Genomic DNA, 57472 nt, shown 5'->3' on the forward strand with positions numbered 1-57472 from the left:
CCGCCACGAAGGCATCGAGGTCGCGAAGGTCGAAATCCTGCATTGTTCGATATAGTGAACAACTCATTCGGGATTGTCCAGCTTATCCCAAGAACCGAACCGGCCCATATCAGCCGCGTCATTTGGCGGCGGATCATCCGCTGCGACGTTTTGGGAACACCACCATGGACACACGCAAACTCGGCTCCACCGGCCCGACGGTTTCGCTGATCGGCCTCGGCTGCATGGGCATGTCCGACTTCTACGGTCCCACCGACCGCAGCGAGAGCATCGCCACCATCCATGCCGCGCTCGATGCCGGCATCACGCTGCTCGACACCGGCGACTTCTACGGCATGGGCCACAACGAGATGCTGATCGGCGAGGCCCTGAAGAGCCGCAGCCGCGACAATCTGCAGATCAGCGTCAAGTTCGGCGCGCTGCGCGATCGCAACTATGGCTTCCTCGGTTATGACAGCCGTCCCGTTGCCGTGAAGAATTTCGTCGCCTATTCGCTGCAGCGGCTCGGCGTCGATCACATCGATATCTATCGCCCGGCGCGGCTTGATCCCAACGTGCCGATCGAGGACACGGTCGGCGCGATGGCCGACATGATCAAGGCCGGCTGGATCAGGCATATCGGCCTGTCGGAGGTCGGTTCCGACACCATCCGCCGCGCCCACAAGGTGCATCCGATCGCCGATTTGCAGATCGAGTATTCGCTCATCTCGCGCGGCATCGAGACCGACATCCTGAAGACCTGCCGCGAGCTCGGCATCGGCATATCAGCCTATGGCGTGCTGGCACGCGGGCTGATCAGCGGGCACTGGTCGAAGGACCACGCCGGCGCGAAGGATTTCCGCCTGCTGAGCCCGCGCTTCCAGGCCGGCAACATCGACACCAACCTTGCGCTCGCCGATCGGCTGCGCGGCATCGCCGGCGAGATCGGCGCCTCTCCGGCGCAGGTCGCGATTGCCTGGGTCGCGGCGCAAGGCAAGGACATCGTGCCGCTGGTCGGCGCGCGGCGGCGCGAGCGCCTGACCGAGGCGCTCGGCGCGCGCGATGTGAAGCTGACCGCGGCGCATCTTGCCGCGCTCGCCGAAGCATTTCCGCCCGGCGCAGCCGCCGGCGGACGCTATCCGGAGGAGCACCTCCGGCACATGGACAGCGAGAAGCCCGCGACCTGAACGCTAAGCTGCGACGAGATCAGCACTTCCTCGCACCCTAGAGCATGTTGAGATCAAGTTGAATTGGAGGAGCGTCGAAGGTCACCTCTCCCTTGGGAGAGGTCGGCGCGCAGCGCCGGGTGAGGGGTTACGGTCTCTCGTTGGAGCTGCGGCCCCTCACCCGATTTGCTGCGCAAATCGACCTCTCCCCGCTGGGGAGAGGTGAGCCGAACCCGAGGCCAAACCGATTCAACCTCACTTCATCCCGCCACAGCTTCTTCTTGAGCATGAACTTTCCGGAACCGCTCGTACACTTTTCCGGATCATGCTGAGAGATGCCCGCTCAGATCGGTGATGCCGGGCGCATCACCGTTGAGCGGATTCTGCGGATCGCGCGCGTAGCGCAGGGTTTCGAACCGCATTGCGCGCGCATCCACCATCAGGAGGCGGCCGACCAGGCCCTCGCCGAAGCCGACGATCTCGCGGATCGCCTCCAGCGCCATCATCGACCCCAGGACGCCTGCGAGCGCGCCCATCACGCCGGCCTCGGCGCAGGCCGGCACCGTCCCCGGCGGCGGCGCCTCGGGGAACAGGCAGCGATAGGTCGGGTTGAACACGCCGTCCGCGTTCTTCTCATGCGCGCGGATCGTGGTCAGCGAACCGTCGAACTGCCCCAGCGCCGCGGTGATCAGCGGCCTTTTCGCGAGGAAGCAGGCGTCGGCGACAAGATAGCGGGTCTCGAAATTATCGGAGCCGTCGAGCACGAGATCGTAATTTCCGATCAGCGCCATGGCATTGTCGGCGGTGAGCCGCGTTGGATGCGCCTCGAACGTCACATGCGGGTTGAGTGCGTGAATCTGCGTTGCCGCGCTGTCGACCTTGCGCTTGCCGATATCAGACGTCGTATGGATGATCTGGCGCTGCAGGTTGGAGAGCGAGACGATGTCGTCATCGATCACGCCGAGCCGGCCGACGCCGGCGGCCGCCAGATACATCAGCACCGGCGCGCCAAGACCGCCCGCGCCGATCACCAGCACCGACGCCTTTTTCAGTGTATTCTGGCCGGGGCCGCCCACCTCGCGCAGCACGATGTGGCGGGCATAGCGTTCAAGTTCGTCGGCACTCAGCATCTTGATGTCCTGCGCGCTGTTCCCTGAACCGGAGCGCGGTTGTTGCCGACCAAGCAGATGTGCTTAATTGCGTGGACGTCAATGGTATCAGTCATTTCCCCCGGATTTGTCATGAGATTGGTGCTTTCGGCAACATTGATGGTCGCGGCCGTGATGGTCGCAGGTATGGGCGCCGCGCATGCCCAGTTGACGCCACCGACGACGGCCGGGGCCAAGCCGAAGACCGTGACGACGGTGCCGGTCCGCCCCGCTCTGCAGAAGCCGGAAGATACCGCGAGCGCGATGGCGCAGGCCGAGCGGCTGGCGCTGCAATCCGACCTCGCCTGGGTCGGCGAATACAACGGAGCGATCACCGGCGACGTCAGCGAGCGCATGGTCAATGCGATCAAGGAATTCCAGAAGAACCGCGGCGGCAAGCCAACCGGCGCGCTGAACCCGCAGGAGCGCGGCGTGCTCGCCGACACCGCGCGGCGGAAGCAGGAGAGCGTCGGCTGGAGGGTCGTCACCGAGCCTGCCACCGGGGCGCGGCTCGGCATTCCCACCAAGCTGGTGCCGCAGCTCACCAGCGACGCCTCCGGCGCCAAATGGACCTCGCCGACCGGCACCGTCCAGGTGCTGCTGACCCGGCGCAAGGAGGCGAGCCCGACCACCGCAAAGCTCGCCGAGCAGGAAAAGAAGGAGCCGGCCGGCCGCACCATCGACTACACCGTGGTGAAACCGGATTTCTTCGTGCTGTCGGGCATGCAGGGGCTGAAGAAGTTCTATCTGCGCGGCACCTTGAAGGGTGACGAGGTGCGCGTCCTCACCATTCTCTATGATCAGGCGATGCAGACCACCGTCGAGCCGGTGGTGATCGCGATGTCGAGCGCCTTCAACGCATTTCCGTCCGGCGTGCAGGCCGGCCCGCCGCCGCGCAAGACCGTCGAATATGCCACCGGCGTCGTGGTCAGCGACGATGGCGCAATTATCACCGATCGCATCGCGACTGACGACTGCATCGCACTGACGATCCCGGGTTACGGCAGTGCCGATCGGGTCGCGGTGGACAAGGAGCACGATCTCGCCTTGCTGCGCATCTATGGCGCGCGTGGGCTGAAGCCGCTCAACATCGCAGGCCAGGCGACGCAGACCGCGCTCGACATCACCGGCATCGCCGATCCGCAGAACCAGGGCGGCGGAGCGGCCGCGAGCAGCGTCAAGGCCTCGGTGGCGCAACTCGGTGGCGGCGATCAGGCGCTGTCGCCGCCGCCTGCGATCGGGTTCTCCGGTGCGGCAGCACTCGACGGCGGCGGCAAGTTTGCCGGCATCGCGGTGCTGAAGCCCGTCATCGTTGCGGGCCCGGCAAACACGGCACCGCCGGCGCAGGCCGCGCTGGTGCCGGCCGACACGGTGCGCAACTTCCTGAAGGCCCACGGCGTCAACGCGTCGGGCGAATCAGCGGACGCCAAGGCCGCCGTAGTCCGCGTGATCTGCGTCAGGAAGTAGCCCTTACGTGTCCATCCAAACCTGATGAGATCAGGTTGGGCTGGAATGGCGTAGAAAGTTCACCTCTCCCTTTGGGAGAGGTCGATTTGCGCAGCAAATCGGGTGAGGGGTTGCGGTCTATCGAGAGAGCAAGAGCCCTCACCCGGATTGCACCGGACGATGCTTCGCATCGCCGAGAGCAATCCGACCTCTCCCCGACGGGGGAGAGGTGAACCGAGACCGCGCCAAGCCGATGCAACCAGAACTCATCCCGCTTTGGAGCTGGGCCCTGCTCAGCAGCGCACCACGTCGCGCTACGCTGCGCCCGGGGCACGAGACTCCCTCACCTCAACGCAAACCGCACCCCGGCGCGGGCCAGACCGCCGGCGATGCCGACCGGGGTGCCGTCGGCGCGCCAGCAGGCCGCGCCCGACATGGTGCCGTCAGCGTGGAACTGGATCGCGTTCATGCCGCCGGCGACCGTCGGCACGACCTGCACCTTGTGGCCTTTCGCCGACAGCGCGGCGCGGATGCTCTCCGGTATCGCCTGCTCGACCTCCAGCGCATTGCCCTCGGTCCACACCCGCGGCGCCTCGACCGCCTCCTGCAGGTCCATGCCGTGGTCGATCAGGTTGATCAGCGCCTGCATCGCGCTCGGGAAGATGCGCTTTCCGCCGGGCAGGCCGAGCGCGTAGACCAGTCTGCCGTCGCGCAGCGCCATCATCGGCGACATCGAGGTGGTGACGCGCTTGCCCGCGGCAAGCGACAGCGCGTGCCCCGGCCGCGGATCGAACAGGTTTATGTAATTGTTCGGCACGGTGCCGAGGCCCGGGATCAGGATCTTGGCGCCGAACAGATTGTTGATGGTCTGCGTGGTCGCGACCACGTTGCCCATCGCATCCGCAGCGGTCATGTGCGTGGTGTGCGCGCTTTCGAGCTGGCTGACGCCGGCGCTCCAGGCCTGCGCGTGGTCGGGATCGATGGCGCGGCGCCGCTCCTCGGCGTAGGCCTTCGAGGTCAGCCGCTCCACCGGAACGTTGATGTAGGCGGGATCGCCGCTCGCGGCCGCGCGGTCGGCAAAGGCGATCTTCAGCACCTCGGCGAGATAGTGGATCGCATCAGTCGTGCCGAAGCCGAGGCGCGCGATGTCGTAGCCTTCGAGGATGTTGAGCATCTCTGTGATGTGCACACCTGACGCCGCGGGCGGCGGGGGCCCGAGGATTTCCCAGCCGCGGTAGTCGCAACGGATCGGCTGCCGCTCGACGGTTTTGTAAGCCGCGAGATCCTCCTGCGCGATGAAGCCGCCGTTCCTTTTCATGTAGTCGACCAGGATGTCGCCAAGCGACCCCTGGTAGAGCGCGTTGTCGCCATGGTCGGCGATGTATTTCAGCGTCTCGGCATATTCGGCCTGCACGACGCGCTCGCCCGGCTTCAGCGGCGTGCCGTCGGGCAGATAGATCGCCGAGATCGGCTTGTCCTTCAGCATCTCCTCGGCACCATCGGTGATGCATTCGTGCAGATAGGGCGTTGCCGCGTAGCCGCGTGCGGCATGCTTGATCGCGGGCTGCATCACGTCGGCCAGGCTCATGGTGCCGAAACGGCGCAGCGTTTCGCACCAGGCCTTCAAGGAGCCCGGCACCGCGACCGCCTTCGGCCCGTTCAGATTCTCGTTGCCGACGGTGTCGAACACGTCATGCGCCGAACCGGGTTTCGAGGTGTAGGTGTCCGGCCGCACCGCCTTCGGCACTGTGCTCTGGCCGTCGATGAAGCGATGGCTGCCGTCGGCGAGCCGGATATGCGCCATGCCGCCGCCGATGATGCCGACCATCATCGGCTCGACCACGGTCAGCGTGAACAGGGTCGCGATCGCTGCATCGATCGCGTTGCCGCCGGCAGCTAACATCTCGGCGCCCGCGCTCGACGCCAGCGGATGATTGCTCACCACCATGCCGCGGCTGCTGGTGGCCGGTTGCTTCTCGCACTGAAAGCTTGTCGCGGCGCGATCGCGCCAGTTGCCGTTGATCGCCATTGTGTTCTCGTTTTTGAAGGAGCGATGGCGCCCATGTTCGCCAGCCGCGCACGCGCGGTCAAGCCGTACCGAATTCCCTCACGGCGGCATTCGCGATGAGGTCACGTCGTCGGGCGATCGCGCAGCCAGGTTTCGCGCGTGACCTTCCACTTCTCCGCTCGGGATTCGCCATTGTGGTGCGGAAGCTCGACGAAGCCGACGAATTCGGCTCCGGTCTTCTGCTTGACCCGGCGCGAGGCGACGTTGGACTGCGCGTTGCAGACGTGGAAGTGATCGAGGCCGAGCGTCAGGAAGGCGAAATCATTCACCGCGGCGATCGCCTCGGTCATCAGGCCACGATTCCAGTAAGGCTCGGCCAGCCAGAACCCGCGATTGCCCTTGCGGCCGTCGGCGCGCGGCCGGAAATTGACGTTGCCGATCGCCTCGCCATCGCCGGCGCGCAACACCAGCACCCATTGATAGCTCTCCTCGCCGGCCGCGATCTTGTCCAGCTCCCGCTTGATGAAGCTTTCCGCACCGTCCTCGGGATAGGGCCACGGCACCACCGTGGCGAGAGTCTTGATCACGTTCCAATTGTTGAAGTGACGCTGGATCGCCGCGGCATCCGACAGCGCCAGCGGCCGCAAGATCAGGCGTTGCGTCTCGATGCGTGGCGTCTCGAACATATTATTTCTGGCACTTCGGGCACCAGAACGTCGAACGGCCGTTCTGGGTGAAGCGCCTGACGATGCCCTCGCAGCCCGAGGTGCGGCATGTCTCGCCTTCGCGGTCGTAGACCTGGAACGAATGCTGGAAATAGCCGAGATCGCCGTTGGTCAATCGATGGTCGCTGATCGAGGAGCCGCCTGCCTTGATCGCCTGGTTGAGCACCGAATGGATTGCGTCGACCAGCCGTTTGGCGTGGTCGGTGGGCTCGGCCTTCTTGGTTGCAAGCGTCGCGGCCAATCGCCGCGGCGACAGGTGCGAGCGAAACAGCGCTTCGCAGACATAGATGTTGCCAAGTCCCGCCACCACGCGCTGATCGAGCAGCGCGGCCTTCAGGCTGGTCTTCTTGTTGTGGCAGGAGCGCGCCAGCATCGCCGCGTCGAATTCGTTGCCGAGCGGCTCGGGTCCGAGCCCCTTCAGCAGCGGTTCATCCTCGATCGCATTGCGGGCAATGATCTTCATATAGCCGAAGCGTCGCGGATCGTTGAAGACGACCGCAGCCCCCGACGACATGTGGAACACGACATGATCGTGCGCGCGATCCTCGCTGCGCGGATGGTGGAATTGCCCCGGCGCCGCCGCGCCCTCCTGCTTCAGCACGCGGAACGAGCCCGACATGCCCAGATGCATCAGCAGCACGTCGCCGGAGTTCAGGTCCGCCATCAGATATTTGGCTCGGCGGCCGAGCCCGGTGATGGTCTGGCCCTCGAGCCGGGCGATAAAGTCTTTTTGAAACGGAAACCGCAAATCCTTGCGGCGGGCCTCGGCCTTGAGGATTTTGGACCCTTCCATGGCCGGTTGCAGGCCGCGGCGGACGGTCTCGACTTCGGGTAATTCCGGCATGGCAGGCATTCACCTTTTGGAAGTGACGTGATAGCGCCATTGCGGCCGCCGCGCTATGGTCCGGCTGGAGCGTTTTCGAGCGAAGTGGGCACCGGTTCGCGTGAAGAAAACGCGACCAAAAAGGTAAGAGTATGAGTTGATGGATCGGCCGGATCAAACCACCCATTTCGGCTTCAGGGACGTGCCCCTGGGCGAGAAGCAGACGCTGGTGAACGAGGTGTTTCACAGCGTGGCGTCGCGCTACGACCTGATGAACGATCTGATGTCGGTGGGCCTGCACCGGGCCTGGAAGGACGTCATGATCACCACGCTCGACCCGCCGAAGGGCGACCGGCCGTTCGCGCTGCTCGACGTCGCCGGCGGTACCGGCGACATCGCGTTCCGGGCGGCCAAGACCGCGGGCACCGGCTTCCATGCCACGGTCTGCGACATCAATACCGACATGCTCGCCGTCGGCCGCGAACGCGCCACGAGGCAGCACCTCGATGACCGGGTGTCGTTCGTCGAGGGCAATGCCGAGGCGTTGGGCTTCGCCGATCGTTCGTTCGACGCCTACACCATCGCGTTCGGCATCCGCAACGTGCCGCAGATCGACCTCGCGCTGCGGGAGGCCTACCGGGTGCTCAAGCCCGGCAGCCGCTTCCTGTGCCTGGAATTCTCCACCGTCGACGTGCCCGGCCTCGACCGGATCTACGACCTGTTCTCCTTCAAGGTGATCCCGCCGCTCGGCCGCGCCGTCACCGGTGATGCCGAGTCCTATCAATATCTCGTCGAGTCGATCCGCAAATTCCCGCGGCCGAACGCGTTCGCCGAAATGATCGGCGCCGCCGGCTTTGCGCGCGTGAAGTGGCAGAGCCTCTCCGGCGGCATCGTGGCGCTGCATTCGGGCTGGCGTTTGTGATCTCTGCACTGACCCACATTGCGCGCCTTGCCCGCGCCGGTTTCGTGTTTGCGCGCGAGGGCGTGTTCGGCGTCGTCGATCCTTCGCTGGTGCCGCCGCCCGGGCAGCTTGCGTTGAAGCTGGCGCGGCTGATCGAGCGCCGCTCCGCAAAATCCGGTCCGCGGCTGTCGCGCGCGCTGACCCGGCTCGGGCCCGCCTATCTCAAGCTCGGGCAATTCCTCGCCACCCGGCCCGACGTGGTCGGCGTGGCGATGGCGCGCGATCTCGAAGCCCTGCAGGACCGGCTGCCGCCATTCGCGCAGGAAGAGGCCGAAGCCGTCCTCACGCAATCGCTGGAACGGCCGCTGTCGCAGGCCTTTGTGCAACTGGGTCCGGCGGTTGCCGCAGCCTCGATCGCGCAGGTGCATCGCGCCGAGGTCGAGCGCGACGGCGTGCGGCATCAGGTTGCGGTCAAGGTGCTCCGGCCCAATGTCGCCGCGCGCTTCCGCCGCGACCTCGGCGACTTCTTCTTTGTCGCGCACAAGGCGGAAGCACATTCCGCCGAGGCGCGGCGTCTGCGGCTGATCGAGGTCATCAACACGATGTCGCGCTCGGTCGCGATGGAGATGGACCTGCGGCTCGAGGCGGCCGCGCTGTCCGAGATGGCCGAGAACACCCGCGACGATCCGGACTTCCGGGTGCCCGCGGTGGATTGGGATCGCACCGCCCACAGCGTGCTGACGATGGAGTGGATCGACGGCATCGCGCTGAACGATCACGCCCGATTGGCGCAGGCCGAGGTCGACCTGCCGGACCTCGGCCGCAAGGTGATCCAGAGTTTCCTGCGTCACGCGCTGCGCGACGGCTTCTTCCATGCCGACATGCATCCGGGCAACCTGTTCCTCGACGAGGCCGGCCGGCTGGTCGCGGTCGATTTCGGCATCATGGGGCGGCTTGGGCTGAAGGAGCGGCGCTTCCTCGCCGAGATCCTGCTCGGCTTCATCACCCGCGACTATCGCCGCGTCGCCGAGGTGCATTTCGAGGCCGGCTATGTGCCGGGCCACCATTCGGTGGAGAATTTCGCGCAAGCGATCCGCGCCATCGGCGAGCCGATCCACAACCGCACCGCCGAGGAAATCTCGATGGCGAAGCTCTTGACGCTTCTGCTCGAGGTCACCGGGCTGTTCGACATGCAGACGCGGCCCGAACTGATCCTGCTGCAGAAAACCATGGTGGTGGTCGAGGGCGTCGCGCGCGGCTTCGACCCCAAGCTCGACATCTGGAAGATCGCAGACCCCGTGGTGCGCGAATGGATCACGCACAATCTCGGCCCGGCCGGACGCATCCAGGGCGCGCTATCGGGCGCGGGCGAACTCGGCCGCATCGTCGCCAACCTGCCGTCGATTGCCAACCGCGCCGTGACCGTGCTCGAGCAGCTGGAGACCATGACGCGGGAGGGCCACATGCTGTCGTCCGATTCGATCGACGAAATGGCCCGCGCGGAGGCCCGCAAGGCGCGGGTGCAGACCGTCGGCCTCTGGGTCATCGCCGCCGCCCTGATCGCAATCTTTTTCGCTATCCGCGCACACTGATTGCAATGCATGCACTATGTGATAGCATCGCTATCATATTTGAGCATGATGCTGGGGGCACGCCATGGCCAGCCTGACCATCCGCAAACTCGACGACACGCTGAAGGCCTATCTGCGGCTTCGCTCCGCCAGGAACGGGCGCTCGGTCGAGGAGGAGATCCGGGTGATCCTCCGGGACCTCGCAGAGGGCGGTACGGAGCCCGCGGAGACGCCCCGCGCGGGTTCCCCGACGGCTGCAGCCCCTGCTCCACGGGTCACCAGCGCGACCGGCGAGCCCAGGGTGACCCTGATCATCGGTGGCGGGATCGCGGCCTACAAGGCGCTGGATTTGATCCGGCGGCTCAAGGAGCGGCACATCCAGGTCCGCTGCGTGCTGACCAAGGCGGCCCAGCAATTCGTGACCCCGCTGGCCGCCAGCGCGCTGTCACATGAGCGGGTCTACACCGACCTGTTCGACGCCGAGAGCGAGTTCGACGCCGGTCATATCCGCCTGGCGCGGGACTGCGATCTGATCGTGGTGGCACCGGCAACCGCCGACCTGATGGCCAAGATGGCGCAAGGCCATGCCGACGATCTGGCCACCGCCACGCTGCTGGCGGCCAACCGGCCGATCCTGCTGGCACCGGCGATGAACCCGCTGATGTGGAACAATCCGGCCACCCGCCGCAACGTGCTGCAGCTCCGCCGCGACGGCGTCCACACTGTCGGTCCCAATGCGGGAGAAATGGCGGAAGCCGGCGAAGCCGGCGTCGGGCGGATGGCCGAGCCGACCGAGATCGCCGCCGCCGCCGACCGCATGCTGCGGCCGCCGCAGCCGCGCCCGCTGGCCGGCAAGCGCGTGCTGATCACGGCCGGCCCGACCCATGAGGCGATCGATCCGGTTCGCTACATCGCCAACCGTTCATCCGGCAAGCAGGGCTTCGCCATCGCCGCCGCCGCGCGCGCCGCCGGCGCCGAGGTCGTGCTGGTGACCGGCCCGGTCGAGCTCGGCGACCCCCAGGGCATCTCCGTCATGCGGGTAGAGTCCGCGCGCGACATGCTGCACCGGGTCGAGGCCGCGCTGCCGGTCGACGTCGCGATCTTTGCCGCCGCGGTCGCCGACTGGCGGGTCGCCACCGAAGGCAGCCAGAAACTGAAAAAGACCTCAGCCGGGATGCCGCCGCTGCAGCTCGTCGAGAATCCCGACATCCTGGCGACAATCTCCAAGCTGAAGGAGAAGCGGCCGCCGCTGGTGATCGGCTTTGCCGCCGAGACCGAGCATCTGATCGAGAACGCCAAGGCGAAGTTCGCGCGCAAGGGCTGCGACTGGATCGTCGCCAACGACGTCTCGCCGGCAACCGGCGTGATGGGCGGCGACCGCAACACCGTTCATCTGCTCTCGCGCGAGGGCAAGGATGTCACCGTCGACTCCTGGCCTGTGATGACCAAGGAAGAAGTCGCGAGCGCGCTGGTATCGCGCATCGCAAGAGCTGTAGGAACCGCATCGTGAGCGCCACCATCAAGGTCGAAGTCCACCAATTGCCGCATGGCGCGGACCTTCTGCTGCCGATCTATCAGACCGCCGACGCCGCCGGGCTCGACCTATTGGCCGCGGTGCCGCGGTCGGCGCCGCTGCTGCTGCTGCCGGGCCGCTACGAGATGGTTCCGACCGGGCTGACGATCGCGCTGCCGCCGGGCTATGAGGCGCAGGTGCGGCCGCGTTCCGGCCTCGCCGCCAAATACGGCGTCACGGTGCTGAACTCGCCCGGCACGATCGACGCCGACTATCGCGGCGAGATCAATGTGCTCCTGATCAATCACGGCCAGGAGGTGTTTTCGATCCGGCGCGGCGAGCGCATCGCGCAAATGGTGATCGCGCCGGTCACCCGGGCCGAGCTGGTTCCGGTCGACGTGCTGTCACCGACTGATCGCGGCAGCGGCGGCTTCGGCTCGACCGGACGCTAGAAGGCGACCAGAGAAGTGTGCGGCCATCTCCGGGAGATCACGCTTCGGGCGCGCTCTCCGCGCGAATACGGAGTCAATTCGCGTAAAATCCACATCAGCCGCCGCATTTTTTCACAGCGGATTCTGCGTTCACGGTCTGGACTCTTACTCGCCGAGTCCGGTTGGGACTATTCTGGATTGATTCGAGCGCGACGGGGGTCTTCGTCGGGCTGTTGGGTCCTGCTTGGGCATGATCCCCGGACAGACGTTATACGTTTGCCGTGGGGGATACCGGTCTCCTGTTTTCCGGATCATGCCTTAAGGTTTGTGCGTTCTGGGGCAACATATGTCGGGCGTAGTCGCGGCAATGCGTCGAACCCTGCTGTCATGCACCTCACTGGCGCGCGACGGCATGCTTGGGCTCGCCATCACCGCATTGCTGCCGGCCCGCACGTCCTTTGCCGCTGAAAGCCTGGTCGCCCAGGCGATGTCGGATCATTTCGGCTTCAATCATCAGGAGGTCGCGGTTCTCGCGACGTCGTTCGCGCTGGTTGGCTTCTCGGTCTTCGCTGCGATCCTTTTGATGCGGACCCGCCTGCGCGCCACAAGGAACGAGGAGCAGCTGCAGTCCGAGATCACCGACCTGCAGGCGCAATCGGACCGGCTGCGCGCGCTGTTGTTCGTCGAACCGCAGGTCCTGATCTCCTGGGCCGCGGGCGACAACCGGCCGCAGATCTCGGGCGACGTCTCGCTGGTGATGTCGCAGGAAAGCGCGCCGCAACGCATCCTCGCCTTCGGAACCTGGCTGCCGCCCGAACCGGCGCTGCAGATGGACCACGCGGTCGACGCGTTGCGCGAGAAGGGCGAGGCATTCCTGCTCAACCTCTCGACCTCGGCCGGCCGCGCCATCGAGGCGATGGGCCGCGCGATCGGCGGCCAGGCCATCGTGCGGATCCGCGAGCTCGGCGGCCTGCGCCGCGAACTCGCCGAATCCAACCTGCGCTACAAGACGCTGCAGGAGGAGACCGAGCTGCTGCGCGATTTCGCCGCCGCCGCGCCATGGCCGATCTGGGCCAAGAGCCTCGAGGGCAACCTGCGCTATGCCAACGCGGCCTATGTCCGCGCCACCGAGGGCAAGAGCGTGTCGGACGCGCTGCAGCGCAACCTCGAACTGCTCGAAAGCGACCAGCGCACCGAATTGACCCGCGCGCTGAACGACAATGCCAATTACGCCGCACGGCTGCCGATCGTCGTCAGCGGCGAGCGGCGGATCTACGACGTGCAGGCGCTCAAGCTCTCCGGCGGCAGCGCCGGCATCGCGATCGACGCCAGCGAAGCTGCGGCGCTGCGCGCGGCGATCGCGCGGATGGTCGAAGCGCACCGGCGCACCCTCGATCAGCTATCCTCGGGCGTCGCCGTGTTCGATGCCGACCGGCGGCTCACCTTCTACAACGAGTCCTATCGGCGGCTATGGGGCCTCGACCAGGCCTTCCTCGACAGCAATCCCGACGATTCCAGCGTGCTCGACCGGCTGCGCGCCAACCGCAAGCTGCCCGAGCAGCCGGACTTCCGCGCCTGGAAGGCCAAGCTGCACGAGGCCTATCGCGCGGTCGAAATCCGAGACCTATACCTGGTTCCTGCCCGACGGCCGCGCCATCAGCGTCGTCACCACGCCAAACCTCGAGGGCGGCGTCACCTATCTGTTCGACAACGTCACCGAGAGCCTCGACCTCGCGCGCCGCTATGACCGCCTGACCCGGGTGCAGCGCGAAACTCTCGACAATCTCGGCGAAGCGGTCGCGGTGTTCGGCAGCAACGGCCGCGCCGAGCTGTTCAACCCGCCCTTCGCCAAGATGTGGAAGCTACCGGCCGATGCGCTGCAGGGCGAACCGCATATCGAGGCGGTGGAAGCGCTGTGCCGGCCGCTGCTCGACGACGCGCTGACCTGGCGGACGCTGCGCGAGCAGATCACCGCGATCGAGAACCGCGCCCAGGTCGCGCTCAAGCTCGAGCGCAAGGATGGCAGCGTGCTGAATTGCATGACCATCCCGCTGCCCGACGGCAAGACCTTGCTGGCCTTCCAGGACATCACCGACACCGAGAATGTCGAGCGCGCGCTGCGCGAGCGCAACGAGGCGCTGGAAGCCGCCGACCAGATGAAGGTGGATTTCGTCCACCACGTCTCCTACGAGCTGCGCGCGCCGCTCACCACCATCATCGGCTTCGCGCATTTCCTCAGCGATCCTTCGACCGGACCGCTGACGTCGAAGCAGGCCGAATATCTCGACTACGTCACCAAATCGACCAACGCGCTGCTGGCGCTGACCAACAACATTCTCGATCTCGCCACCATCGACGCCGGCGCGATGAAGCTCGAGCTCGGCCCGGTCAATATCGGCCAGGCGATCGAGGCCGCCGCCGAGGGCATCCAGGACCGCCTTGCAACCGACCGCATCACGCTGAAGGTCGATATCGAGCCCAACATCGGCGCCTTCGTCGGCGACGAGCGGCGCGTGGTGCAGGTGCTCTACAATCTGCTCGCCAACGCGGTCGGCTTCTCGCCGCATGACGCCACCGTCACGATCAGCGCACACCGCACCGAGCACAGCGTGGTGTTTTCGGTGACCGACGCCGGTCCCGGCATTCCGGCCGAGATGCGCGACAAGGTGTTCAACTGGTTCGAGAGCCATTCGCACGGCTCGCGGCACCGCGGCGCGGGGCTCGGCCTGTCGCTGGTCCGCTCCTTTGTCGAACTGCATGGCGGACGGGTGCGCGTCGATTCGACCGTAGGCCGCGGCACGACCGTGACCTGCGACTTCCCGATCGACCAGACCGCGCATCGCAACGCTGCGGAATGACGGCGACCTCGACATTCTCGGTGGCACTCGCGAACGAAACCGCGACGGCCGAGCTGATGGCCGACCTCGCGCTCTTGATCGGCGCCGGCGACGTCATCACGCTTTCGGGCGACCTCGGCGCCGGCAAGACCGCGGCCGCACGCGCGCTGATCCGCTACCTCGCCGCCGACGATACGCTGGAAGTGCCGAGCCCGACCTTCACGCTGGCGCAGAGCTACGAGCTGCCGTCGTTTCCGCTGGTTCATGCCGACCTCTATCGCATCAACGATGCCAGCGAACTCGAGGAGCTCGGGCTGTCGCCGTTGCCCGACGACATCGTGGCGCTGATCGAATGGCCGGAACGCGCGCCGGACGCCATGCCCACTGATCGCATCGACATCGCGTTCAGCCACCGCCCGGCGCTCGGATCGGCCGCACGCGCGGCCGAGATCACCGGCCATGGCAAAGGCGCGGCGAAGGTTGCGCGGCTCAACGAGCTGCGCCAATTCCTCGAGCGCGGCGGCTTCCTCAACGCCCGGCGCGAGCGCATGCCGGGCGATGCCTCGACGCGCTCCTATGCGCGGCTGCGCAACGACGACGGCAGCGTCATCCTGATGAACTCGCCGCGCCGCCCCGACGGCCCGGCGATCTACAACGGCCGGTCCTACAGTGCAGCGGTGCATCTCGCCGAAGATGTCAGGCCGTTCGTCGCCATCGGAAACGGCCTGCGCAAGCACGGCTTCTCCGCACCCGCGATCCGCCACATCGATCTCGAATCCGGCTTCCTGATCACCGAGGATCTCGGCGCCGAAGGCGTGATCGAGGGCGATCCGCCGCGGCCGATCGTCGAACGTTACGAAGCCGCCGTGGACATGCTGGCGGCGCTGCATCGCGAGGTGCTGCCGGAGCGGCTGCCGGTGACATCAGACGAGAGTTACGACATCCCGGTGTTCGATATCGACGCCTGGCTGATCGAGATCGGGCTGATGCTGGAATGGTACTTGCCCGACCGCGGCGTGCAGCCGGACGAGGAGCTCCGCACCGAATTCCTCGGGATGTGGCGCGGGCTTCTGCAGAAACCCGCCGCGGCGCGGCAGACTTGGGTGATCCGCGACTTCCATTCGCCGAACATCATCTGGCTTGCCGAGCGCACCGGCATTCTGCGCGTCGGAATCATCGACTTCCAGGACGCGCTGCTCGGCCCCGCGGCCTACGACGTGGTGTCGCTGCTGCAGGATGCGCGGATCGACGTGCCCGAGCAGCTCGAGCTGTCGCTCTTTGACGCGCTACATCAAGGCGCGGCGCGCGACCGACGAGAACTTCGATCCCGCAGGGTTCGCCGAGCTCTATGCGACCATGTCGGCGCAGCGGAACACCCGCCTGCTCGGCACCTTTGCGCGGCTCAACCGCCGCGACGGCAAGCCGCAATATCTGAAGCATCAGCCGCGGATCTGGACCTACCTGGAACGGTCGCTGGCCCATCCGGCATTGGCTACCTTTCGCATCTGGTACACAGCCAACGTCCCTCCCCCAGTACCTTAGTTTACGGGTTATTAGCCTTGGGTCTCCTAAAGTTGCGAAGGCCGCATTTCATCCAGGACGCGGCCGGATCGGGAGCAGGACCACACGATGGGGACGGAACGACGCAGGGGCGATCGTGTCACGTTTGAGCGCGGCATAGCCGCGCACATGATGGGCATTGACGGCACCTGGCGGCGCGACTGCACCATGGAAGACGTGTCGGAGACGGGCGCCAAGCTCTCCGTCGACGGCTCGGTCGAGGGCCTGAACCTGAAGGAGTTCTTTCTGCTGCTGTCGTCCACAGGATTGGCCTATCGCCGCTGCGAGCTGGCGTGGGTCAATGGCGACCAGATCGGCGTCAACTTCCTCAAACAAGGCGACAAGAAGAAGAAAACTGCCAAACGCGGCGCGCAAGCTGCCGACGTCTAGGCCCGTTGCCGTCTTACGGCCGTCATGTCCCGTGACTATGGCGTCTGATCGATGCGCTTGCCGAATCGCCGTGATATGATCGGCGCCGAGAGATGATGACCGAGAATATCAGGAAAATGCCCGTCACTCCCCACAAGGCTATGGTGCTCGCTGCGGGCCTCGGCGTGCGCATGCGCCCCCTGACCGACACGATGCCGAAGCCGCTGGTGAGCGTCGCCGGCCAGCCGCTGCTCGACCATGTGCTCGACAAGCTTGCCGGCGCCGGCGTCACCGAAGCGGTCGTGAACGTGCATTACCTGCCCGACCAGATCATCGAGCACGTCAAGACCCGCAGCCGCCCGCGCGTGATCATCTCCGACGAGCGCGACCAGGTGCTCGGCACCGGCGGCGCGGTGGTGAAGGCGCTGCCGCTGCTCGGTGATTCGCCGTTCTTCCATCTCAATGCCGACACGATGTGGATCGACGGCGTGCGCTCCAATCTGGCGCGGCTGGCGGAAGCCTTCGATCCCGCGCGGATGGATATTCTGCTGCTGATGGCGCCGACCGCCTCGAGCATCGGCTATAGCGGCCGCGGCGACTATTCGATGTTGCCCGACGGCGCGCTGCGCAAGCGGCGGGAGAACCAGGTGGTGCCGTTCGTCTATGCCGGCGCCGCGATCATGTCTCCTGCGCTGTTCGCCGACGCGCCCGCCGGCGAATTCTCACTGACCAAGATGTTCGACCGCGCCAACGAGCAGGAGCGGCTGTTCGGCCTGCGCCTCGACGGCGTCTGGATGCATGTCGGGACCCCCGATGCAATCCAGGCCGCGGAGGAAGCTTTCCTGGAAAGCGTCGCTTAGAGCCTGATGAGATCAGGTTGAGCTAGAACGGCGTCGCAAGTTCACCTCTCCCTTGGGAGAGGTCGATTTGCGCAGCATATCGGGTGAGGGGTTACGGTCTATCGAGAGAGCAAGGGCCCTCACCCGGATTGCACTGGACGATGCTTCGCATCGCCAGGCGCAATCCGACCTCTCCCCAATGGGGAGAGGTGAACCGAGACCGCGCCAAGCCGATTCGACCAAAACTCGTCCCGCTTTAGGCAAAGCTGTCTTAGCCATCGCTGTCGATGGCGAGCACTGCAAAACTCGCGAGCCAGTGCTCGCCCATATAGTCGCTGGCGATATGCGGCAGGCCGGCGTCGAGATGGCCTCGCGCAGCATCCTGCAGGATCGGGCGCCGCGCATCGCCCTCCGGCAACGCGCCGGCCAGCGCGCGCCAGCACCATGCCCGGCTGAGATTGAGCCCATCGAGATGCGCCAGCTTGCCATCCGACCGATCGGTGACCGTTGCGGGCCGGAACAGAGTTGCGGGCGCGCGTTGCGCGAGCCGCGGCAGGAAGCGGTCGAACCAGGGCAGGAAGTCGCCCGGCGCCAGCAGCCGGCGCATGCACTCTGCTTCGATCAGTGCAGACGACTGGAAATCATCACCGCTCGGCTCACCCCAGGCGGGACAATCCTGATCGGCGCCGTACCAGCGCAACGCGGTCTCACGCAACAGCGCGTCGAACGCATCGTCCTGCGTCGCCGCGGCGTAGTCGGCGGCCATGCGAAGCCCGAACGCGGTGTTGAAATGCGTGCCGACCCGCACCGGATAGGTGGCGAGCGGCAGGAAATCGCGGAAGCGCTGCGCGAAGATTGCGGCAAGTGGCGCGATCCGCTCCCGCCATCGCGTCTCATCGAGCAACGAGAGTTCTGTTGCGAGCTTCAACAGCCAGCCCCAGCCGTAAGGCCGCTTGAAGCCGCGCGCCATCGGGGCCGAGAGATAGGTGCATTCGGCCGCGACCTTCTCCGTGACGAACTGCGCGTCGAACAGGGTGCGGATATCGTCCGCCGCTTCTGACGCCGGATAGCGGTTAAGCAGCCGGGCGAGCATCCAGTAGCTATGGACGCAGGAGTGCCAATCGTAGCTGCCGAAGAACACCGGATGCAGCTCGCGCGGCGTGCGTGCGTCCTGCGGCCCTGCCAGCACATGATCCGGCTTGTTCGGATATTCGCGGCCGACATGGCCGAGCGCGATGCGGGCGAAACGGACGGCGAGGTCTTCGGTCAGGATCGTCTCGCTCATGATGAGGCTTTCTCCTTTCGCTCGCGCCGAACCAGCATCTCGATCAGGCGCGGCATCATATAGATCGGAAACTGCGTGGCCGCGAAGAACAGCGCCGTCATCGGCGACACCGCCGCGCCCATCGCCGACCAGACCAGTCCGACGTTGCGGTTGCTCAGAATGAGGCCCGTGGTCAACCGCTCGGCCAGCGGGCCCAGCGTGAGCACCGCGCCAAGCGCTTGCAGCGCGAGATTGCAGGCGAAGGCAAGGCCGACCAAGGTCAGCGCGGTGGCCGGCTGCGCTGCGATCTGCGCACGCACCCCGGCCATGGTGGCAATGGCGAACAGCAACAGTGAGGCGACCACAAGCGCGTCGATGGTGCGCGAATGCCGCGCCAATTGTGCAGCGGCCTGACGGCGCAGCAGCAACGCCAGCCGCGCGGCGAGCGCCAGCGGATCGAGCGCAAGATCGGCAAATCCCGCTGCGATCAGCGGAACCGTGATCGGGGCCAGCGCCATCGACAGCAGCGTCACGGCCAATGGAACGGTCGCGTCGAAGCCGAGCATGCGCGCGACTGCCGCCGTGCCGGTCGATGGCGGCGCGCACACCGACAGCACCAATGCAACGATCAACTCCGGCCGAAATCCGGCGCCGCGCGCCGCGAAGCCGACCGCAAGCGGACAAGCCAGCATCGCCAGCGCCGGCAACAGCAGCGAGACCAGCGGACGCCCCAGCGCACGCCGGAACGCCGCGCCGTCGACCTGGAGAAAGGTCCCGAGAACCAGGACGAAGATCGCTGCCGCCATCAGCGGGCGCACGCTGTCCGCCAGGGCCGGGAAAGCCAGCCCGGCCAGCACGCCGATGATCAGCAAGGTCGGCCCGCGCGGCATCAGCTTCGCGAATGATCGTCCCAAGTCTGAACGTCTCAAGTCTTCCCGCCTCATCGTCGTGTCAGTCGCAATCGTAGGCTTGTGCAAATCATTGTTGAAATCGATTATTGGTATAAGCATTATTGCTGTGATGAATTTAGCCGCCGTCGATCTCAACCTGCTGGTCGCCTTCGAGGCGCTGATGGAGGAGCGCCACGTCACCCGTGCGGCCGAGCGCATTGGCCTCGCCCAGCCGTCGATGAGCAGCGCGTTGCGCAGGCTGCGCGCGCTGTTTGCGGACGAACTGTTCCTGCGCGCCGGCGCGGGCATGCAGCCGACCGAGAAGGCCCTGGCGCTGGCGGGGCCTATCGGAGAGGCGTTGCGGCAAATCAGGGGCGCACTGGCGCCCGATCCGGGCTTCGATCCGGCCACCGCGCGAAGGCGCTTCACCATCGCAGCGACCGACTACGGCGACCTCGTTCTGGTGCCGGAACTGAGCCGCTTGTTGCGCATGGAAGCCCCGGGCATCGACCTTGCCGTGCGCCCGCTGACTGACACGACGGCGGCCCTGGCCAAGCTCGAGCGCGCCGAACTCGATGCGCTGATCGGCGGCCATCTGCCGGGCTCGCCCCGCTGCGTCCGGCACCGGCTGTTCGAGGAACGCTTCGTCTGCATCCGCGATGGCGCGCGCGCGAGCCGATCCGAGGCTCTCAGCCTGGAGGATTACGCGACCCTGCCGCACGCGTTGTTCTCCGCGGCCGGCGGCGATGGGCTGCCGAGCGTGATCGACGCGCTGCTGGCGCGCCATCGGCTGAAACGACGGGTGGCCGTGACGCTGGCGCATGTGGTGGCCGTTCCCTTCGCCGTGGCCGGCACCGATCTCATCGCCACGATGGCCGAGCGCGTGGGCCGCCGCTTCACGCATCTCGCCGAAATTGCCGTCGTGATGCCGCCGATCGACATCCCGGCCTTCGCAATCGACCTGATCCATACAGTCCGCGCGGCTGAAGATCCGGCGCTGCGCTGGTTCCTGGATGCCGTCGATCGCTGCGCCGCCCGGCTACGATAATCAGCGGTGATGGCCGACCCGCAGGGGTGGCTAACGACGGCCGCAGCTCCCTATATTGGCGCCTGATTCGAACCAGGCAGCCCATGCGCGTTTTCAGCGTTCCCGTTTCTGCGCCGTTCCTGCGCACCGTCATTTCGGCGCTGGTCGATGGCCGGCTGGTCGCGGGATTCGAGGCGCAGAGCGATCCGGCAAAGCTCGCCGGCGCCACGCTCTATCTGCCGACCCGCCGCGCCGGACGGCTGGCGCGCGAGATCTTCCTCGATGTGCTGGATTCCGACGCCGCGGTGCTGCCGCGCATCGTCGCGCTCGGCGAGATCGATGAGGATGAGCTTGCGTTCGCCGACCAGGGCGACGATGTCGGCGGCACTGCGCCGCTGGAGATCCCGCCGAGACTCGGCGAGCTCGAGCGCCGGTTGACGCTGGCGCATCTGGTCGCGGCCTGGGCGAAGACGCCAGTGTCGGCGCCGCTGGTGGTCGGCGGCCCGGCCTCGACGCTGCAGCTCGCCGGCGACCTGGCGCGGCTGATGGACGACATGGTGACGCGCGGCGTCGACTGGCGCGCGCTCGACCGCCTGGTGCCGGACCAGCTCGACAAATACTGGCAGCATTCGCTCGACTTCCTGCGCATCGCGCGCGACGCCTGGCCGAACTACCTCAAGGAGATCGGCCGGATCGAGCCCGCGGCGCGCCGCGATCAGCTGATCGAGGCGGAAGCGGCGCGGCTGACCGCGCATCACGCCGGCCCGGTGATCGCGGCCGGTTCGACCGGCTCGATGCCGGCGACCGCAAAATTCCTCCACGCGGTGGCCAAGCTTCCGAACGGCGCCGTGGTGCTGCCTGGGCTCGACACCGATCTCGACGAAGATTCCTGGGACACGATCGGCGGCGAGCGCGGCGACGACGGCAGGTTCACCACACCGCCCTCGTCCAACCACCCGCAATTCGCGATGCACGCGTTGCTCGACCGCTTCGGCATCAAGCGCCGTGACGTCGAGAGCCTTGCTGAGCCTGCGCCGCTCGGCCGCGAGGTGCTGGTGTCGGAGACGATGCGGCCGTCGACCGCGACCGCGCAATGGCACGACCGGCTGGAACGGCCCGAGATCGTGGCGCGGATTTCCGCCGGGATGACCAATCTCACGGTGGTCGAAGCCCCCAATCCGGAAATGGAAGCGCTGGCGATCGCGGTTGCGATGCGCGAGGCGCGGCATCTCGGCAAATCGGCTGCGCTGGTGACGCCGGATCGCGCGCTGGCACGCCGCGTGATGGCCTCGCTGACGCGCTGGAAGCTGGAGTTCGACGATTCCGGCGGCGATGCGCTGATGGAAACGCCGGCCGGTGTGTTCGCCCGCCTCACCGCGGAGGCCGCGGCCAAGGGGCTTGAGCCGCCGACCTTGCTCGCGCTGCTCAAGCATCCGCTGTTCCGGCTCGGCGGCGCCCATGGCGCGCTGAAGCGTGCGATCGAGGTGCTGGAGATCGCGTTGCTCCGCGGCACGCGGCCGCAAGCTGCGACCAGCGGCCTCGCGCGCGACTTCGCCCGCTTCCGCGCCGAACTCGTCAAACTCAATAGCGGCGAAACTTCCTCGCTGCATCGACAGGAGCAACGCGCACGGTTGCGGGACCGCGAACTCGATCAGGCACAGGCCCTGATAGATAAGCTTCAAGCGGCGCTGGCGCCGCTGGAAGGCATGGCCTCGTCAAAGCCCCATGATTTCGCCGAGCTGGCGGCGCGTCACCGCGAGGCGCTGATCGCACTGTCGGCCGACCAGAACGGCGTCGCAATGGTGTTCGAGGAGCGCGCCGGGGCTTCGCTCGCGTCCGCCTTCGACGAGCTGCTCGCCAAGCAGCAGCCGAGCGGGCTGATGACGCCGCTGTCAGATTATCCCGAGGTGTTCCAGACCGCGTTCGCCGACCGCATGGTGCGGCGGCCGGAATCGGCGCGCGCGCAGCTCAACATTTTCGGCCAGCTCGAAGCACGTCTGACCGAGTCGGATCGCGTCATCCTCGGCGGTCTGGTCGAGGGCGTCTGGCCGCCGGCGCCGCGGGTCGATCCGTGGCTGAGCCGGCCGATGCGGCACGAGCTCGGGCTCGATCTCCCCGAACGGCGCATCGGCCTCTCCGCGCACGACTTTGCGCAGCTGCTCGGCCATGACGAGGTGATCCTCACCCACGCCGCCAAGGTCGGCGGCGCGCCGGCGGTGGCCTCGCGCTTCCTGCATCGGCTCGAAGCCGTTGCGGGCGAAGCGCGCTGGAAGGCGGCGATATCCGCCGGCGAGACTTACGTGCAATATGCCGCGGAGCTCGACCGGCCACGATGCGGTCCAGCCGATCCCGCAGCCGGAGCCGCGGCCGCCGCGCGAGGCGCGGCCGCTGAAAATGTCGGTCACCGCGATCGAGGACTGGCTGCGCGATCCCTACACGATCTATGCGCGCTACATCCTGAAGCTCGACCCGCTCGATCCCGTCGACATGCCGCTGTCGGCGGCCGATCGCGGCTCCGCAATCCACGAATCGCTCGGCGAGTTCACACAGGTTTATGCCGACGCGCTGCCTGACGACATCAAGAGCGCGCTGCGCGACATCGGGGCCAAGCATTTTGCGCCACTGATGGAGCGGCCCGAAGCGCGCGCGCTGTGGTGGCCACGCTTCCAGCGTATCGCGGCGTGGTTTTCCGAATGGGAGCAGGCGCGGCGCGGTAACATTGATTCGATCAAGGCCGAGATTCGCGGCGAGATCGGTATTCCGCTTGACGCTACGAGGACATTCACGCTCTCCGCGCGCGCCGACCGCATCGAGCGCCGCGACGACGGCAGCTTTGCGATCCTCGATTACAAGACCGGCCAGCCGCCGACCGGCAAGCAGGTGCGCATGGGCCTGTCGCCGCAGCTGACGCTGGAAGCCGCGATCCTGCGCGAGGGCGGCTTTGCCGATATTCCAGCCGACTCATCGGTCGGCGATCTCGTCTATGTCAGGCTGAGCGGCAACAACCCGCCGGGCGAGCAGCGTTCGCTGGAATTGAAGATCAAGACCAACGACACGCCGCAGCCGCCCGATGAAGCCGCCGACAGTGCGCGGCGCAAGCTGGAGGCCTTGATTCGCGCCTTCGACGACGAGCAGCAGGCCTACACCTCGCTGAACCTCTCGATGTGGGCGAACCGCTACGGCGCCTATGACGACCTCGCGCGCATCAAGGAATGGTCCGCCGCCGGCGGCCTGGGGATCGAGGAATGGTGAAGGCCATCAGACCCATCCCGCCGGCGGTGCGCGACGCGCAGGCGCGCGCGTCCGATCCGAAGGCGTCGACCTTCGTGTCGGCCAACGCCGGCTCCGGCAAGACGCATGTGCTGGTGCAGCGCGTGATCCGCCTGCTGCTATCAGGCGTGCCGCCGGAGAAGATCCTCTGCATCACCTTCACCAAGGCCGCCGCGGCCAACATGGCCGAACGCGTGTTCACGACGCTGGGCCACTGGGTGACGCTCGACGACACAGCGCTCGATACCGCGATCCGCGAGGCCGGCATCGTGCATCCATCCGCCTCGCTGCGGCGCGAGGCGCGCAAGCTGTTTGCCTGCGCGCTGGAAACGCCCGGCGGGTTGAAGGTGCAGACCATCCACGCGCTGTGCACCCGTCTGCTGCAACAGTTTCCGTTCGAGGCCAACGTGCCGGCGCGCTTCGCTGTGCTGGACGACCGCGACCAGAACGAGATGATGGAACGCGCCAATCTCGCGGTGTTCCTCGAGGCGTCGCGGATTCCCGACAGTCCCATCGGCCGCGCGCTGCGGACGGCGATGGCAAGCGCGGCCGACGTCACCTTCAAGGACGTGGTCCGCGAGGCGTGCCTCAGCCGCGATCATTTCATGGGCTGGACCGATGCCGCCGGCAGCGCCGCGGCCGCCGCCGCGCAGATGTCGGCCGCGCTCGGCGTCTCCTCCGATATCCGTATCGAGGATGTCGAGCGCGAGATCGTCGACGGTCCGAACCTGCAGCGGTCGAGCTGGAAGGAGATGGCGACGCTGCTCGACACCAGCAGCAAGGCGGATCAGAAGCAGGCCGAACGGCTGCGGGCGGCGCTGACCTTCACCGGCGCAGCCCAGGTCGATGAATATCTCGGCGTCTTCCTGACCGATGACCGCGCGCCGCGTGCGTCTGTCGTCACCAACAATTTCATCAAGAAGAATGCCGTCGCAGGCCACAGGTTCGAGGCGGAGGTCGACCGGCTTGGTCCCCTGATCGAGCGCCGCCGCGCCGTAGTCGCGCGCGACCGCACCGAGGCGCTGATCCATATCGCGACCGCCGCGGCCGCGCACTACCGGCGCGAAAAGCTGGAACGCGGCCTGCTCGATTATGACGATCTGATCGACAAGACGCTGGCGATGCTGGACCGCGTCTCCTCCGGCTGGGTGCACTACAAGCTCGACCGCGGCGTCGATCACGTGCTGATCGACGAGGCGCAGGATACGAGCCCACGGCAATGGGACATCGTCGCGCACATCATCTCGGAATTCACCTCCGGCGCTGGCGCGCGCGACGGCCTGGTGCGCACCGTGTTCGCGGTCGGCGACGAGAAGCAGTCGATCTTCTCGTTCCAGGGCGCAGCACCGCGCGAATTCGACCTACGGCGGCGCGAGCTGAAGCGGCGCTTCGAGGAAGCCGGGCTGAAATTCGATCCGGTGTCGTTCACCTATTCGTTCCGCTCGGGACCGGTGATCCTGCATTCGGTCGACCATGTGTTCCGTGAGCAGGAGATCTTCCGCAGCATTCATGCGGTCGAGAACGGTTATCCGATCCACAATGCGATGGCCGATGCCGGCCCCCAGCCTGATCGAGCTGTGGGATCTCGCGGTCGCGGACGACCGCCAGGACATCGAGGGCTGGCGCGCGCCGTTCGACGGCGTCGCGGTGACCAGCCCCGAGGTAAAACTCGCGCGGCGCATCCAGACCGAGATCAAGCACCTCGTCAGCAGCGGCACCATGACCGGCAGCGTCGGCGGGCGGCGGCCATTGCGTTACGGCGATATGCTGATCCTGGTGCGGCGGCGCGGCAACGCGTTCGACGCGGTGATCCAGGCGCTGAAGCACGCCAACATTCCGGTCGCCGGCGCCGACCGGCTGAAGCTGACCGAGCACATCGCGATCATCGACCTGATGAACCTCGCCGACGCGCTGCTGCTGCCGCAGGACGACCTCGCGCTCGCGGTGGCGCTGAAGAGCCCGCTGTTCGGCCTCACCGACGACGATCTGTTCAAGCTGGCGTATCAGCGCCGCGGCACGCTGCGCGAGGCGCTGGCCGCGCAGGCGCCGACCGATGAACGCTTTTCAGCCGCGCTGCGCCGCCTCGAACAATGCGAGCGCCGCTTCACCCAGGAGACGCCGTTCGCATTCTACGCCTGGCTGCTCGGCGGCGACGGCGGGCGGGCGCGCATCCTGCGTCGGCTCGGCCACGAGGCCAACGACGCGCTCGACGAATTCCTCGAGCTCGCGCTGAGCTATGAGCGCAAGGCGCCGGCCTCGCTGCAGGGCTTCGTCGCCTGGCTGCGCGCCGCCGACACCGAGGTGAAGCGCGACATGGAGATTTCGCGCGACGAGGTTCGCGTCATGACCGTGCACGGCGCCAAGGGCCTCGAGGCATCGGTGGTGTTCCTGGTCGACACCACGACCTCGCCGTCCGACACGCAGCGGCTGCGGCTGATCCATCTGCCGCAGGGCAACGCCGCGCCGAACGCGCCCGGCGTCGTGGTGTGGGCCGGCAAGAAGGCCGAGGATCCCCCTAATGTCGCCGATGCGCGCAAGGCGATGCTCGGCGACACCGAGGACGAATATCGCCGCCTGCTCTATGTCGCGATGACCCGTGCGGCCGACCGGCTGATCGTCGGCGGCTGCATGCCCGGCAACATGAACACGGTACGGAAATCCTCCTGGTACGATCTGATTACCAAGGGGCTCGCCAATGCCGGGCTCAAGCTCGAGGAGATCAAGACGCCGGCCGGCAAGGTGATGCGCTATTCGCGGCCGGATGACGTCGCCGATCTCACCGGCGCTGCTGCATCAACGGCCGCAGAGCGGATCGCGCTGCCGTCCTGGCTGCGGACGGCGGCTGCACCTGAAGCGTCCGCAATGGGCGTGCTCCGCCCGTCCGATCCGGCGGACGGCGACAGCCATCCGATACGAACCGGCGAATCGGTGCTGCTGCGCGCCCGTGCTCTGCAACGCGGCACGCTGGTGCATCGCCTGCTGCAATCGTTGCCCGAAATTGCCGCCGAGCGGCGGCCCGCCGCCGCGCTCGGCTACCTCGCGCGCAACGCCGACGGCTGGAGCGCAGAGGAGCAAGCCGCGCTCGCAGACCAGGTGCTGGACTTGATTGCCGATCCGCGTTTCGCCGCCGTGTTCGCGCCCGGCAGCCGCGCGGAGGTCTCGATCGTCGGACGGCTGGAGCGACCGGGCCAGCCGAAGGCGCTGGTCTCAGGCCAGATCGACCGGCTGGTGGTGACGCCAACCGACGTCCTGATCGTCGATTTCAAGACCAACCACGGCCCGCCCAAGACCGTTGCCGAGGCGCCGCGGGGCTATGTCCGGCAGCTCGCGCTTTATCGGGCCGTGCTGGCGAAGCTTTATCCCCAACTGCCCGTCCGGGCGGCGCTGCTTTGGACCGAAACACCTGAAATCATGGAGATTTCGGCCTCCGCGCTGGACGCCGGGCTGGCATAAGATCATGTCAATGTGACCGAGCTTGACCCGGCAAGGGGGCGTTCATAGGTTTGACCCATGCTCCCCGGGCGCGATTCTCCGCCGCGCCCTTTTGTCTCAACCGAACGAGGTACTCGCATGGCCGTTGGCAAGGTTTCTGACGCCGATTTCGAAGCCGAAGTGCTCAAGGCGACCGGGCCGGTGGTCGTCGACTTCTGGGCCGAGTGGTGCGGACCCTGCCGCATGATCGCGCCCGCTCTCGATGAAATTTCCGGCGCGATGGGCGACAAGGTCAAGATCGTGAAGCTCAACGTCGACGAGAGCCCGAAGACCGCGTCGAAATATGGCGTGATGTCGATCCCGACCCTGATGATCTTCAAGGGCGGCGAGATGGCGTCCCGTCAGGTCGGCGCCGCGCCGAAGGCCAAGCTGCAGCAGTGGATCACCGCTGCGGTCTGATCTGTTTCGCATTAGCTGATTTGTGCAAACGGCCGGCGAGAAGCCGGCCGTTTTGTTTTACCTGATCCATCCCGTCGCCAGCGCCGAGGCGAGCTCGGCTTGACCATTGCGCCGCGCCAGCGCTGCCATCGCCGCGTGATCGTAGGGGATGTGGCGGAAGGTCACGTCCCAGTCGCCATCAACCTTTTCAAGAATCGCGTAACGCGCATCCGGCGAACCCGCCTCCACCACATGCGGATGCGGCTTACCGGCGCGATAGCCGGGTGAGCCGATGCTGCCGGGATTGACGATCAGCCGCCCATCGCGAAGCCGCACGGCTCGCGCGGCATGGGTGTGCGCGCAAAGGATCAGCGATTGCGTCAGGCCGGCCGCCCGCGCCTCGATCGATTCCAGCGTGGACATGCAGACTTCGCCGCCCGGCAGCACGGTGTCGAGCCAGTAGGTCTCGTCATCCTGGGGCGTCGCGTGACAGAGGAAAACCGCGTCGCGATAGACCGCATTCGCCGGCAGGGTGCGCAGCCAGTCGAGATGCTGCGGCTCGAGCTGCGTATAGGTCAGCCGCTCCCATGAGCCCATTTTCTCGTGCGGACGGTCGATGAGATAGCGGTCGTGATTGCCGAGCAGATGGACGGCATCGAGCTGCATCAGCACGTCGATGGTCGGCCGGAGCGTCGAGCGGCCCGCTCACCATGTCGCCGAGGTCGACGATGTCGGAAATTCCCTGCGCCCGGATATCCGACAGCACCGCTTCAAGTGCGAGATGGTTGCCGTGGATGTCGGCGATCGCAGCAAAACGCATGACGTCTCGTCCTCCCTGAAGCGTTTTCGAGCGAAGTGGGTACCGGTTCGCGTGAAGAAAACGCGTCAAACGAAAATCCAGAGTCCATTCCGTTCCGATTCAATCAGAACGGAATGGGCTCTGGTGCGCACCGCATCCGGGACGCGGGACCACTTATGCAGGAGGCGTGCCGTTGGCCGCAAGCACTGGACCCGCCAGGTACAACGAGCCGGTGATCAGGATGCGCGGCGGCACCTCGTAGGCCAGCGTGGCAAGCCGTTGCAACGCGGCGTCGACACCGGATGCGATCTCGACCCGCATGCCGAGCGCACGCGCGGCATCGGCGAGCTTGTCCGGCGCCATGCCGTTGTCGCGGCCGGGCACCGGGACCGCGATGATGTGGCGCGTCAGTCCGGCGAAATTGGCGAGGAAGGCATTGGCATCCTTGTTGGCCATCATGCCTGTGATCACGACCAGCGGCCGCGACACCCGCTCCTCGAGATCGCCGAGTGCAGCGGCTGCAACGCGGCCGCCTTCGGCATTGTGCCCGCCATCGAGCCAGACCTCGGAGCCCTGCGGGCCCTGACAGACAAGCGCACCGGAAACGAGCCGCTGCATCCGCGCCGGCCATTCCGCATTGACGATGCCGGCCTCATAGGCCGCGATGTTGAGCCTGAAGGTGTCGATCGCACGCAAGGTCGCAATCGCGAGGCCCGCATTATCGAACTGGTGCCGGCCGAACAGTCTTGGCGCAGCGAGATCCATCAGTCCGCGCTCGTCCTGATAGACCAGCCGGCCGCGCTCGACGCCGACATGCCATTGCTGTCCGGCGGCATGCAGCGGCGCGCGCATGCGCCTCGCTTCCGCCTCGATCACGGCCATCGCGTCCGGCGCCTGCTCGGCAGAGACCACCGGCACCTTGCGCTTGATGATCGCGGCCTTCTCGCCGGCGATCAAAGTCAGCGTATCGCCGAGGAATTCCATGTGATCCATGCTGACCGGCGTGATCACCGAGGCCAGCGGCGTCTCGACCACATTGGTCGAATCCAGCCGGCCGCCGAGGCCGACCTCAAGCAGCGCGACATCGGCCGGATGCTTCGCGAACAGGCAGAACGCGACTGCGGTTTCCATTTCGAAGATGGTGATGGGGTTGCCGGCGTTGATGCGCTCGCAATGCTCGAACGTCGTGCGCAGCTCGTCGTCACCGACGAGCTTGCCACTGCCCGTGGCACCCAGCCGGTAGCATTCGTTGAGCCGCACCAGATAGGGCGAGGTGAAGACGTGCACGCGCAGACCGGCGGCTTCGAGGATCGCGCGCAGATAGGCGATCGTCGAGCCCTTGCCGTTGGTGCCCGCGACATGGATCACCGGCGGCAACTTGCGCTCGGGATGATCGAGCCGCTCCATCAGGCCGCGCATGCGATCGAGGCTGAGATCGATGCGCTTCGGATGCAGCGCCGATATCCGTGCGATCAACGCCTCGAACGAGGGTTGCGATGGGGCGGCGCTTGCTGTCACGCGTGCGGCGCGGCCGGCACCGTCTCCGGGGCCGTGACGATCTGGGCCGGCTCGGTGACGGCGACCGTGGGCTTGGAGGCGGTTTCAAGCGCCGGTGCCCTGGTCAGCAGGCGGCACATCCGCGCCAGCGTGGCCTTCATCTCATGGCGATGCACGACCATGTCGACCATGCCGTGCTCGCGCAGATATTCGGCGCGCTGAAAACCTTCCGGCAGCTTCTCGCGGATGGTCTGCTCGATCACGCGCGCGCCGGCAAAGCCGATCAGCGCGCCGGGTTCGGCAATCTGGACGTCGCCGAGCATCGCATAAGAGGCTGTCACGCCGCCGGTGGTCGGATTGGTCAGCACCACGATATAGGGCTGCTTCGCCTCGCGCAGCATCTGCACGCCGACCGTGGTGCGCGGCATCTGCATCAGCGACAGGATGCCTTCCTGCATCCGTGCACCGCCGGACGCGGCGAACACGATGAAGGGCGACTTCTTCTCGACCGCGAGCTCGAGCCCGCGCACGATCGCCTCACCCGCGGCCATGCCGAGCGAGCCGCCCATGAAATCGAAATCCTGCACCGCGACCACGACGCCGGTGCCCTCAAGCTTGCCATAGCCGACCTTGACCGCGTCGTTCAGGCCGGTCTTGGCCCGCGCATCCCTGATCTTGTCGACATATTTACGCTCGTCGCGGAATTTCAGCGGATCCGCCGTTACCTCGGGCAGCGCGACATCGAACCAGGTCTCGTTGTCGAAGATCGACTTCAACCGCGCCACCGCGCCCATGCGCATGTGGTAGTTCGAGCCCGGGATCACGAACTGGTTGGCCTCGACGTCCTTGTAGAACACCAGCTGCCCGGAATCCGGGCACTTGATCCAGAGGTTTTTCCGGCGTCTCGCGCCGCAGGATGTTGCGGATCTTCGGCCGGACGACGTTGGTGAGCCAGTTCATGGTTCGCTCCGAAATGCGGGTCGGTCCCGCACCAGCTGGATATATGGCGGGCCGGGCGAACCCGGCAAGCCGCCGTCTGCGGCCTTGTTGCCGCAAAATGTGGCTTATTCAGCGGCCTGCTTGGCGCCCCGGACCCCCTGCGCCAGCGCGGACACCAGGTCCGCGACCGCGCTCACGGTCTTCGGCGTCGCGCGGCCCTCGGCATCGAGATTGGCGCGCACCACGTCGACGATCGCGGTGCCGACCACGGCGCCATTGGCGTTCTCGGCGATCGCGCGCGCCGTTTCCGGGGTGCGGATGCCGAAGCCGACACAGACCGGCAGCTTGGTATGCCGCTTGATGCGGGCGACGGCTTCCGCAACCGCGTTCGAATCGGCCGTCGCAGCGCCGGTGATGCCGGTGATCGAGACGTAATAGACAAAGCCCGAGGTGTTCGCGAGCACCGCCGGCAGACGCTTGTCGTCGGTGGTCGGCGTCGCGAGGCGAATGAAGTTCAGCCCGGCCTTCATCGCAGGGATGCAGAGCTCGGTATCTTCCTCCGGCGGCAGGTCGACGATGATCAACCCATCGACGCCGGCGGTCTTGGCATCGGCAAGGAAGCTCTCGACGCCGTAGATGTAGATCGGATTGTAGTAGCCCATCAGCACGATCGGCGTCGTGTTGTCGTCCTTGCGGAAGTCGCGGACCATCGCCAGCGTCTTGCGCAGCGTCATGCCGCCCTTGAGCGCGCGCAGACCGGCGGCCTGGATCGACGGGCCATCGGCCATCGGATCGGTGAAGGGCATGCCGATCTCGATGACGTCGGCGCCGGCCTTCGGCAGCGCCTTGAGGATGTCGAGCGAGGTTTTTGCGTCGGGGTCGCCGGCCATCACGAAGGTGACGAAAGCGGAGCGGCCCTGCTGCTTCAGCTCGGCGAAACGTGCGTCGATACGGGTGCTCATGGGGCGGCATTCACTGTGCTATACCTCTCCCCTCCGGGGAGAGGTAAAGGAGACGCGGCCGATCTCTCACTTCTGCCTCGCCTTCAAGATGTCGCCGACCTGCGGCACGTCCTTGTCGCCACGGCCCGAGAGGTTGACCACCATCAGGTGATCCCTGGGTCGCTGCGGCGCGAGTTCGGACAGTTTCGCGATCGCGTGCGCGGATTCCAGCGCGGGGATGATGCCCTCGAGCCGCGACAGCAGCTGGAACGCGGCCAACGCTTCCTCGTCGGTCGCCGAGAGATATTTCACGCGGCCGGTCTCGTGCAGCCAGGCGTGCTCGGGGCCGATGCCGGGATAATCGAGGCCGGCGGAGATCGAATGCGCTTCCTCGATCTGGCCGTCGGCGTCCATCAGAAGATAGGTGCGGTTGCCGTGCAGCACGCCGGGACGCCCGCCGGCGAGCGAGGCCGCATGCAGCTGCGTCAGCCCGTGACCGGCCGCCTCGACGCCGAAGATCTCGACCGAGGGATCGTCGAGGAACGGATGGAACAGGCCCATCGCATTGGAGCCGCCGCCGATGCAGGCGATCAGCGAGTCCGGCAGGCGGCCCTCGGCCTCCTGCATCTGCTTGCGCGTCTCGTGGCCGATGATCGACTGGAAATCGCGCACCATCATCGGATAGGGGTGCGGACCCGCCACCGTGCCGATGCAATAGAAGGTGTTGTGCACGTTGGTGACCCAATCGCGCAGCGCGTCGTTCATCGCGTCCTTCAGCGTGCGCGCGCCCGACTGCACCGGGACGACCTTGGCACCCAGCATCTCCATGCGGATCACGTTCGGCTGCTGCCGCTCGACGTCGACGGCGCCCATATAGACCACGCATTCGAGCCCGAACCGCGCGCACAGCGTCGCCGTCGCCACGCCGTGCTGGCCGGCGCCGGTCTCGGCGATGATGCGCTTCTTGCCCATGCGGCGCGCGACCATGATCTGGCCGAGCACATTGTTGACCTTGTGCGAACCGGTGTGGTTGAGCTCCTCGCGCTTCAGATAGATCTTTGCGCCGCCGAGATGCTCGGTGAGCCGTTCGGCGAAATAGAGCGGCGAGGGCCGGCCGACATAGTCCTTCAGATAGACATTCATCTCGGCCTGGAACGCCGGATCGGCCTTGGCGTCGGCATAGGCCTTTTCGAGATCGAGGATCAGCGGCATCAGCGTTTCCGCGACGAAGCGTCCGCCGAAAATGCCGAAATGCCCGCGCTCGTCGGGGCCGCTGCGGAAGGAATTGGGCAGGTTTTGATTCATCGAACCATCAGTTCTTGGGTAGTTCTTTGGGTTGCGCGCGCGGCGCGGATGAAGGCGCGGATCAACTCGGGATCCTTGACACCCGGCGTGCGCTCGACGCCCGACGATACGTCGACCCCGCCGGCGCGGGTGACGCGGACAGCTTCAGCGACGTTGTCGGCGTTGAGCCCGCCGGAGACCATGTAGGGCAGCGCGAGATCGAGATTTTCCAGCAGGTGCCAATCGAACGGCGCACCCAGACCGCCGGGTCGGGTGGCATCCTTCGGCGCGCGGGCATCGAACAGGATACGGTCGGCGACGCCGGCATAGCCCGGCAGCGGGGCGAGGTCGGCCGCAGTCTCGACCGGCAGCGCCTTCATCAGCGGCAGGCCGAACTTCTGCTTGATGTCGCGCAGCCGCGCGGTGGTTTCCTTGCCGTGCAATTGCAGGATATCCGGCCGCAGCGTCTCGACGATGTTTTCCAGGGTCGCGTCGTCGGCATCGACGGTCAGCGCGACCTTGACGGCGCGGCCCTTGGCGCGGCTGCCGAGTTCGCGCGCGGTCTCAAGGCTGATATGGCGCGGCGACGGCGGGAAGAACACGAACCCCACCATGTCCGCGCCGCCCTCAAGCGCGACGTCGAGCGTCTCGCGCGTGGACAGGCCGCAGATTTTGACGAGCAGGGGCATGGTCTCGAAACGGGTCTCAAAAACGGGTTTTCGGGCGTCCGGAACGGGGGGTAATCCCGGGTCCGACGGGGCGGGTTCTACAACGTCGCGCCCTGCTTGTCTCGCCCATTGGGCCCGTAAAAGCCCAGCTGGGCCGGGGTCGAACGACGCTGCGCGTCGTCCCGGGAGGCGGTGGCCCTGAGGTCGGCGAGCTCGGCGCGGACGTGGCGGGCGTCGGCCTCATGCTGCCGGGCGGCGCGGCGCCAGCGTCCTTGCTTGAACCAGGTTCCGATGCCACCGGCGATCACGCCGAGGATTGCGGATGCGATGATGACGACGAACAGCGGCAGTGTGACCGCTACCGTCGGCGTCACAGAGTTGAAAGGATCAAACGATACCGTCACCCAGTGACGGTTGGCGACGGCGAAGATGATGAAGATCAGTCCGAGCGGAACGACGACCACTGCCGTGAAGAACTTTCGCATGACCATCTCTCGCCGCGATGGAGAAAGTGCGGGCACATCGCCCACAGCAACGGCAGCGCCGACGTCGCGCGCCAAGCGCCAGCCTTGTTAGGCGTCAGCCTTGGGCGCGTCGATCTTGGAGGCTCCCGCCTCAGCCTCGTCGCGATTGAGGCGCTCGCGCATTTCCTTGCCGGTCTTGAAGAACGGCACGCTCTTCTGGTCGACCGGCACATGCTCGCCGGTACGCGGATTGCGGCCGGCACGGGCCGGGCGATGCTTCACCGAGAAAGCGCCAAAACCGCGCAGTTCGACGCGGTCGCCACGCGCTAGCGCCGCGACGATTTCATCGAGAATCGCATTCACAATGTTCTCGACGTCCCGCTGGTAGAGGTGCGGGTTGTGCTCGGCGATACGCTGAACAAGTTCGGATTTGATCATCGAAAATGGGATCCGGGCTCTTGCGGAAACCCATTTCCGTGAAAATGCCGTGCACTGTCAAGACGCTAAATCGATTTAGGGCGCCGTGAAATCGCGTGACAAATAGCCCAATTGGGGCATGCGGCGATTCCCGCAGAGCGAGAATACCCTGATCAGTACGGCCTTTCGCTCTCGACTAGTCGGTTCCTCCGGGAGTCCACAGCGCCAGCATGCCGTCGAGCCCGAATCGGTCGACCGCCTGGGCTACGCTACCCTGCTCGATCCGCCGCGCGATGCCGCCGAGGCCGAACGCATCGAGCGTCATTGACGCTGCGGTGCGCAGGAAGGTCAGGTCGCTGAATCGCGGATTGAGCTTGTAATTGCGCACCGGCAGGTCGCTTTTGACCTTCTTCTCCGCAACCAGCCAGGCGATCGCGGTCTTTTCATCCCCGAGCTGATCGATCAGCTTGAGATCGACCGCCTGCCGGCCGGTGAAGACGCGGCCATCCGCGACCTTCTCCAGCAAGGCGTCATCCATGCCGCGCCGTTCCTTCACCAATCCACGGAACCATGCATAAGAATCCTTGACCAGGCCGTCGATCGCAGCGCGGGCCTCCGGACTGGTCGGCTCGAAGCCGTTCGGCGCCGCCTTCAGCGGGGAAGACTTGATCTCCTCCATCTTCACGCCGACGGTCTTGAGCAATTCGGAAACGTTGGGGAACTGGAACAGCACGCCGATCGAGCCGACCAGCGAGGTCTGCTGGGCGACGATGTGGTCGGAGGCGATCGCCGTGATGTAGCCGCCCGAGGCCGCCAATCCCTCGACCACGACGACGAGCGGCTTCTTCGCCTTCAACTGCACCAGCGAATCGTAAAGCTGCTCGGAGCCCGCGGTGGTGCCGCCGGGCGAATTGATGTGCACGACAACAGCCGCGTAGCTCGACTTGCCGAGCCGCTCCAGCGCCTCGACGCGCTCCTGGTCGCTGCGGATCAGCCCGTCGATATTGATCCGCGCGATCGTGTTCGACGTCGAGAAGGCGCCGCGTCCGCCGGCAGCGATCACGCCCACGCCGACGATGGCCGCGATTGCAATGACCGCCGCGGCGACGCGCCAGAACGTCAGCTTGCGCCTGATCCGGCGGCGGTCGACGATCACGTCTGAATCCAGCGACATCCGATCTCTCCAGAAATAGTCAGCGCGCAATCCGCGCGTTTTGCCGTCGCAGCGTCACTATCAGCTTAGCCAAATACATCAATTGCGACGCAATATGAAGAAAACAAGGCCCGCGACATCGCCGACATTGGTAGCCTGGATGAAGCGCAGCGTAATCCGGGGCCTGCATCCACGGCGGAGGCGCTCCCGGATTTCGCTGCGCTTCATCCGGGCTACGGGCATTCCCAAAGCAAAAGGGCCCCGGCTTGCGCCGGGGCCCCAATGTTCGCCTGAACTCAAGCGAACGCTTACTTGTCGGTGCCGCGGTTCTTCAGCGCGGTGCCGAGGATGTCGCCAAGCGTCGCTCCCGAATCGGAGGAGCCGTACTGCGCGATGGCTTCCTTCTCTTCGGCAACTTCCAGCGCCTTGATCGAGACCTGCACCTTGCGGGCCTTCTTGTCGAACTGGATGACGCGGGCATCGACCTTCTCGCCGACGGCGAAGCGTTCGGCGCGCTGGTCGTTGCGATCGCGGGCCAGCTCGGACCGCTTGATGAAGGTGGTGAACTCGGTGCCCGAAATCCGGACCTCGATGCCGCTTTCCTTCACTTCGAGCACTTCGCAGGTCACGACCGCGCCCTTCTTGACGTCGCCCGGCTCCGCGAAGGGATCGCCTTCAAGTTGTTTGACTCCGAGGGAAATGCGCTCCTTCTCGACATCGACATCGAGCACCACGGCCTTGACCATGTCGCCCTTCTTGAAGTTGTCGATGACCTGCTCGCCCGGAAGCTTCCAGTCGAGGTCGGAGAGGTGGACCATGCCGTCGACGTCGCCCTCGAGACCGAGGAACAGACCGAACTCGGTCTTGTTCTTGACCTCGCCCTCGACCACTGAACCGACCGGGAACTTCTCGACGAAGACTTCCCAGGGATTGCGCATGGTCTGCTTGAGACCGAGCGAGATGCGGCGCTTGACCGAATCCACTTCGAGCACCTGCACTTCGACTTCCTGCGAGGTCGAAACGATCTTGCCGGGGTGCATGTTCTTCTTGGTCCACGACATCTCGGAGACGTGGATCAGGCCTTCGATGCCCGGCTCGAGCTCGACGAACGCGCCGTAGTCGGTGATGTTGGTGACGCGGCCGGTGAAGCGGGCACCCAGCGGGTACTTGGCTTCGATGCCCTGCCACGGATCATCCAGCAGCTGCTTCATGCCGAGCGAGATGCGGTGCGTCTCGTGGTTGATCTTGATGATCTTGACCTTCACCGTCTGGCCGATGGTCAGCACCTCGGTCGGGTGGTTGACGCGGCGCCAGGCGATATCGGTCACATGGAGCAGGCCGTCGATGCCGCCGAGATCAACGAACGCACCGTAATCGGTGATGTTCTTGACCACACCGTCGATCACCTGACCCTCTTCGAGGTTCTGCACCAGCTCCTGGCGCTGCTCGGCGCGGGTCTCTTCGAGAACCGTGCGGCGCGACACCACGATGTTGCCGCGGCGGCGGTCCATCTTGAGGATCTGGAACGGCTGCGAGTTGTTCATCAGCGGCGCAACGTCGCGGATCGGACGAATGTCGACCTGCGAGCGCGGCAGGAAGGCCACCGCACCGTCGAGGTCGACCGTGAAGCCGCCCTTGACCTGGTTGAAGATGACGCCGTTGACCTTTTCGTTGTTCTGGAACGCCTTCTCGAGCTTGCCCCAGCTTTCCTCGCGGCGCGCCTTGTCGCGCGACAGCACGGCTTCGCCGAGCGCATTCTCGATCCGGTCGAGGAACACCTCGACTTCGTCACCGACCTTCAGATCGCTTTCACGGCCGGGGCCGGCGAATTCGCGCAGCGCAACGCGGCCTTCGGTCTTCAGGCCGACGTCGATGACGGCCATGTCCTTCTCAATTGCAACCACCTTGCCCTTGATGACCGAGCTTTCCTGCAAATTGCCGCCGGCAAAGGATTCATCAAGCATCGCCGCGAAGTCGTCGCGGGTCGGGGAATAGGAAGACACAGTATTCGAAGCCATTTGTTCTCCAAATGCGGGATCTTGCCGGCCGTTCGGGTTGATGGGCGCACCGCGCGTGAAGTGTCAGGGTTCCGCAAACCCTGACGACCGCTCATTGCAGGAGGTGCAACAGCGGGCCGGCAGCAAAACTGCACGTTCGGTACGTTTGAATTGTCGGGAGCCTGAAACGAAAATATCGACTTCAAGACCTGGGAGCGGGCGTTCCTCCAGATGCGGCGAGGGCTCAAACCCGGCGCCGGCCCGCTCAGACACGGCCTCGACACCGTCGATGCTGCTCCGAACGGCGCTGATATAGCTCCGGGGCCCATTTTGGGCAAGCCGGAAATGCCCGATTTACGGGCGCTTAAGGCTAATCTCGCCCCGGCGGCGCTCCAGATCCGCTGTCTCAACGCGCTGTTGACCGCGTCGCGCGAAAGGCCCCCGCAGGAGAACGCCGCGGAACCCGCCCTTAAGCAGCACCCCACACGATAGCACCGTTCAAAACAGGGGGATTACCAATGAAGAGCTTTGTGGTGCTGGCGGCGATCGCCGTCCTGACGATCGGAAATGCGATTGCCGGGATGCCCGGCGCTGCTCCGGCCGCGCACGGCACGTCTGCCGCGGCGGCGCAGCCGCTGCTCAGCATGGCCGAGCAGGAATTGCCGTTCGACCGCTACTGGTCGAAGAACTGATCCAACGGGTCCAAAAAAGCAGACGGTCCAAAGTGGGCCGGTCTAAAACGGGCTTGGCGCGATGACCTCGTCATCGCGCTTTTCTTTTCCGGAGCCTGACCGGTCAGCGCCGGGCGCGCACCGCCTCGACGATGGCGATGGCGGCGCGGACCCCGGCCTCGATGTCGAGATTGGAATTGTCCAGCGTGTGGGCATCCGCCGCCGGCCGCAAGGGCGCGACGGCGCGGTTCTTGTCCCGCTCGTCACGCTTGAGGATGTCGGCCAGCACCGCCTCCTCGTCGGCGTCCTCGCCGCGGGCACGGGCCTCCAGGGTGCGCCGACGTGCCCGCACGCGGGGATCGGCGACCACGAAGATCTTCACGTCGGCGTCCGGGCAGATCACGGTGCCGATATCGCGCCCATCCAGCACCGCGCCGGGCGGATCGGCGGCGAACTGGCGCTGGAAGCTGACCAGCGCCTCGCGCACCCTCGGAAAGGCCGAGACGACCGATGCACCCTCACCGACCTTCTGGGTCTTCAGGATCGGATTGCCGAATTTCTCGGGATCGAGCTCGAGCGCGACGGCCACCGCCAGCGCCTCGTCGTTGAGGTCGGCGCCCTGCGCCATCATCGCATAGGCCACCGCGCGGTAGATCACGCCGGTGTCGAGATGGCGGTAGCCGTAGTGGTGGGCGAGCCGCTTGCCGAGCGTGCCCTTGCCGGAGGCGGCGGGTCCGTCGATGGCGATGATCATGCGAAGTCAGCTCCGAGCGTGCGCATCATCGGAATGAAATCCGGGAAACTGGTGGCGATGAAGGCGGTGTCATCGATCTTCACCGGCCGATCCGAAGCACAGCCCATCACCAGCGCCGACATCGCGATGCGATGATCCATATGGGTGGCGACAAGGCCGCCGCCCGGAACATGGCCGCGGCCCTCGACGATCAGATCATCGCCGGAAACCTCGACCTTGACGCCGTTGACGCGCAGCATGTCGGCGGTGGCTTCGAGACGGTCGGACTCCTTGACGCGCAGCTCCTGCAGGCCGCGCATGATCGTGGTGCCCTCCGCAAACGCCGCCGCAACCGCCAGCACCAGATATTCGTCGATCATCGACGGCGCGCGCTCCGGCGGCACCTCGACGCCCTTCAGCTTCGAGGCGCGTACGCGCAATTGCGCCATCGGCTCGCCGGCATCGCCGCGCAAATCGCTCTCCTCGATCGAGGCGCCCATTTCGCGCAGCGTGGTGAACAGGCCGGTGCGCAGGGGATTGGTCATCACGTCGGAGAACACGACGTCGGACCCTTCGACGATCAGCGCCGCGACGATCGGGAACGACGCCGAGGACGGATCGGCGGGCACCACGACCTGGGCGCCATGCAGCTCGGGCTCGCCGTTCAGCGAGATCCTGCGGCCGTGACTGCCTTCCTTCTCCGTGGAGATCTCGGCGCCGAAATGCTTCAGCATCAGTTCGGTGTGGTCGCGGCTCGCCTCCTGCTCGATGACCGTGGTGATGCCGGGCGCGGACAGGCCCGCCAGCAGCACCGCGGACTTGATCTGGGCCGAGGCGACCGGGGTCTTGTAGACGATCGGCACCGGATAGCGGGCGCCGTGCAGGGTGAGCGGCAGCCGGCCGCCCTCCCTGATGTCGCTGGTCCGGGCGCCCATCAGCTCCAGCGGATCGAGAATCCGGCGCATCGGGCGCGAGCGCAGCGAGGCGTCGCCGTCGAAAATGGCCGCGATCGGGCAGCCGGCCACCGCGCCCATCACCAGCCGGCAACCGGTGCCGGAATTGCCGAAATCGAGCGGGGCCGCGGGCTGGGCGAAGCCGCCGACGCCGACGCCCGAGACCGACCAGGCTAAAGGGCGCCGTCCGCTCCACCCTGGCGCCCAGCGCGCGCATGGATTTGGCGGTATTGAGGACGTCCTCGCCCTCCAGAAGGCCGGAAATGCGGGTTTCGCCGACCGAAAGCGCCCCGAGGATCAGGGCGCGGTGGGAAATCGATTTGTCGCCGGGAACGCGGACCTTGCCGGCCAGGGGGCCGCAAACGCGCGATTCCAGCGGGGTCGGGGTGTCGGAATGAGCCAAGATTGTGTCCTCTCGCGCCGCGGCAGGTATCACATAGGCAACACCGCGTCACGCGCCCGTCACTTGCGCGCAAACCGCTATTGACAGCGGCTCCTCAACTAGCCAAGTGAAGCACCGTTTTTCAGCAAAATTCTGGGATGACCACGTTGGCCAAGTCCGAGCTCGGAACCAAGCGCATTTGCCCGACCACGGGCAAGAAGTTCTACGACCTCAACAAGAATCCGGTGATTTCGCCCTACACCGGTGAGGTCGTGCCGATCGCGCCTGTCACCCCGCCACGGGGCCGTGGCGCCACCGTCAGTTCGCCTGCGACCGCCGCCGAGATGCCCGAGGCGGCCGAGACCGAAGAGTTGGTCTCGCTCGAGGAGGCCGATGCCGAGGAGAACACCGGCAAGGTCAAGGCCGTGGTTCCCGAATCCGAGGACGATATCGAGGTCGATGAGACCATCGACGACGATGACGACGACGATTCGACCTTCATCGCCGACGAGGAAGAGGGCGATGAGGACGTGACCGATATTATTGGTGACGTCGGCGGTGACGAAGAGACTTGAGATCGGCGCCGATCTATGATCAACGGTGCTGCCGCGCGAGTCATCCAGGCCGCGCGGGCCGGGATTGATCCCCCAGGATCATCCCAACTGGATTAAGGGGCCATAGCTCAGCTGGGAGAGCGCTTGCATGGCATGCAAGAGGTCGGCGGTTCGATCCCGCCTGGCTCCACCACGCTTCGCCCTTCGGGCTACGCGTGGCGCAGCCACGAGTTGCCTGAAGGGCGAAGCGTGGTGTCCGGCGTAGCCCGAAGGGCGAAGACGGACGGTCCGGTACTCCGGCTAGCCATGGGTGCAAATGTGGTATGTCTACATCATCCGCAGCATCAACTTCCCTGACCAGGAATATGTTGGCGCCACCGAGGACCTGAAACGACGGGTCCCCGAGCACAATGCCGGCAAATCCGCGCACACCTCAAAATTCAAGCCGTGGCAGCTCGTCTGGTACTGCGCATTTCCCGACAAGTACAAAGCCCTGGCGTTCGAGAAATACCTCAAGTCGCATAGCGGCCGCGCCTTCGCCAAGAAGCGCCTCTGACCACCCACACTTCCCAGCCATCGCGCAGCACGACGATCTCATCCCTCGTGCGAACAGTTCGCCGATCCACGGGATCCGCCCCCGCATTTTGATTCAGAACAAAGTCCGAGCGTCTATCGCTTGCTACCCTATCCGGCGCCAACGGATGCCAAGCCATGCGCAATTCCACCTGGACGGAATTCTTGCGGTGCCCAAGGTGCCCGCGCACGGGCTATGCCCGGCTCTCGGAAATCACCCCCTTCAGAAACCGGATCGATAGGGTCCCGCAGGGCTTTGAGATTCTTCACGACGAGCGCGGCAGCGATTTCCAGTGCGCGACTTGTCGAGTGCCGGTGCTGCCATAACAGGCGCACCTCGTTGCACGCCCCCTACTCCCCCAGCACCGCATTCAGCCGGTCGCGCAGCGCGACGATCTCATCCTTCATCGCCATCAACTCGCCAACCGTGCAGTCCGAGGCCGCGAGGATCGACTGCGGCACGGCCTTGGCCTTTTCGCGCAGCGCGTGGCCCTGCGGCGTCAGCGCGATCAGCACGACCCGCTCGTCTTCGGTGCTGCGGGTCCGCCGGATCAGCTCCGCCGCTTCGAGCCGTTTCAGCAGCGGTGTCAGCGTGCCGGAATCCAGGAACAGCCGCTCGCCAAGGTCTTTCACCGGCACGTCGTCGCGCTCCCACAGCGCCAGCATCACCAGATACTGCGGATAGGTCAGCCCGAGCCGGTCGAGCAGCGGCTTGTAGACGCGGTTGAAGGCGTGCGCGGTCGAATAGACCGCAAAGCAGATCTGGTTATCGAGCCGCAGCGCCTGATCCGCCGCCGTCTGTTTCCTGACCATGATTCCCATCGAATCCATCTCGTTTGCGGGTCATTCTGGGCTCACAGGACCGCGGATTCAATTGCGAACAATTAAATGTGAGGCCGCATAATTTATATTGCGCACAATCTAATTGGATGCAATACATTCGACGTCGAATCCAAACTTGAGTCCAAACCCGAGGGAGACCACGATGTCTGTGAACGTGCTCTACAAGACCAGCGCCAAGGCGACCGGCGGCCGCGACGGCCATGCGGCAACGCTCGACGGCGCGCTCGACGTCAAGCTCACGACCCCGAAGGAGCTCGGTGGCGGCGGTGGCGCCGGCAACAATCCGGAGCAGCTGTTCGCAGCCGGCTATGCCGCCTGCTTCATCGGCGCCATGAAGTTCGTGGCCTCCCAAGGTGGCCCCAAGGTTCCCGCCGACGCCTCCGTGACCTCGACGGTCGGGATCGGCCCGCGCTCGGAAGGCGGCTTCGGCCTCGCCGTCGATCTCGCCGTCTCGCTGCCCGGCCTCTCCCGCGCCGACGCCGAAGCGCTGGTCGAGAAGGCCCATCAAGTGTGCCCCTATTCCAACGCGACCCGCGGCAATGTCGACGTCAAGCTGAGCGTCGTCTAGTTCACCGACTGCCAATTGTCCGCCACGTCCCGCGTGGCGGACTATTGCTTTTCAAGAGAGTATTGCATCTCAGATGTCAGTTCGCTTGGCGAACGCGCGCACTGCCTGCTGCATGGGCCTGCGCCGACGGAAGCATTGCTGCCTCGCCTGAAGACCGTTAGCTCTGGGACCCTCGTTTTCCGATCCCAACTGAGCGAAGGTTGTTTCCATGAATACCCCAGCGGCTACGGGCGCGATGACCGGACTGCGCGTGATCGATCTGACGCGCGTGCTCGGCGGCCCGTATTGCACCCAGATCCTTGCCGACCACGGCGCCGATGTGATCAAGGTCGAGCCGCCCGCCGGCGACGAGGTGCGCGACTGGGGCCCTCCCTTCCATGAAGAAGACGCGGCCTATTTCGTCGGCATCAACCGCAACAAGCGCTCGATCGGCCTCGACCTCGCCTCCGAGGGGGGACGTGCGGTGCTGATGAAGATGCTCGAGACGGCCGACGTGCTGATCGAGAACTTCAAGCCCGGCACGCTCGACAAATGGGGCATCGGCAACGACGTGCTGCGCGCGAAATTTCCGCGCCTCGTGCATTGCCGGATCTCCGGCTTCGGCGCCGACGGCCCGCGCGGCGGCAATCCCGGCTATGACGCGATCATCCAGGCGATGACCGGCATGATCGCGGCGACCGGCTCGCCGGAGAGCGGCCCGATGCGCATCGGCGTGCCGCTGGTCGACATCACGACCGGCCTCTACGCGGCGATCGGCATCCTGATGGCGCTGTCGGAGCGGCAGCGCTCGGGGCTCGGCCAGTTCATCGAGACCACGCTGTACGAGACCGGGCTTGCGATCATGCATCCGCACACCGCGAACTATTTCATGCATGGCAAGCCGCCGTCGCTCACCGGCAACGAGCATCCCAACCTCGTGCCTTACGCGATCTTCCCGACCAAGACCGACAATATCTTCATCGGCGTCGGCAATGACGGCACCTTCCGCAAGCTCGCCAAGGAAATCGGCAAGCCCGAGCTCGGCACCGATCCGCGCTTTGCCCGCAACAAGGACCGTATCGCCAACCGCGACGCGCTGCGGGCCGAGCTTGCCGCGGTGTTCAGCCAGCACGAGGCCGAGCCGCTGTGCAACCGGCTGCTCGCCGCCGGCCTGCCGGCCGGCCCGGTGCAGAAGATCGACCAGGCGCTGACCAACCCGCACACGATCCATCGCGGCGACGTCATCGAGAAGGATTGGTACAAGGGCGTCGCCTCGCCGATCCGGCTCGAACGGACCAAGCCGACCCTGCGCCGCACGCCACCGAAGTTCAGCCAGCACGCTGCGGAAGTACTCGGCGAGTTCGGCTACTCCAAGGACGAGATCAACGGCCTGGTCGACAAGGACGTGGTCTGCGGTCCCCAGCGCAAACGCTAACGGCGCATTCGAAGCAAAGCCCGTCCCGCACGTGATGCGGGATGGGCACCGTTCGCATCAAGCCAACACATCGCCCCTGCGGTGCAACGTCGCGTCCGGCGTTGCACCGCACGCACGCGGCTGCGTTCTCCGCCTTTTTTAGCGCTTCCCTTCGCTTCGGCTTCCCCCGTACCATGGCTTTCGTTTATACGGTCATTTGAACGTCATCCGGCGCTGATAACGCGCCCAACGAAAGATGGTGTTCCAACCGGAGGGGCTTTTGATGATTTTCAGACGACTCGGCGCTGCTGCGGCAGCTGCTGCCACGCTTGTATTCGCGTCGCCTGCGTTCGCGGTGACGGAGATTCAGTGGTGGCACGCGATGACCGGCGCCAACAACGACGTCATCGTCAAGCTGGCCAACGACTTCAACACCTCGCAGTCCGACTACAAGGTGATCCCGACTTACAAGGGCGGCTACGCCGACACCATGAACGCCGGCATCGCCGCATTCCGCGCCGGCAACGCGCCGCACATCATGCAGGTGTTCGAGGTCGGCACCGCAACGATGATGGCCGCCACCGGCGCCGTCAAACCGGTCTACAAGCTGATGGCCGACGCCGGCGAGAAGTTCGATCCGAGCGTCTATCTGCCCGCGATCACCGGCTACTATTCGACCTCGAAGGGCGAGATGCTGTCGTTCCCGTTCAACTCGTCGTCGACCGTGATGTGGGTCAATCTCGATGCGCTGAAGAAGGCCAACATCGCGGAGATTCCGAAGACCTGGCCGCAAGTGTTCGAGGACGCCAAGAAACTGAAGGCGGCCGGCTACACCACCTGCGGCTTCTCCGGCTCGTGGGTCACCTGGGTCAATCTCGAGCAGCTCTCGGCCTGGCACAACGTGCCGCTCGCCAGCAAGGCCAACGGCCTCGACGGCTTCGACACCGTGCTCGAATTCAACGGCCCGCTGCAGGTCAAGCATCTCGAGAACCTGGTCGAGCTGCAGAAGGACAAGACCTACGACTATGCCGGCCGCACCAACACCGGTGAAGGCCGCTTCACCGCGGGCGAATGCCCGATCTACCTGACCTCGTCGGCCTTCTTCGGCAACGTCAAGGCGCAGGCCAAGTTCAACTTCACCGCCGCGCCGATGCCCTATTATCCCGACGCCAAGGGCGCACCGCAGAACTCGATCATCGGCGGCGCCTCGCTCTGGGTGATGGGCGGCAAGTCGGCCGAGGAATACAAGGGCGTGGCCAAGTTCCTGACCTTCCTCTCGGACACCGACCGCCAGATCTGGATCCACAAGGCCTCGGGCTATCTGCCGATCACCAAGGCAGCCTACGCCAAGGCCAAGGAAGAGGGCTTCTACAAGGACCAGCCCTATCTGGAGACCCCGCTGCTCGAACTCACCAACAAGGAGCCGACCGAGAATTCCCGCGGTCTGCGCCTCGGCAACATGGTGCAGCTCCGCGACATGTGGTCGGAGGAGATCGAGCAGGCGCTGGCCGGCAAGAAGACCGCCAAGCAGGCGCTGGACTCGGCCGTCGGACGCGGCAATCAGATGCTGCGGCAGTTTGAAAAGACCGCCGTCCACTGACATGATGCCTTGAGGCCATCAACCGGCAGGCCGCAAACGCGGCCTGCCATTTTGCCGAGATCATGCAAAAGCAAGCGATTTTCCAGTCAAAGCTGTTGCCTTACGCGCTGGTTGCCCCGCAACTCGCGATCGTCCTGATCTTTTTCTACTGGCCGGCCGCGCAGGCGGTGATCCAATCCTTCCTGCTGCAGGACGCCTTCGGCCTTTCGACCACCTTCGTGTGGTTCGAGAACTATCTCGAATTGTTTAAGGACCCGGCCTATTTCGCGGCGATCGTCCGAACCTTCGCGTTCTCGTTCGCGATCGCGGTCTCCTCGCTGTCGTTCGCGCTGCTGCTCGCGGTCATGGCCGACAAGCCGCTGCGCGGCTCGACGCTGTACCGCACGCTGCTGATCTGGCCCTACGCGGTCGCCCCGCCGGTGGTCGGCGTGCTCTGGGTGTTCATGCTGCACCCCTCGCTCGGCGTGCTGTCGCGCTATCTGCGCGCGATGGGCGTTGACTGGAATCCGCTGCTCGACGGCGACCAGGCGGCGGCCCTGATCATCCTCGCCGCGGCCTGGAAGCAGATCTCCTACAATTTCCTTTTCTTCCTCGCCGGGCTGCAGAGCATCCCGAAGAGCGTGATCGAGGCCGCCGCGATCGACGGCGCCCGCCCGATGCGGCGGTTCTGGACCGTGATCTTCCCGCTGCTGTCGCCGACCATCTTCTTCCTCCTGGTGATCAACATCGTCTACGCCTTCTTCGACACCTTCGGCATCATCTCGACACGATGACCCGCGGCGGCCCGGGCAAGGCGACCGAAACGCTGGTCTACAAGGTCTATACGGATGGCCTGCTCGGCGGCAATCTCGGCTCCTCCGCGGCACAGTCGGTCATCCTGATGGTCATCGTCGTCGTGCTGACGGGAATCCAGTTCCGCTTCGTCGAACGCAAGGTGACCTACTGATGGTCGAGGAGGAAGGCTTCCAGCGCTATCTGGCTCACGCCATCCTGTGGATCGGGATCGCGATCGTCGCCTTCCCGGTCTATCTGGCGATCGTCGCCTCGACCCAGGACAATGCAGTCATCGCCAACGGCCAGATGTCGCTGTTGCCCGGCGGCCATTTCCTCGAGACCTACTACCAGACGCTGTTTGTCGGCACGAGCGGCTCGACCCGCGAGCCGGTGCTCAACATGATGCTGAACTCGCTGATCATGGCGCTCTTGATCGCGGTCGGCAAAATTGCGATCTCGATCATCTCGGCCTACGCGATCGTCTATTTCCGATTTCCGTTCCGGATGGCGATCTTCTGGATCATCTTCATCACCTTGATGCTGCCGGTCGAGGTGCGCATCTATCCGACCTACAAGATCGTCGCCGATCTGCATCTGCTCGACAGCTATGCCGGCCTGTCGCTGCCGCTGATCGCCTCGGCCACCGCGACATTGCTGTTCCGGCAGTTCTTCATGACCGTGCCGGATGAATTGCTGGAGGCCTCGCGCATCGATGGCGCGGGCCCGTTCCGCTTTTTCTGGGATACGCTGCTGCCGCTGTCGCGCACCAACATGGCCGCGCTGTTCGTGATCCTGTTCATCCTCGGCTGGAATCAATATCTCTGGCCGCTTTTGATCACCACGCGCGACGACATGCAGACCATCCAGGTCGGCATCCGCAAGATGATCACCACGACCGACGCGCTGACCGAATGGCCCGTCGTGATGGCGACCGCGCTGCTCGCGATGCTGCCGCCGGTGTTCGTCGTCGTCGTGATGCAGAAACTGTTCGTGCGCGGATTGGTGGAGACGGAAAAGTAATGGCTAACGTCACGCTGCGCAGCGTCCGCAAGACCTATCCCGGCGGCTTCGAGGCCATCAAGGGCGTCGATGTCGACGTCGGCGACGGCCAGTTCTGCGTGCTGGTCGGCCCAAGCGGCTGCGGCAAGTCCACGCTGCTCCGCATGGTCGCGGGGCTCGAGACCATCACCGGTGGCGAGATCGACATCGGCGGCCGCGTCGTCAACCAGATCGAGCCTGCCGATCGCGACATCGCGATGGTGTTCCAGAACTACGCGCTCTATCCGCATATGAGCGTCTACAACAACATGGCCTACGGCCTGCGCAACCGCGGCATGGCCGAAGCCGAGGTCAAGACCCGCGTCGGGGAAGCCGCGCGCGTCCTCGAACTCTCGCCGATGCTGGAGCGCAAGCCGCGGCAGCTCTCCGGCGGCCAGCGCCAGCGCGTCGCGATGGGCCGCGCCATCGTGCGCCAGCCGAAAGTCTTCCTGTTCGACGAGCCGCTGTCGAACCTCGACGCCAAGCTGCGCATCGCGATGCGGGTCGAGATCCGCAAGCTGCAGCGCCGGCTCAACACCACCTCGATCTACGTCACCCACGACCAGCTCGAGGCGATGACGCTCGCCGACATCCTTGTGGTCATGAATGGCGGCCAGGTCGAGCAGATCGGCAATCCCCTGGAAATCTATCAGAAGCCGGCAACCACCTTCGTCGCCTCCTTCATCGGCGCGCCGCCGATGAACCTGATGCCGCTGCGCTCGGACGAGCTGACGTCCCAGATCGCGGGCGCCGATGGTGCCGGCATCGTCGGCATCCGGCCGGAAGATTTCGTGATCACCAGCGAGACCGCATCCGGCGGCGTCGCGCTTGGCCTGACGGTCGAGGCGATCGAGCATGTCGGCGCCGAGACCTTCGTCTATGGCAGCCGCCAGCGCGAGGAACGGGCCATCGCCGCCAATCCGGGCGAGCTGCCGCCCGGCGAAGTAATCGTCCGGATTCCCGGCGCCACTGGGCCTGCGATCGGCGAGCAGATCCGGGCGGTCGCGCCGCGCGACAAACTGCATCTTTTTACCGCTGACGGCCGCAAGCGCGTCGGCCCGTAACCGATCCGGAACGATTGGGGGCCATGCTGGCGCGTTTTCGAGCGAAGTGGGCACCGGTTCGCGTGAAGAAAACGCGCCCGAAACAAAAAGTGGAGCATATCGGTCCTGATTTGATCAGAACCGATTTGCTCCAGGCGGCATTTACGCTGGTTTCAGAGGCGCTTGAACGCTATCCAGATCACTCCCATATTGGCTGGTGACCGACGGGCAAGCGGCCCGCCGGTTGCATGGGGTGCCGCAAGGGCCCCTCAAAGTCGCTTCGAGAGGACTTTGTAATGTCTCGTGTTCCATCGTTGTCCAGTCCGTTCCTTCTGGGATTCGACGAGATCGAGCGTGCGCTCGACCGCGTCGTGAAGGGTGCTGACGGCTATCCTCCGTACAATATCGAGCGGTGCGACCGTACCAACGGGCAGCCCGAGCGGTTGCGCATCACGTTGGCGGTAGCGGGCTTCACCCGCGACCAACTCGATGTAACCATTGAGGAAAATCAGCTCGTCATCCGCGGCCGCCAGCAGGACGACAAGGCTCGGCAATACATCCATCGCGGCATCGCCGCGCGCCACTTCCAGCGCACCTTCGTGCTGGCGGAGGGGATGCAGGTGCTCGGCGCGGATCTGAAGAACGGGTTGTTGTCGATCGACCTGGCCAGGCCGGAACCTGAACGGGTCGTTAAGACAATCGCTATCAATGAACACGAATAATAGAAACAACGAGCGGACTCGACCGCTTATCTGACTGAGGAGTCGAGACCATGAGTGAAGCGAATATCATCTTCCAATCCGAGAGCGTCACGCCGGAAGCGCTGGCCCATCTGGGCGAGGGCCATATCGCCTATGTGAAGCAGGTCCGTTCCGAGGACGTGCCGGATCTCTTTCCGCAGGCGCCGAAGATCGCGCCGGGCCTCAAGCTGTTCGCACTGCATGCCGCCGACGGCACGCCGATCATGCTGACCGACAGCCGCGAAGCCGCGATCGCGAACGCCTGGAGCAACGAGCTGCAGGCCGTCAGCGTGCACTAGAGCACGGCTGATTCAGCATCCGCGAGTTCAATGCGCGGGCATGCCTCGACACCGATCGAGGCGGCCCGCGCATTTTTTTTGCAGACCTCGTTTGGATCATTCGATCAGGACCTGTCGTGCTCCTCGGAAATGTCCTTGTTGGTGTAGTCGGGCATCATGGCGGTCGCGACAATGCTGACCACCGCGCAGAACAGAATGTAGAGCGCGATCACGTAGCCGGAGCCGGTCGCGGCCAGCAGCGCGGTGGCGATCAACGGCGCCGGTCCGCCTGATATGACCGAGGAGAGCTGGTAGCCGATCGAACAACCGCTGTAGCGCAGCCGCGGCGTGAAGCATTCGGCGATCAGCGCCGCTTGCGGACCATACATCAGGTCGTGCGGTACGAATGACAGCACGATGGCGATGAAGATCAGCGCCGGAGCTGCCGTGTTCAACAGACCGAAATAGGCGAAGCCGAACAGCCCGGTCAGGACCGAGCCGATCAGATACATGCGCTTGCGCCCGATGCGATCCGACAGGTGTCCGGCCAGCGGGATGGTGACGAGCGAGACGAGACCGGCACAGATCAGGCAGATCAGCAGGAAGTCGCGGTCCTGATGGACCACCTGGGTGCCGTAGGCGAACACAAAGGCGAGATAGATGTAGGCCGGCGCCTGTTCGGCCATCCGCGCCAGCGCCGCGAGAATAATCGATCGCGGCTGCCTCCTGATCACCTCGATCACTGGAACGCGCGCGACGCGATTCTCGGCCACGATCCGCCGGAACGTCGGCGTCTCCATGATGCCGAGCCGGATGTAGAGCCCGATCGCGATCATCACGAGGCTGAGCAGGAACGGAATGCGCCAGCCCCAGACCAGGAACTGGTCGCCGGAGATTCGGCTGAACACCAGCACCGCGATATTTGCCAGCAGCAACCCGGCGGGACCGCCGAGCTGCGGCCACGAGGTGATGAAGCCGCGGTGCTGGTTGGTTCGCGCCCACTCCATCGAGAGCAGCACCGAGCCACCCCACTCACCGCCGACGCCGACACCCTGGATGAAACGGATGACGGTCAGGATGACTGCACCCCAGATGCCGATCTGATCATAGGTGGGGACGAGGCCGACCGCCGCAGTGGCGATCCCGGTCAACAGCAGCGTCGCGATCAGCGTCGCCTTGCGGCCGATGCGATCGCCATAGTGGCCGAAGATCGCCGCGCCGATCGGCCGCGCGATGAAGCCGACCGTGTAGATGGCGAAGGCCTCCAGCACGCCAACCAGGGGATCGGACTTGGGAAAGAACAGCTTGCCGAAGACCAGGCCGGTCACCGTGCTGTAGAGCAGAAAGTCGTACCATTCGATGGTGGTGCCTACCGTGCTGGCAATCAATGCGCGCCGCAATTGCGCCTGATGCTCGGCTTCCGGGAGCGGGGCGACTGCAATGTCCAATGTCGTCATTGTACATCTCCCTGGCCCGACATGTTCGGGCCATCTGGAATGCGTTTCGTCCCCCGTCCACGGCAGTGGACGGTGGTATCGATGCCCGGTTATTTGTTTGGTTGGGGCAGGGCCGCAAATGCGCGGGGCGTGCCCATGCAGGCCTTGAGGAAGCCGGTCCTGGATCACGCGCGGCCTAACCGATCGCCATCGCGGGAGTACGACATCCCTTCATGACACGGTCTTGCAATCCGAAATCTAGTCCTTCGGTCCGCCCGGTAAATTCGACCTTGGTCTGTGGGAATGGTCGTCGAACATGCTCGTCGGCCACTGCTGCAGCGCGGTGGCGGTCCGCGCCCTTATGGCGATGCGGTCGATGCGGCGAGCATCGGGCCCATGCAGTGCTGCACTTCGCCGGGCACATTGTAGGTGCGCATGATCGCGCGGCTGTCGCGCATACCGCAAGCTTCCCGCTGCACCACGAACATCCAGAGCGCGTGGCCGGCTTCCCGCACCAGAATGCGCCGTGCCTGTTGGGCGGATGCCGGTGCTTCACCGCGCGGATGGGCAACATCGAACTCGCGCAGCCTGGCGAGAGCCTGTTCCAGCGCGCGGCCCATCCGTCCGAGTGCCGAAGCTTTCTCCTCAACGAGCTCGTAAGCGAGAACGTCGACGGGAGTGCGATGGAAGCGAAAGTCGAGGGACATCGGTTATCCCCTGGGGCCGCGTGCACAACGATGCGCCCTGAGTCTTCTGGCGCGGTGGGACGGTTGTCAATAGGCGCTCCCGCCGGTGCTTCGGGCCGCGGACCATGGCGGCGACCCCATTTCGCTCCGCGCCATTCCATGCTGTAATTCGTTCCCCTGACCAACGGTCCGCGCTGTCCTGAGCCTTAGAGAAGGCAACGCGATAAGAGGAATTTCCAGCAAGAGATTATCCGCCGCCAAATTCGATTGTGGGAGATGCGACCATGCGGAAGAGCTCGCTGATCAATCTCGTTGCTTCGGTGTCGATTTCCATCCTCGCGACTGGTGTCGCGATTTCCGCGCAGGAAAAATACAGTCTGCAAGTGCCTGGTGGGCTCGCGTTCTCCGAGTTCAGGGGATACGAGGACTGGCCAGTGATCGCGATCAGCGAGAACGAAGGCGTCATCGCCGTGACCCTGGGCAATCCGGCGATGATCGGCGCTTACCGCGAGGGCGTGCCCGGCAATGGCAAGCCGTTCCCGGACGGCGCCAGGATGGCGAAGATCCATTGGATCCCGAAAAAGCAGGAAGCGTATCCCGGTCAGCCGACGGTGCCGGGCGCCCAACACGACGTCGACTTCATGCTGAAGGACAGCAAGCGGTTCGCGGATAGCGGCGGATGGGGATACGGCGCGTTCGAGTATGACGCGGCGTCGGATGTGTTCAGGCCGGCCACCACGGCGGACAATCCGCCACAGGAGAACGACGCGAAGTGTGGCTATGCCTGCCACACCGTGGTACAAAACCGCGATTACGTTTTCACCGAATACGGCAAGAGGTGAACGCCGATCGCGCCAGCTGGCGTTCCGTTAGCCGCGCCGGTTTCCGGCTTTAGTCCCTTGCTGAAACGGAGGCCTCCGCGCCGATGGCGCGATCCAGGGCCTCGACCAACGCCTGAACCTCGACGAACTTGCTGCGGGCCCGCTCCGCCTTGTCACGATCGAACGGAGCGGCCAGCACTTTCGCATGCGCGTCCCTGTCCTCGATCATGCGATCGCGGGCCTTCTTCAGTGTTTCGAGTCGCTCGCTCATCCGGGTCCTCCCTTACGTAGCTTTCGCAACCGGGCCCTAGCCGAACACCGCCGGAAGATCGCCCTTCCGGAAGAAGACCATCGGCTCATCATCATAGTCACCCATTTCGGGATCGCCGGTGGACGAGAATGCAACGACGGCGAGCTTGCTCAACGCCAGGCGCTCTGCCGTTCGCAGTGCGCCATTTGCCGTCTTGCAGACGATCGGAGGGTCCGGCTTGAGATGCCCGCCCTTGCCGGCGTTGAACGCCTGCACGACGTAGGTTGTTTCGCTTGCCATCAAGGCTCCCTCCGCCGGCCACCGGACGCGGTGACGCCAAGGACGAAGCGATGCGCTCGTCGCCGGCCACTCGCGTATCTCATCGCAAATCTCAACAACCGCGACAGATGTTCTTCAGCTTCGCCGCAAGGCGGACCTCTTCCGCGATCAACGGGTCCTTGTATTCGGATCGCGGCGCGTTGCTATCGATAGTCGGAGGCTGCTTGACCGTCGGAGGGAACGCGGCGTCGTAGCAGGCGAGACGACCGACCGTGCCTTCGATCTTGGAGCAGGCCGGTTCGGCGGCGAGCGCGCCTTGTGCAAGCAGGCCGGCCGCCACTGCGGTGAATAGAAGCGTTTTCATACAGGTGCCTTTCCGGGCGACTCACACCGAGCGTTTCATGATTTTGGTTGTGCGCCGACTGCGCGCTTGCGCGTTGCCGGTCGCATCAGGCGTCCGCCTGGCGTGGCCAAACGCCGGCGCTGCCGAATTCATCGTTGCGTCGCCTTATCCATGCAGGACGGCGGTAGCGGCCACCAGGAGCAGAAGAAACAGGGGAACGATCACCGGCGGCACGATCCAATCGGCCAGACGAAATCCAGACACGTATGCTCCTCATCTTTTGGCGGGAGCCCTACGTTACCCTCAGTCACCGGTGGATGCCGTGGATGGGCGGTGATGACGCGACTCTACGCTCAAGGCCGGCGAATAGCGAGCGTTTAAAACCCGGTGCGGCAACAGCGTCAGGCCCACAGCGTCTACATCAAGCGCCGCCCTAGCCGCCTGAACGCTCGGTCAAGCGCGCGCGGATGTCCGGCTTCAGCACCTTGCCGACCTTGGAACGCGGAAGATCGTCCCAGACCTCGATCTGCTTCGGCGTCTTGATGCTGCCGACCTGCTGCTTGACGAACGCGGCCAGCGCCGTCGTATCGACGGTTTGGCCGGCGCGCGGCTGCACCACCGCGACGATGCGCTCGCCCCATTTGTCGTCGGGCAGTCCGATCACCGCGCAATCCTGCACCGCCTCATGGGCACGCAACGCGTTCTCGACCTCGATCGAGTAGACGTTGAAGCCGCCGGTGATGATCATGTCCTTGGCGCGGTCGACGATGTAGAGGTAGCCGTCGCCGTCGATGTAGCCGATATCGCCGGTGTGGTGCCAACCGTGCGCCGAGGCCTCACGCGTGGCCTCCGGGTTCTTGTAGTAGCCTTCCATGACCAGCGAACCGCGCACCACGATCTCGCCGCGCGATCCCGCGGGCAACAGCCTGCCGGCGCCATCCATGATGCCGGCCTGCACCAGCGGACCGATCCGCCCGGCGGAGGCAAGGCGCTCCATCGCGATCGTGCCGTCTGGATTGTAGTGATCGGCGGGCGCCATCATCGAGATCATCATCGGCGCCTCGGTCTGGCCGAACAGCTGCGCCATCGGCCCGATCCGCTTCAGGGCCTCGGCGAGCCGCGTCGCCGAGATCGGCGCCGCGCCGTACCAGAAGCATTGCAGCGAGGTGAGATCAGCTGCATCGAGCCCGGGATGATCGAGAAGCATGTAGATCACGGTCGGCGGCAGGAACGTATGCGTGACGCGATAGCGTTCGATCAGCGCGAGGTACTCGCCGATGTCAGGGTGGTGCATGATCACGACGCGGCCGCCGAGCGTCATGATCGGGAAACAAAGCACCCCGGCGGCATGCGTCAGCGGCGCCAGCGCCAGATAGATCGGACGGCCCTTGAACGGGTAGCCCATCAGGGTCAGCGCCGTCATCGCCTCGATGTTGCGGCCGGAGAGCATTACACCCTTCGGCTTGCCGGTGGTGCCGCCGGTGCCCGGGATCATCGCGAGATCGTCGATCGTCTCGCGCTGATAGACATCATCGGCGACACCGCTGAGCCAGCGGTCGAATGACGGCGCAAACGGCAGCTCGGTATCAAGGCAGACCAGCGCGCGCAGCTTGGGCAGATCCTGCCTCACCGCTTCGACCATCGGCGCGAAGCTCGAATGAAACAGCAGCAGGCTGCAATCGAACTGGTCGAGGATGAACTTGTTCTCGGTCGCCTCGTTGCGCGGATTGATCGGACACCACACGGCGGCCGCGCGCGAGATGCCGAACACGCAGGCGAAGGCGAGCGGATCGTTGCCGGACAGGATCGCGACCTTCTCGCCGGGCGCGATGCCCGATTGCTCGAGCCCGCGTGCGATCCGGTAGCTCAGCCGCTGTACCTCGCCATAGCTGAGATCGCGGCCGTCCATCGTGAGGCACGGCGCGTCAGCGCCGAGCGAGGCACCCTTGTCGAGATAATCGATGAAGCGCATGGCAGGTCTCGCGCAAGAGGCGGGTGACGCGCTACTGCGTCACCCGCGGAAGCAGCGTTTTCGAGCAAATTGGATACCGGTCCGCTTGACGAAAACGCTTCAGGGAACGGAGTGTTGGGCGCCGAGCCAATCGGGGCCCAAGCTCAATCGTGCACGGTCAGGACCGGCTTGCCGACCAGGCCGAAGCTGCGCAATTGCCCGAGCAACTCGTGATGGCCGAACGCCTGGCAGCCGGAGGCGAAGCCCACGCGCTTGGGCGGCTGCTGCAGCAGGTACGCCGCGGCAAAGGCCTGCAGCATGCCGGTCTGCTTGTAGTTGCTGTTGCCGTAGATGACGCAGTGCGCGCGCCCCAGCGGGCCGGAGGCATACACCGAATCCATCGACTTGTTGACGCGCGGGTTCTCGCGCGGCGGCATGGTGTTCATCACGCCGGCAGCGGTCTGCGCCAGCGCGGCGTAGCGCTCGTCGGGCTTCATGTCCTTGGTCGCTTCCAGCGCGGCGGCAACGATCTGCGGCACGCCCAGCATCAGCGCGCGGTTGAACACGCCGCCCAGCACCTTGACGTTGGCCACACGCGGATCGCGCTTGAACCACACCGGGTGCGAGGTGCCGCCCCAGGGCAGCGCCAGCGCCAGCTCGTGCTGGCCGGGGATGGCGAGGTTGTAGAGGCCGGCATCGGGCTGATGCTCGACGTACTTGTTCTGCTCCAGGTAGTAGGCCTTGGCCATCGCGGCGTTGACCAGGATGGTCTGCGTCGAGGCGATGGTCGGGCTGCCGCCCCAGAACACGGCGATATCAAGCGTGTCGAGGCCGGGCGTCTCCAGGCACAGCTGCGCGGCAATCTCGCCGGTGGTGTACATCTGCGCGATGCCCGGCGCCAGCAGCAGGCCGGCATTGGCGAACTTCGTGCCAAACTCCTGCTCGAGCGTGATCAGCCAGTCCTGCTCGCCGGTGGTGTCGGTGTAGTGGCACTTGGCAGCCAGGCAGGCCTGCACCACCTCGTTGCCGAACTTGGCGAACGGGCCCACGGTGTTGAGCACCACCGAGGCGCCCTTGAACAATTCGGTCAGTGCGGCCACGGTGTGCGGCACTGAAACCACCTCGTGGTCGGCGGTCTCGATGCCGGCCACGTTCGACTTCATCGCCGCGTTGAGCTTCTCGCCGCTGCGACCGGCGGCGATGAAGGGGATGTTGTACTCGCGCAGATATTCGCAGACCAGCCGGCCGGTGTAGCCGGAAGCGCCATAGACGATGACGGGCTTCTTCTCGCTCATTGCGATCCTCCGAAATGCTTGTTGTCGGCTTTGCTGCTACATGCCCATGCCGCCATCGACCGGCAGGCCGATGCCGGTGATGAAGCGGGCCTCGTTCGAGCACAGGAACACCGCGGCGTCGGCGATGTCGGAGACCTCGGCGAGCTTGCCGAGCGGCGTCTGCTCCACAACCGAGCCGACGGCGGCGTTGACGTCGGGCGCAAGTCCGATCTTCACGATGTCATTGGCGAGCTGCAGGCCCATGTCGGTCGGGATCAGGCCGGGATAGATGCAATTCACCCGCACCCCATAGCCGAGCTTGCCGGCTTCCATCGCGCCGACCCGCGTCATGCGATCGACGGCGGATTTGGTGCCGGAGTAGACGGCGATGCTCGGAAAGGCGATCGTCGCCGCGACCGAGGCGATGTTGACGACTGCGCCGCCCTTGCCCGCGGCTCCGCCCGGCCGCATCGCGCGGAAGGCGTGCTTCATG

Annotated in this window: 47 protein-coding genes, 1 tRNA gene and 8 pseudogenes (2 of these 56 only partly in view); 28 read left to right on the forward strand and 28 right to left on the reverse strand. The window is 65.4% G+C overall.

Translation table 11 applies throughout. The features are described from left to right. A protein-coding gene (locus tag ACVWW1_RS29725; RefSeq protein WP_456658351.1) for a LysR substrate-binding domain-containing protein crosses the window boundary here: on the reverse strand, nt 1–43 show its start. 869 nt of this gene lie to the left of the window's left edge; 43 of the gene's 912 nt are visible here — the first part of the coding sequence; its start codon is at nt 41–43; the stop codon falls past the left edge of the window. 121 nt (nt 44–164) lie between these two features. Between ACVWW1_RS29725 and ACVWW1_RS29730 the strand changes: the two genes are divergently transcribed. Next, a complete protein-coding gene (locus ACVWW1_RS29730) occupies nt 165–1166 on the forward strand; it encodes an aldo/keto reductase (protein WP_456658352.1) in 1002 nt (333 codons plus the stop codon). A gap of 302 nt (nt 1167–1468) precedes the next feature. Here ACVWW1_RS29730 and ACVWW1_RS29735 read toward each other — a convergent pair whose 3' ends face one another. Next, nucleotides 1469–2275, reverse strand: coding sequence for a HesA/MoeB/ThiF family protein (locus ACVWW1_RS29735; RefSeq protein WP_456658353.1), 807 nt, complete (start codon nt 2273–2275; stop codon nt 1469–1471). A 111-nt stretch (nt 2276–2386) separates the two neighbouring features. On the opposite strand from ACVWW1_RS29735, the gene ACVWW1_RS29740 reads away from it, so the two are divergent. Beyond that, nucleotides 2387–3760 (forward strand): serine protease, encoded by a 1374-nt coding sequence (locus tag ACVWW1_RS29740; RefSeq protein ID WP_456658354.1) that lies wholly within the window; start codon nt 2387–2389, stop codon nt 3758–3760. Between the two features lie 322 nt (nt 3761–4082). Here the strand turns inward: ACVWW1_RS29740 and ggt are convergent, their stop codons facing one another. The 3 genes from ggt to mutM all read right to left on the reverse strand — a co-directional run bounded on the left by ggt (nt 4083) and on the right by mutM (nt 7316). After that, nucleotides 4083–5762: a gamma-glutamyltransferase gene (ggt, locus tag ACVWW1_RS29745; protein ID WP_456660703.1), complete on the reverse strand. Its 1680-nt coding sequence runs from the start codon at nt 5760–5762 to the stop codon at nt 4083–4085. Between the two features lie 107 nt (nt 5763–5869). Next, entirely contained in the window at nt 5870–6433 is a 564-nt protein-coding gene (locus ACVWW1_RS29750; RefSeq protein WP_456658355.1) for a GNAT family N-acetyltransferase, read from the reverse strand. Nucleotide 6434: 1 nt separating this feature from the next. Continuing rightward, the gene (mutM, locus tag ACVWW1_RS29755) at nt 6435–7316 is read right to left on the reverse strand and encodes a bifunctional DNA-formamidopyrimidine glycosylase/DNA-(apurinic or apyrimidinic site) lyase (protein WP_456658356.1); all 882 of its coding nucleotides are present in this window, start codon (nt 7314–7316) and stop codon (nt 6435–6437) included. Nucleotides 7317–7455: 139 nt separating this feature from the next. Between mutM and ubiE the strand changes: the two genes are divergently transcribed. The 8 genes and pseudogenes from ubiE (at nt 7456) to ACVWW1_RS29795 (ending at nt 17337) form a co-directional block, all read left to right on the forward strand. Beyond that, the gene (ubiE, locus tag ACVWW1_RS29760; RefSeq protein ID WP_176534658.1) at nt 7456–8217 is read left to right on the forward strand and encodes a bifunctional demethylmenaquinone methyltransferase/2-methoxy-6-polyprenyl-1,4-benzoquinol methylase UbiE; all 762 of its coding nucleotides are present in this window, start codon (nt 7456–7458) and stop codon (nt 8215–8217) included. Beyond that, nucleotides 8214–9788, forward strand: a complete 1575-nt coding sequence (gene ubiB / locus ACVWW1_RS29765; RefSeq protein ID WP_456658357.1) for a 2-polyprenylphenol 6-hydroxylase — start codon at nt 8214–8216, stop codon at nt 9786–9788. The genes ubiE and ubiB overlap by 4 nt, the downstream gene beginning before the upstream one ends. A 64-nt stretch (nt 9789–9852) precedes the next feature. Then, the gene (coaBC, locus tag ACVWW1_RS29770; RefSeq protein WP_456658358.1) at nt 9853–11277 is read left to right on the forward strand and encodes a bifunctional phosphopantothenoylcysteine decarboxylase/phosphopantothenate--cysteine ligase CoaBC; all 1425 of its coding nucleotides are present in this window, start codon (nt 9853–9855) and stop codon (nt 11275–11277) included. Beyond that, nucleotides 11274–11732 carry a dUTP diphosphatase gene (gene dut, locus ACVWW1_RS29775; protein WP_342708754.1) on the forward strand — a complete coding sequence of 153 codons (459 nt, stop codon included), beginning with the start codon at nt 11274–11276 and terminating at the stop codon, nt 11730–11732. Before coaBC ends, dut begins: the two co-directional genes overlap by 4 nt. 325 nt (nt 11733–12057) lie before the next feature. Further along, nucleotides 12058–14569 (forward strand): annotated as a pseudogene (locus ACVWW1_RS29780) (ATP-binding protein). Continuing rightward, nucleotides 14566–16090: pseudogene (gene tsaE / locus ACVWW1_RS29785) on the forward strand (tRNA (adenosine(37)-N6)-threonylcarbamoyltransferase complex ATPase subunit type 1 TsaE). The pseudogenes ACVWW1_RS29780 and tsaE overlap by 4 nt, the downstream one beginning before the upstream one ends. Before the next feature lie 87 nt (nt 16091–16177). Then, complete coding sequence (locus tag ACVWW1_RS29790) at nt 16178–16498, forward strand: PilZ domain-containing protein (protein WP_176534653.1); 321 nt, start codon at nt 16178–16180, stop codon at nt 16496–16498. A gap of 116 nt (nt 16499–16614) precedes the next feature. Next, a complete protein-coding gene (locus ACVWW1_RS29795) occupies nt 16615–17337 on the forward strand; it encodes a nucleotidyltransferase family protein (protein WP_456660704.1) in 723 nt (240 codons plus the stop codon). 250 nt (nt 17338–17587) lie between these two features. Here the strand turns inward: ACVWW1_RS29795 and ACVWW1_RS29800 are convergent, their stop codons facing one another. After that, a complete protein-coding gene (locus tag ACVWW1_RS29800; protein ID WP_456658359.1) occupies nt 17588–18601 on the reverse strand; it encodes a DUF2891 domain-containing protein in 1014 nt (337 codons plus the stop codon). Next, nucleotides 18598–19470, reverse strand: a complete 873-nt coding sequence (locus ACVWW1_RS29805) for a hypothetical protein (RefSeq protein ID WP_456658360.1) — start codon at nt 19468–19470, stop codon at nt 18598–18600. The genes ACVWW1_RS29800 and ACVWW1_RS29805 overlap by 4 nt, the downstream gene beginning before the upstream one ends. Between ACVWW1_RS29805 and ACVWW1_RS29810 the strand changes: the two genes are divergently transcribed. The 4 genes and pseudogenes from ACVWW1_RS29810 to trxA all read left to right on the forward strand — a co-directional run bounded on the left by ACVWW1_RS29810 (nt 19442) and on the right by trxA (nt 27658). Further along, nucleotides 19442–20518, forward strand: a complete 1077-nt coding sequence (locus tag ACVWW1_RS29810) for a LysR family transcriptional regulator (protein WP_456658361.1) — start codon at nt 19442–19444, stop codon at nt 20516–20518. The genes ACVWW1_RS29805 and ACVWW1_RS29810 overlap by 29 nt on opposite strands. An 83-nt stretch (nt 20519–20601) precedes the next feature. Further along, nucleotides 20602–23749: pseudogene (gene addB / locus ACVWW1_RS29815) on the forward strand (double-strand break repair protein AddB). After that, a pseudogene (gene addA / locus ACVWW1_RS29820) lies at nt 23743–27220 on the forward strand (double-strand break repair helicase AddA). Before addB ends, addA begins: the two co-directional pseudogenes overlap by 7 nt. 117 nt (nt 27221–27337) lie before the next feature. Beyond that, nucleotides 27338–27658: a thioredoxin gene (gene trxA / locus ACVWW1_RS29825; RefSeq protein WP_016847387.1), complete on the forward strand. Its 321-nt coding sequence runs from the start codon at nt 27338–27340 to the stop codon at nt 27656–27658. Nucleotides 27659–27715: 57 nt separating this feature from the next. Here the strand turns inward: trxA and ACVWW1_RS29830 are convergent. The 10 genes and pseudogenes from ACVWW1_RS29830 to rpsA form a co-directional block, all read right to left on the reverse strand. Further along, a pseudogene (locus ACVWW1_RS29830) lies at nt 27716–28457 on the reverse strand (metallophosphoesterase family protein). Nucleotides 28458–28610: 153 nt separating this feature from the next. After that, nucleotides 28611–29855: a bifunctional folylpolyglutamate synthase/dihydrofolate synthase gene (locus tag ACVWW1_RS29835; protein ID WP_456660705.1), complete on the reverse strand. Its 1245-nt coding sequence runs from the start codon at nt 29853–29855 to the stop codon at nt 28611–28613. A 95-nt stretch (nt 29856–29950) separates the two neighbouring features. Further along, nucleotides 29951–30893 (reverse strand): annotated as a pseudogene (accD, locus tag ACVWW1_RS29840) (acetyl-CoA carboxylase, carboxyltransferase subunit beta). A gap of 104 nt (nt 30894–30997) precedes the next feature. Next, complete coding sequence (gene trpA / locus ACVWW1_RS29845) at nt 30998–31834, reverse strand: tryptophan synthase subunit alpha (RefSeq protein WP_176534646.1); 837 nt, start codon at nt 31832–31834, stop codon at nt 30998–31000. Between the two features lie 66 nt (nt 31835–31900). Further along, entirely contained in the window at nt 31901–33118 is a 1218-nt protein-coding gene (gene trpB / locus ACVWW1_RS29850) for a tryptophan synthase subunit beta (protein ID WP_456658362.1), read from the reverse strand. Then, a complete protein-coding gene (locus tag ACVWW1_RS29855; RefSeq protein WP_456658363.1) occupies nt 33115–33786 on the reverse strand; it encodes a phosphoribosylanthranilate isomerase in 672 nt (223 codons plus the stop codon). The genes trpB and ACVWW1_RS29855 overlap by 4 nt, the downstream gene beginning before the upstream one ends. 77 nt (nt 33787–33863) lie before the next feature. Then, nucleotides 33864–34250 carry a LapA family protein gene (locus tag ACVWW1_RS29860; RefSeq protein ID WP_456660706.1) on the reverse strand — a complete coding sequence of 129 codons (387 nt, stop codon included), beginning with the start codon at nt 34248–34250 and terminating at the stop codon, nt 33864–33866. Nucleotides 34251–34337: 87 nt separating this feature from the next. After that, entirely contained in the window at nt 34338–34667 is a 330-nt protein-coding gene (locus ACVWW1_RS29865; RefSeq protein WP_050426527.1) for an integration host factor subunit beta, read from the reverse strand. A 175-nt stretch (nt 34668–34842) separates the two neighbouring features. Next, on the reverse strand, nt 34843–35820 hold the full coding sequence (gene sppA / locus ACVWW1_RS29870) for a signal peptide peptidase SppA (protein ID WP_456658364.1): 978 nt from the start codon (nt 35818–35820) through the stop codon (nt 34843–34845). A 287-nt stretch (nt 35821–36107) separates the two neighbouring features. Beyond that, nucleotides 36108–37817, reverse strand: a complete 1710-nt coding sequence (rpsA, locus tag ACVWW1_RS29875) for a 30S ribosomal protein S1 (protein WP_173639763.1) — start codon at nt 37815–37817, stop codon at nt 36108–36110. A gap of 497 nt (nt 37818–38314) precedes the next feature. Between rpsA and ACVWW1_RS29880 the strand changes: the two genes are divergently transcribed. After that, the gene (locus tag ACVWW1_RS29880; protein WP_176534642.1) at nt 38315–38488 is read left to right on the forward strand and encodes a hypothetical protein; all 174 of its coding nucleotides are present in this window, start codon (nt 38315–38317) and stop codon (nt 38486–38488) included. A gap of 103 nt (nt 38489–38591) precedes the next feature. Here the strand turns inward: ACVWW1_RS29880 and cmk are convergent, their stop codons facing one another. After that, a complete protein-coding gene (cmk, locus tag ACVWW1_RS29885) occupies nt 38592–39221 on the reverse strand; it encodes a (d)CMP kinase (RefSeq protein ID WP_456658365.1) in 630 nt (209 codons plus the stop codon). Next, a pseudogene (gene aroA, locus ACVWW1_RS29890) lies at nt 39218–40556 on the reverse strand (3-phosphoshikimate 1-carboxyvinyltransferase). Before aroA ends, cmk begins: the two are co-directional and overlap by 4 nt. A gap of 146 nt (nt 40557–40702) precedes the next feature. Between aroA and ACVWW1_RS29895 the strand changes: the two are divergent. From ACVWW1_RS29895 to ACVWW1_RS29905, 3 genes are all read left to right on the forward strand, one after another. After that, nucleotides 40703–41110 (forward strand): TIGR02300 family protein, encoded by a 408-nt coding sequence (locus tag ACVWW1_RS29895; protein ID WP_173640712.1) that lies wholly within the window; start codon nt 40703–40705, stop codon nt 41108–41110. 96 nt (nt 41111–41206) lie between these two features. Beyond that, nucleotides 41207–41282, forward strand: a tRNA-Ala gene (locus ACVWW1_RS29900). Nucleotides 41283–41405: 123 nt separating this feature from the next. Further along, a complete protein-coding gene (locus tag ACVWW1_RS29905; protein WP_456660707.1) occupies nt 41406–41645 on the forward strand; it encodes a GIY-YIG nuclease family protein in 240 nt (79 codons plus the stop codon). Nucleotides 41646–42013: 368 nt separating this feature from the next. Here ACVWW1_RS29905 and ACVWW1_RS29910 read toward each other — a convergent pair whose 3' ends face one another. Next, nucleotides 42014–42475 (reverse strand): MarR family winged helix-turn-helix transcriptional regulator, encoded by a 462-nt coding sequence (locus tag ACVWW1_RS29910; protein ID WP_097671434.1) that lies wholly within the window; start codon nt 42473–42475, stop codon nt 42014–42016. Between the two features lie 172 nt (nt 42476–42647). On the opposite strand from ACVWW1_RS29910, the gene ACVWW1_RS29915 reads away from it, so the two are divergent. The 9 genes and pseudogenes from ACVWW1_RS29915 to ACVWW1_RS29955 all read left to right on the forward strand — a co-directional run bounded on the left by ACVWW1_RS29915 (nt 42648) and on the right by ACVWW1_RS29955 (nt 49960). After that, complete coding sequence (locus tag ACVWW1_RS29915; protein ID WP_092120797.1) at nt 42648–43073, forward strand: organic hydroperoxide resistance protein; 426 nt, start codon at nt 42648–42650, stop codon at nt 43071–43073. 208 nt (nt 43074–43281) lie between these two features. Next, nucleotides 43282–44487 (forward strand): CaiB/BaiF CoA transferase family protein, encoded by a 1206-nt coding sequence (locus ACVWW1_RS29920; RefSeq protein ID WP_456658366.1) that lies wholly within the window; start codon nt 43282–43284, stop codon nt 44485–44487. Between the two features lie 262 nt (nt 44488–44749). After that, a complete protein-coding gene (gene ugpB / locus ACVWW1_RS29925) occupies nt 44750–46066 on the forward strand; it encodes a sn-glycerol-3-phosphate ABC transporter substrate-binding protein UgpB (protein WP_456658367.1) in 1317 nt (438 codons plus the stop codon). A gap of 62 nt (nt 46067–46128) precedes the next feature. Then, nucleotides 46129–47012, forward strand: a pseudogene (ugpA, locus tag ACVWW1_RS29930) (sn-glycerol-3-phosphate ABC transporter permease UgpA). Further along, a complete protein-coding gene (ugpE, locus tag ACVWW1_RS29935; protein WP_092120808.1) occupies nt 47012–47860 on the forward strand; it encodes a sn-glycerol-3-phosphate ABC transporter permease UgpE in 849 nt (282 codons plus the stop codon). Before ugpA ends, ugpE begins: the two are co-directional and overlap by 1 nt. Continuing rightward, nucleotides 47860–48942 carry a sn-glycerol-3-phosphate import ATP-binding protein UgpC gene (locus ACVWW1_RS29940; RefSeq protein WP_456658368.1) on the forward strand — a complete coding sequence of 361 codons (1083 nt, stop codon included), beginning with the start codon at nt 47860–47862 and terminating at the stop codon, nt 48940–48942. The genes ugpE and ACVWW1_RS29940 overlap by 1 nt, the downstream gene beginning before the upstream one ends. A gap of 23 nt (nt 48943–48965) precedes the next feature. Beyond that, nucleotides 48966–49142, forward strand: a complete 177-nt coding sequence (locus ACVWW1_RS29945; protein ID WP_456658369.1) for a hypothetical protein — start codon at nt 48966–48968, stop codon at nt 49140–49142. Between the two features lie 75 nt (nt 49143–49217). Continuing rightward, on the forward strand, nt 49218–49643 hold the full coding sequence (locus tag ACVWW1_RS29950) for an Hsp20 family protein (protein ID WP_092120814.1): 426 nt from the start codon (nt 49218–49220) through the stop codon (nt 49641–49643). A 50-nt stretch (nt 49644–49693) separates the two neighbouring features. Next, entirely contained in the window at nt 49694–49960 is a 267-nt protein-coding gene (locus ACVWW1_RS29955) for a BQ00720 family protein (protein WP_176534635.1), read from the forward strand. 104 nt (nt 49961–50064) lie between these two features. Here ACVWW1_RS29955 and ACVWW1_RS29960 read toward each other — a convergent pair whose 3' ends face one another. Both ACVWW1_RS29960 and ACVWW1_RS29965 read right to left on the reverse strand, forming a co-directional pair. After that, a complete protein-coding gene (locus ACVWW1_RS29960) occupies nt 50065–51396 on the reverse strand; it encodes an MFS transporter (RefSeq protein ID WP_456658370.1) in 1332 nt (443 codons plus the stop codon). 338 nt (nt 51397–51734) lie between these two features. Further along, nucleotides 51735–52082 carry a DUF6665 family protein gene (locus tag ACVWW1_RS29965; protein ID WP_456658371.1) on the reverse strand — a complete coding sequence of 116 codons (348 nt, stop codon included), beginning with the start codon at nt 52080–52082 and terminating at the stop codon, nt 51735–51737. Between the two features lie 263 nt (nt 52083–52345). On the opposite strand from ACVWW1_RS29965, the gene ACVWW1_RS29970 reads away from it, so the two are divergent. Beyond that, nucleotides 52346–52903, forward strand: a complete 558-nt coding sequence (locus ACVWW1_RS29970; protein ID WP_456658372.1) for a cytochrome P460 family protein — start codon at nt 52346–52348, stop codon at nt 52901–52903. A gap of 49 nt (nt 52904–52952) precedes the next feature. Here the strand turns inward: ACVWW1_RS29970 and ACVWW1_RS29975 are convergent, their stop codons facing one another. From ACVWW1_RS29975 to ACVWW1_RS30000, 6 genes are all read right to left on the reverse strand, one after another. Continuing rightward, complete coding sequence (locus ACVWW1_RS29975) at nt 52953–53153, reverse strand: hypothetical protein (protein WP_456658373.1); 201 nt, start codon at nt 53151–53153, stop codon at nt 52953–52955. A 36-nt stretch (nt 53154–53189) separates the two neighbouring features. Then, nucleotides 53190–53432, reverse strand: coding sequence for a hypothetical protein (locus tag ACVWW1_RS29980; protein WP_176534631.1), 243 nt, complete (start codon nt 53430–53432; stop codon nt 53190–53192). 91 nt (nt 53433–53523) lie between these two features. Next, nucleotides 53524–53775 (reverse strand): hypothetical protein, encoded by a 252-nt coding sequence (locus ACVWW1_RS29985; RefSeq protein ID WP_456658374.1) that lies wholly within the window; start codon nt 53773–53775, stop codon nt 53524–53526. A gap of 412 nt (nt 53776–54187) precedes the next feature. Further along, nucleotides 54188–55726 (reverse strand): AMP-binding protein, encoded by a 1539-nt coding sequence (locus tag ACVWW1_RS29990; protein ID WP_456658375.1) that lies wholly within the window; start codon nt 55724–55726, stop codon nt 54188–54190. A 143-nt stretch (nt 55727–55869) separates the two neighbouring features. Next, nucleotides 55870–57000 (reverse strand): DUF5938 domain-containing protein, encoded by a 1131-nt coding sequence (locus tag ACVWW1_RS29995; protein ID WP_456658376.1) that lies wholly within the window; start codon nt 56998–57000, stop codon nt 55870–55872. Nucleotides 57001–57036: 36 nt separating this feature from the next. After that, nucleotides 57037–57472: the 3' portion of an SDR family NAD(P)-dependent oxidoreductase gene (locus ACVWW1_RS30000; RefSeq protein ID WP_456658377.1), read on the reverse strand. 368 nt of this gene lie beyond the right edge of the window; only the last 436 of its 804 coding nucleotides appear in the window; its start codon lies off the right edge, out of view; its stop codon occupies nt 57037–57039.

The organism is Bradyrhizobium sp. JR3.5 (assembly GCF_054057015.1).

Coding starts and splice junctions, on each gene's coding strand:
- ACVWW1_RS29835 (WP_456660705.1), bottom strand. CDS start 29,855: ATGCGCGGCCTGATGGAGCGGCTCGATCATCCCGAGCGCAAGTTGCCG.
- ubiE (WP_176534658.1), top strand. CDS start 7,456: ATGGATCGGCCGGATCAAACCACCCATTTCGGCTTCAGGGACGTGCCC.
- sppA (WP_456658364.1), bottom strand. CDS start 35,820: ATGTCGCTGGATTCAGACGTGATCGTCGACCGCCGCCGGATCAGGCGC.
- ACVWW1_RS29750 (WP_456658355.1), bottom strand. CDS start 6,433: ATGTTCGAGACGCCACGCATCGAGACGCAACGCCTGATCTTGCGGCCG.
- ACVWW1_RS29805 (WP_456658360.1), bottom strand. CDS start 19,470: ATGCCGCGCGGGCCGACCTTGCTGATCATCGGCGTGCTGGCCGGGCTG.
- ACVWW1_RS29790 (WP_176534653.1), top strand. CDS start 16,178: ATGGGGACGGAACGACGCAGGGGCGATCGTGTCACGTTTGAGCGCGGC.
- ACVWW1_RS29955 (WP_176534635.1), top strand. CDS start 49,694: ATGAGTGAAGCGAATATCATCTTCCAATCCGAGAGCGTCACGCCGGAA.
- ACVWW1_RS29990 (WP_456658375.1), bottom strand. CDS start 55,726: ATGCGCTTCATCGATTATCTCGACAAGGGTGCCTCGCTCGGCGCTGAC.
- ACVWW1_RS29880 (WP_176534642.1), top strand. CDS start 38,315: ATGAAGAGCTTTGTGGTGCTGGCGGCGATCGCCGTCCTGACGATCGGA.
- coaBC (WP_456658358.1), top strand. CDS start 9,853: ATGGCCAGCCTGACCATCCGCAAACTCGACGACACGCTGAAGGCCTAT.
- ACVWW1_RS29800 (WP_456658359.1), bottom strand. CDS start 18,601: ATGAGCGAGACGATCCTGACCGAAGACCTCGCCGTCCGTTTCGCCCGC.
- ACVWW1_RS29945 (WP_456658369.1), top strand. CDS start 48,966: ATGCTGGCGCGTTTTCGAGCGAAGTGGGCACCGGTTCGCGTGAAGAAA.
- ACVWW1_RS29865 (WP_050426527.1), bottom strand. CDS start 34,667: ATGATCAAATCCGAACTTGTTCAGCGTATCGCCGAGCACAACCCGCAC.
- trpB (WP_456658362.1), bottom strand. CDS start 33,118: ATGAATCAAAACCTGCCCAATTCCTTCCGCAGCGGCCCCGACGAGCGC.
- ACVWW1_RS29795 (WP_456660704.1), top strand. CDS start 16,615: ATGCCCGTCACTCCCCACAAGGCTATGGTGCTCGCTGCGGGCCTCGGC.
- ACVWW1_RS29735 (WP_456658353.1), bottom strand. CDS start 2,275: ATGCTGAGTGCCGACGAACTTGAACGCTATGCCCGCCACATCGTGCTG.
- ACVWW1_RS29985 (WP_456658374.1), bottom strand. CDS start 53,775: ATGAAAACGCTTCTATTCACCGCAGTGGCGGCCGGCCTGCTTGCACAA.
- mutM (WP_456658356.1), bottom strand. CDS start 7,316: ATGCCGGAATTACCCGAAGTCGAGACCGTCCGCCGCGGCCTGCAACCG.
- ugpE (WP_092120808.1), top strand. CDS start 47,012: ATGGTCGAGGAGGAAGGCTTCCAGCGCTATCTGGCTCACGCCATCCTG.
- ACVWW1_RS29995 (WP_456658376.1), bottom strand. CDS start 57,000: ATGAGCGAGAAGAAGCCCGTCATCGTCTATGGCGCTTCCGGCTACACC.
- ugpB (WP_456658367.1), top strand. CDS start 44,750: ATGATTTTCAGACGACTCGGCGCTGCTGCGGCAGCTGCTGCCACGCTT.
- ACVWW1_RS29855 (WP_456658363.1), bottom strand. CDS start 33,786: ATGCCCCTGCTCGTCAAAATCTGCGGCCTGTCCACGCGCGAGACGCTC.
- ACVWW1_RS29915 (WP_092120797.1), top strand. CDS start 42,648: ATGTCTGTGAACGTGCTCTACAAGACCAGCGCCAAGGCGACCGGCGGC.
- ACVWW1_RS29980 (WP_176534631.1), bottom strand. CDS start 53,432: ATGGCAAGCGAAACAACCTACGTCGTGCAGGCGTTCAACGCCGGCAAG.
- rpsA (WP_173639763.1), bottom strand. CDS start 37,817: ATGGCTTCGAATACTGTGTCTTCCTATTCCCCGACCCGCGACGACTTC.
- ACVWW1_RS29910 (WP_097671434.1), bottom strand. CDS start 42,475: ATGGTCAGGAAACAGACGGCGGCGGATCAGGCGCTGCGGCTCGATAAC.
- ACVWW1_RS29740 (WP_456658354.1), top strand. CDS start 2,387: ATGAGATTGGTGCTTTCGGCAACATTGATGGTCGCGGCCGTGATGGTC.
- ACVWW1_RS29940 (WP_456658368.1), top strand. CDS start 47,860: ATGGCTAACGTCACGCTGCGCAGCGTCCGCAAGACCTATCCCGGCGGC.
- trxA (WP_016847387.1), top strand. CDS start 27,338: ATGGCCGTTGGCAAGGTTTCTGACGCCGATTTCGAAGCCGAAGTGCTC.
- ACVWW1_RS29730 (WP_456658352.1), top strand. CDS start 165: ATGGACACACGCAAACTCGGCTCCACCGGCCCGACGGTTTCGCTGATC.
- ACVWW1_RS29965 (WP_456658371.1), bottom strand. CDS start 52,082: ATGTCCCTCGACTTTCGCTTCCATCGCACTCCCGTCGACGTTCTCGCT.
- ACVWW1_RS29920 (WP_456658366.1), top strand. CDS start 43,282: ATGAATACCCCAGCGGCTACGGGCGCGATGACCGGACTGCGCGTGATC.
- ACVWW1_RS29960 (WP_456658370.1), bottom strand. CDS start 51,396: ATGACGACATTGGACATTGCAGTCGCCCCGCTCCCGGAAGCCGAGCAT.
- trpA (WP_176534646.1), bottom strand. CDS start 31,834: ATGAGCACCCGTATCGACGCACGTTTCGCCGAGCTGAAGCAGCAGGGC.
- ACVWW1_RS29905 (WP_456660707.1), top strand. CDS start 41,406: ATGTGGTATGTCTACATCATCCGCAGCATCAACTTCCCTGACCAGGAA.
- ACVWW1_RS29975 (WP_456658373.1), bottom strand. CDS start 53,153: ATGAGCGAGCGACTCGAAACACTGAAGAAGGCCCGCGATCGCATGATC.
- ACVWW1_RS29860 (WP_456660706.1), bottom strand. CDS start 34,250: ATGCGAAAGTTCTTCACGGCAGTGGTCGTCGTTCCGCTCGGACTGATC.
- ACVWW1_RS29950 (WP_092120814.1), top strand. CDS start 49,218: ATGTCTCGTGTTCCATCGTTGTCCAGTCCGTTCCTTCTGGGATTCGAC.
- ACVWW1_RS29810 (WP_456658361.1), top strand. CDS start 19,442: ATGATCAGCAAGGTCGGCCCGCGCGGCATCAGCTTCGCGAATGATCGT.
- cmk (WP_456658365.1), bottom strand. CDS start 39,221: ATGATCATCGCCATCGACGGACCCGCCGCCTCCGGCAAGGGCACGCTC.
- ACVWW1_RS29970 (WP_456658372.1), top strand. CDS start 52,346: ATGCGGAAGAGCTCGCTGATCAATCTCGTTGCTTCGGTGTCGATTTCC.